This is a genomic window from Chryseobacterium sp. CFS15 (assembly GCF_031118795.1).
Taxonomy (GTDB): domain Bacteria; phylum Bacteroidota; class Bacteroidia; order Flavobacteriales; family Weeksellaceae; genus Chryseobacterium; species Chryseobacterium indoltheticum.
On the sequence record NZ_JAVHYL010000004.1, the window covers coordinates 115,344 to 173,014 of the forward strand.

The window sequence follows — 57,671 nt, forward strand, 5'->3', positions numbered from 1 at the left end:
AAATATTAGTAATAAATAAATGGTAATGAGTAATTATATCGACTAACATAATATAAGATGCTTCGACTTCGCTCAGCATGACATCGTGACAAAATGCAGCTGATTTAAGGCTGTTAGTATTAGAAATGTCATGCTGAGCTTGTCGAAGCATCTCACAAAAATCAATTTAAAAATGAAAAAAATACTTTTAGTTCTGAGCGTTGTAATTTCAACAATCGTTTTAGCTCAGAAAAAACCAACCCTATTTCTGATCGGCGACTCTACAATGGCCAATAAAGATAATCCCGATAAAAACCCAGAACACGGTTGGGGACAGGTTTTAGGACAATTTATGACCAACGGAATTGAAATTCAGAATCATGCAATGAATGGAAGAAGCTCAAAAAGTTTCAGAACCGAAGGAAGATGGGATAAAGTAGAAAAACAGCTTAAAAAAGGTGATTTTGTAGTGATTCAGTTTGGGCATAATGATCAGAAATTAAAGGATTCTACAAAATTTACAAACCCTTACACTCAGTACAGAGCCAACCTTGAAAGATATGTAACCGAAACCCGAGCAAAAGGTGCAACACCAATTTTGATGACTTCAATTACAAGGAGAAACTTCAATGAAAATGGGGTTTTAATCGACACTCACACCAATTATCCTTTGGTGGTAAGAATGGTTGCAGACAACATGAAAGTACCTTTTGTAGATATGCAGTTACTGACCGAACAGATGGAAATTTCCTACGGTCCCGAAAAATCAAAACTGCTGCATCTTCATTTTAAAGCTGGTGAAAATCCTTATTATTCAAAAGATAAAGCAGACGATACGCATTTATCAAAATTAGGGGCAGAAACAGTTGCGAAACTGGCTTTGAAATCTCTGAAAGATCTGAAAATCGGTTTAGAAAAGTATATTAAATAATCAAAACGACATAGGAAAATGGAGCGTTAAGAAAATTTAAATTCAATCCGTTAAAAAATTTCCACTGTTTGAGTGCGACAAGAAATTATGAAAACAAAACAAATGTTCAATTCGCGCGAGTTTGGAAATTTTAGGATTTAATTTAAATTTTTAGCGGAAGTTTCCAAGTCTTGAATTTTTGATTCTTTTGTTTCAAGACAAAAGAATATATTAAAAAATAAAATTATGAATTTCAAAAAAGAACCATTTTTCGACGGCAATTCCGAATGGGAAGATCTGGGAGACGGTGTTTCCAGACAGTTTGTAGGTTACAATTCTCAGGTAATGATGGTCATCGTTAAATTTGAAAAAGATGCAATCGGTACTTTACATCAGCATTTTCATTCACAAATCACGTATGTTGCATCAGGAAAATTTGAAGTGACGGTTGATGGCGAAACAAAAATTTTAAAACAAGGTGACGGATTTTTCGCCCAACCGAATATTTTTCATGGTGTAAAATGTCTGGAAGCCGGACAATTGATTGATTCTTTCACTCCATTCAGAGAGGATTTTCTGAAAGATTAAATTACAAATAATCAAACCTCATAGGTTTAAAAACGTGTGAGGTTTTTTCTAAATACACTTTAAAGTAAAAAATTAAAGTCATGAAAAAAACCTTTTTTCTCTTCATTATTTTTCTTTTTACACAAATTGCCGCACAGGAAAAACTCATGTTCTGGCCAAAAGGTGAAATGCCAAACTCCAAAATCCTGACGTCAAAAACCAAGAAGAAAAAAGATCTTGCGAAATTAAAAGAAGCTGAACTTTTTGCTTTTTTACCTCCCATTAAAGAAAGAGGGAAAAAGTCCGTGATTATCATTCCCGGTGGCGGATATTCTAAACTGACATACGATGAAGGCGCTTTTCAGATCGCAAAATGGATGAATACGCAGGGAATTTCTGCTTTTGTCTTAAATTACAGATTGCCTACTTCGCCTGATTTAATTCAAAAAGAAATTGCGCCTTTACAGGATATCCAAGCTTCCATTAAATATATCAGAAAAAATGCCGCACAATGGGGAATTTCGCCCGATCAGGTGGGAGTTGTAGGAACTTCGGCTGGTGGACATTTGGCGGCAATGGTAAGTAATATTTCTACTGATTATACAGAATTAAAAGATGACTGGGCTACGATTTCCACTATTCCGAATTTTGCAATTCTGTTTTGTCCGGTCATTGATCTGGGCGAATTTGCTCATGTGGGAAGTCGAAACAGTCTGCTCGGAGAAAATGCTTCTCCAGAAAAAGTCCAGGAATATTCTATGCAGAATCGAGTGACAGACAAGACACCACCAACAATTTTGTTTCATAACCAGGATGATACTGCAGTTCCGCCGATGAACAGTATTTTATATTTCAAAGCTATGACAAAGCATAAGGTGAAAGGCTCGATGTTCATTTTTCCTAAAGGTGGCCACCGTTTTTTTGTAACAGACAAAGATGCGATGAGTGAAAACTGGAAAAAGCTATGTTCAGACTGGCTTGCGGGTATTGGTAATGAATAATGAGTAATTTAAAAATGTTCTCATATTTTAACGATCATCCATAATATTTCATAATTGAAAATACTTTGTATTACTTTATTAAGTTTACGCCTTTGTATATCTTAAAAACATTTAAGATTTAAAATTCTTTGTTTGACTTTGCGATAAATTAAAACATTATAATACACAACCCACATTCAAGAGATGAATCAAACTGTAAAAAAAGTGTTCAAACAACGTGTCAGTATAAACTTTGCGCCTTTGCGATTAACCAACACAGAAAAAATTGATAATCAATGAAAAACCTCATCCTTATATTCAGCATATGTATTGGAATTCAAATTTCGGCTCAGCAAAAAATAACCGTCTGGCCGAAAGGAGAAATGCCTAATTCTAAAGGCTTACAATTAAAAATTATTGAAGAAAAAGAAGGTCGAATTACGCAAATTCAGGAAGCTGAACTCTTCGCTTTTCTTCCTGCAAAAGAAGAAAGAAAACAAATGGCAATCATAATAATTCCCGGAGGTGGTTACAGACATTTGACGTATGATCTGGGTGGATATTCTTATGCAAAATGGCTTAATACTTTAGGCATTTCAGCCTTTGTCTTAAATTACCGTTTACCCACTTCTCCAGACTTGAAACAAAGAGAAATCGGTCCGTTACAAGATATTCAGGCTGCCATAAAATTGATCAGAAAAAATGCTGCTCAATACGGAATTTCGCCTGATCAGATTGGTATTTTAGGAACTTCCGCTGGTGGACATTTGGCAGCAATGGTAAGTAATATTTCGACAGATTACACAGAGTTAAACGGCGATTGGCAGAATTTTTCCACCGTTCCGAATTTTGCAATTTTGGTTTCTCCGGTTATTGATTTGGGTGAATTTGCTCATAAAGGAAGCCGTGACAATCTTTTAGGAGAAAATGCTTCATCAGAAAAAATTAAAGAATATTCTATGCAAAATCGAGTGACAGAGAAAACACCGCCTACAATTTTATTTCATGCTCAGAATGACAATGCCGTTCCCGTAATCAACAGTATTTTGTATTACGAAGCGATGATTAAAAATAAAGTGAAAGGTGCAATGTTTATTTTTCCTGAAGGTGAACATAACATCGGAATCTCAAATAAAACTGAACTGACGGATAACTGGAAGAAAATCTGTGCAGACTGGCTTAGGAATATGAGCAATAAGTGATGGGTAATAATTAATACTGATATTTCACGAAGATTTTTTTCAAGGCGTAACATTTTAGAAATCGCTAATGAAGCTTGAAGATATTTATTTAAAAACTTTTTTCATTTTAATTAAAAGAAAGTATACATCGGCTTAAAATCAATTCATTGATTATTCTTTGCTCCTTAAAATGCTACAAATCAAAACAAAATCTTTGCGTTAAAAAAATAAAACCACATTAACAAAATTTATATAATGCTAAAAATCATTCAACATAAAATCTTTTTACTGGCTTGCGGAACATTGATTTCCGTCTCAACTTTTGCACAGCAAAATTTAAAATTAACCTACAATAGACCTGCAGAAAACTGGAACGAAGCTTTACCTATCGGAAACGGTAAACTCGGCGCAATGGTTTTTGGTGGTGCAGTTCAGGAACATCTTCAGTTGAATGAGGAGACAATTTGGGCTGGTGAACCGGGAAATAATGTTCCTAAAAACACGTTTGACAGCATTCAGAAAGTAAGAAGATTGATCAATGAAGGTCAGTTTGAAAAAGCACAGGATTTAACCAATACAACTTATCCGAGAACGGCTCCCAAAGACTTAAATTACGGAATGTCGTATCAGACGATGGGCGATTTGTTTCTTGATTTTAAAGGCCATGAAAATTTTAAAAATTACATTAGGACTTTAGATATTGAAAAAGCAATAAGTACGGTTTCATATCAGGTAAATGGCGTGACTTTCAAGCGAGAAATCTTCTCATCTTTTGCAGATAATGTGATTATAATCAAATTATCTTCCAGTAAAAAAGGAAGTCTGAATTTTGCTTTAAATGCTTCTACTCCACACAAAATCAATTCAATCTTCACCGAGAAAAACCAATTGGTGATCAATGGAACAAGTGGTTCAGTAGACAATAAAACCGGAAAAATTAATTTTAAAACCGTCGCTGTGCCTGTTTTAAAAGGTGGAAAATTAACCTCAACAAAAGATCAACTGAATATTTCAGGAGCAGATGAAGTGGTGATTTATGTTTCCATTGCAACAAATTTTAAAAAATACAATGACCTTTCGGGAAATCCCGATGCAAGAGTTTCAGAATATTTAAAATCGGCTTTAAACAAAAAATATGATGCTGAATTAAAGGCACACATTGAAAAATACCAGAAATATTTTAAGCGTGTCAATTTAGATTTCGGAACAAGCAAACAGGCTCAGAAAACAACCGATGTCAGAATTAAGGAATTTGGAAATTCACAAGACCCCGATTTGGTGGCGTTATATTTTCAATTCGGGCGTTATCTTCTGATTTCATCTTCGCAGCAAGGAACCCAGCCTGCCAACTTGCAGGGAATCTGGAATTATCAGCTAAATCCTTCCTGGGACAGTAAATACACGGTCAATATTAATACAGAAATGAATTATTGGCCAGCAGAAAATACCAACCTCAGCGAAATGCACGAGCCTTTGTTTGATATGATTCAGGATTTATCGATTACCGGACAGGAATCTGCTAAAGAGATGTATCATGCAAGAGGCTGGAACATGCATCACAACACAGATCTATGGCGAATTACAGGAATTGTTGACGGCGGTTTCTACGGAATGTGGCCAATGGGTGGCGCATGGCTAACTCAGCATGTCTGGAATCATTACTTATACACCGGAGATAAAGAATTTTTAAAGAAAAACTACGAAGCTTTGAAAGGTTGTGCTTTGTTTTACTTAGATGTTCTTCAACAAGATCCTTCCAAAAAATATCTGGTGGTTTCGCCTTCTATGTCTCCAGAAAATAAATACTTCAAAAATGTAAGTATCACAGCGGGAACGACGATGGATAACCAGTTGGTTTTTGATGTTTTTAATAATTTTATCAATGCTTCAAAAATTTTAAATCAAGATCAGAATCTTTCCAATGAAGTAAAAAATGCTTTAAGCAAACTTCCGCCGATGCAGATCGGGCAGCATGCTCAGCTACAAGAATGGCTTACCGATATGGATAAAACTGATGATAAGCACCGACATATTTCGCATTTGTATGGATTGTTTCCTTCCGGACAAATTTCACCGTTCAGAAATCCAGATTTGACGGAAGCTGCAAAAAATTCTATGATTTATCGTGGTGATAAATCAACAGGCTGGTCGATGGGCTGGAAAGTAAATTGGTGGGCAAGATTACTCGATGGAAACAGAGCTTTTAAACTTATTTCAGATCAATTAACTCCGGCTCCGATGGAAACCAAAGGACAATCGGGAGGAACATATCCGAATTTATTGGATGCACATCCACCATTTCAAATTGATGGAAATTTTGGCTGTACTTCCGGGATTGCCGAGATGCTGTTGCAAAGTTATGACGGCTATATATATATTTTACCGGCACTTCCGGATGCTCTGCCGAATGGTTCTGTAAAAGGGTTAAAAGCAAGAGGCGGTTTTGAAATAGATATGGATTGGAAAAATTCTAAGCTGACTAAACTAATTATAAAATCTACTTTAGGCGGAAACGCGAGAATCAGAGTGGCGAAGGATATACATTTAAAATCTAAAACAAATTTCGCTTTAGCAAAAGGAGAAAATACTAATGAGTATTATCAGATTAATCCTATTAAAAAGCCATTAGTTTCTGAAAAAGCTCATCTCAAAACGATTGCAGTTCCCGAAACTCAGGTTTTTGATTTTAAAACAGAAAAAAACGGTACTTATGAATTCACTTCATATTAATTAATCACTAAAGTGCAATCGGTTGAAATAAATTAATATTCAATAAATAGTTTTAATTAATAATTTATATTCAATAAATTTGCTTATTTAATAAATATTCATAATTTTACAACACTAAATAAAAACAAAACTATTAACCATGAAAATCAACATCAAAGCAACTATTGCTATAGTTGCTCTCAGTACAGCTTTTGCATTTATCGGATGCGGAAATGACGACATCAAAACCGAATTCTCTGAAAACCCCAACGGAAACAGTATCGAAAACGCATTTGTGGCAAAAACCGTCGTTCCTTTAGCGAGTTGTGTCGCTCCTGGATGGGCTTCTCAAAATGGAGGAACCATTGGAGGCGGAACCGCTGCTGAAACTACCGTAACCACTTATGCTCAGCTAAAATCAGCCATTGAAAACACTGCCGTTAAAGTAATCAAGGTTACCGGAACGATTACCATCACAACTCGTTTATCTCTTCAGGACCAGACCGGAAAAACCATCTACGGAACAAGCGGCGCAAAGCTTGTATCAACCAATCAGACTAAAGACGGATCAGGAATTATCAATATCAAAAGATGTAACAATATTGTTGTAAGAAACCTGATTTTTGAAGGCCCCGGAGCTTATGATACAGACGGTTGGGATAACGCAATTCTGGATGACTGCCGAAACGTATGGATTGACCATTGTGAATTCAGAGACGGTGTAGACGGTAATTTCGACATTAAAAACAAATCGGATTATATTACTGTTTCTTATACAAAATTCCATTATTTAAAAGCTCCGAAACCAGGTGGTTCAGGCGGAACTGATGATCACAGATTTTCTAATCTGATTGGTTCAAGCGACGGCGCAACGGCTGATGCAGGAAAATTAAATGTAACATTTGTACGTTGCTGGTGGGCTCCGGGATGCAGAGAGCGTATGCCAAGAGTAAGATTTGGTAAAATTCATATTCTGAACAGCTATTTCAACAGCTCGGTAAGCAACAAATGTATCGCAGCCGGAGTGCAGGCAAATATTCTTGTGGAAAGAAATGTATTTGAAAATGTAAAAGAACCTATCAATTTGATGAGCGGATTTACTGCCGTTACTCAGACTGGAAGTACTTTTACGAATGTAACCGGTAACACTGCTGGAAGCGGAACAGCATTTACACCTCCATATTCTATTGTAAAACTTGATGTGAATACTGTGAAAGCTGATGTAACGGCCAATGCCGGAGCAACTTTATCAGGAAATATCTGTGAAAGCTTCTAAACGATATTTTTAAATTAAAAAAGCCTGATGTGTCTTCATACATCAGGCTTTTCTTTTTATTCGGAAATTTTATTTTTCTTTAACCATTTTGGAAAATCACTTTCAATTAATTTGGTTCCGGATTCATTATACCAGCTGTAACCCATTCTGCGTTCTTCAGAAACCTCATCATAATTATATTTTACGCTTCCGTCACGGTCACCAAAAATCGGTTTATTGGTCGGAATATCATAAAATCTAGCCCAAACGTTCGAACCTTCTTTTTTGCTTAAAGCACGGATTGCTTTTCCACTTTCTCGTGAAACCTGATATGTATACCCGACAATTTTACTTTCATCAAACCATTTTACAGCAGACTTTATTGATTTTTCAATTTCAGGATTGATTGGCTGCATCATAAGAAATTTTACAATCGTTACCGATTCTCCGGTTGCCAAAGAAACAGGCTCAAAAGCTCTTGCCTTTTCAGGTTTTAATGTAATTTCATCATACTGATCTGCCCAAATCGAAAGTTTACCGTTTTGCATAACCTGAGTTTTCAAAATACATTGAATTCCTTTTTGTAATGCCTCTTTAGATTTCTCTTTCAATTTAGGATCAACCACTTCAAAGCCCTCTTTTCCTTCTGCCACATTATACAAAACCGTCAAAGCATTAATCATTGCGTTGTCGTTATAAGTAACCTGTTTTCTGTAAATTGATGAATTGGGAAAATACTGTGGAAACCCACCATTTTCATACTGCATCGAAAGTAAATATTGAATTCCTTTTTCGGCAGATTTCAGATAAGCCTGGTTTTTTGTAGATTGAAATGCTTTTATTAAACCGTTGATTTCCTTTGATGTAGCATTGTTATCTATGGTTGCGAGATCATTGTCATTCGCTTTGATAATTTTCAATAATTTCGAATCTATTTTTGCAGTATAATCTACATTTTTTTTATCGCTATTATGTTTTCCCCAACCTCCGTTTGGAAGCTGATAAACCATCATTTTTTCCGCCAAAGTATCTTTTACCTGTGCTGAAATTCCTGAAAATGCCAGACAAAATACGGCAACTGAAAGTTTTAATTTAATCATTATTCAACTTTATTTAACGGTAATAATTAATGGATTGGCTACAATTTTAGATTGCTTCAGCAAAATATTCTCCCAATCTTTCTGAGTTTGAATTTGTCCGCTTTTCTGCCATGCAAACCCGGCATAATAAGTCAGCTTTTTCTGAGGCTTTGTAATAACCAGCAAATTACTCTGATCTGGAGTTTCAGATTTAAAAGCAACCGACTTTTCTACAATTTTGGGATTCACAACAATTCCTTCACCAACAAATGCGTCATCTATTTTTTCCCAGTGAAGATAATATCCGTCTTTATCATTCAATTTTGAATCACCTTCGTTTTTATGAAGACTAATTCCGATTGTATAATTGGGAACAGGTTTTTCGGTGTCAAAACTTGACTCAAATTTAGAAAAATTGGAACCCAGATCAAGAGAAATTCTTTTCGTCTCTTTCACTCCAAATTCACTCCACGGAGCATAAGTTAATTCAAAAACAGTTCTCAACGGACCTTCGGCAATCGTTTTAGAGCTTATAAAATTTTGAGAAACCTGAAGTTTTTCATCTTTCCAAATTCCAATTCCTCCCGTACCACGGCTGTCTCCAACATGATAAGGATCGTAGCCTTCTCCTCTCGTATCTTTGTGATAATACATCGGATCAGTCAGATAACCTTTGTACCATTCGTTAATAACAGATTTTTCGGTTCTTTTAAACCAAATATCAACCCCGCTTGAAAGTGTACTTCCTTTTACACCTGCTAAAGCTTCAGCCTGACCTTTTGGACCGTAAACTCTAAAGGCAATTTTATCATTTTCCCAGGTATAATCGTCAACTCTTTCTGGAACTAATCTTGAATAGGTTGTCAGTTTACTTTCAGGAATCGGAGTTTTTGAATCAGCAACGATTTTGTAAGAATTGGTCTTTTTTGCATCTACATTTGCATGAAAAAGAACCTCATCATTTTTTCCGTCCCCATCGTTATCAATCCACTGAATGGTAACATAATTATTTTGAGCATCTTTAATTCTCAAATCTTCTGCTTTATTTCTCCCTAAAAACCCCTTCAACTGGTTAATTGGAAGAGAAACTATTTCATTTCGAGCGAAATTCTGAGTATTTTTAACCTGAATTGATGTCTGTGCATTCACAAAATTCGCAGCTATGCAAACGATTGCACCACTTAATCCGGTTATTGAAATTTTATTCATAGACATGAAATGTTATTTTCTCAAAAGTAAAAATAAATCGCTGAACACAAATCATGATTCTCCTTAAAAGTTTCTTAAAATGATTTTTAATATCTTCAAATTTTGTAAATTAGATTTTCTTCAAAAAAAATGGAATTGTGGCTTTGGTTGCTGGAATAAAAGAAATCCAGGTTTTTAAATAATTTTCAATAATGACAAAAAAGTTTTAATTGGGACGCAGAAATGTGAAGAAAGATGTGAATTTTTAACGGAGATTAAATGGTTAGAAAATAAAATTAAGTTGTATACAATCTAAATTTACTAAGAAAGAAGATTTTATATATTTGGGAATTAAAAGCACAAAAAAATATTATGCAAAGATTTTTAACCGTATTTTTCCTTTTTACATCAATCATTACTTTCAGTCAGGAATATTTAAATAAAAATGAAAATTTTGATTTAATTTTCTATAGATACTTAGATAGCTTAACCGCTGCAAATGAAATCTCTGTAGAAGAATATTTAAAATTTTCAAAACCATTTTCGAAATGGGATATCAGGCCTGTAACACACGAAAAAGTTTGGAGTTTAGATTCGATAAGAACATCAAGCGAAATACCTAATTTTTTTTGGGGTGGGTTTTCTCAACATTATAAATTTAGCAATAAGGAAGCTGGAGATAAACCAAATCATTTTTTAAAATCGGCTCAAATAGAAGGAAATTCTAATGTTGAATTTTTGAATAAAAATCTTAACAAGTTTAAAGCTCTTGCATTAGCTGTTCAAAAAAATGACAACTCCATTTTCTTAAATCAAATTTCATTAAAGCGTGTTGATGATCTGTATAAAGAAAATAATAAGTATTGGAATTACAAAATTTCTGAAAAATCACCATTTCCTATTTCTACTCAAATAAATATTGAAGAAAAAATTAAATTTAATAAAGAGCAGGAAAAGATTCTGAAACTGATGGAAGAAATAAATATTTATTCATTAGTAAAAACTAAAAAAGGTATTTTCTTTTTAAAAGATGGTTTCACTGACAATTCTTGTGGCTACTATTTTTCATCCAATAAAATAATGGAACGTGATAATCATCTGTTTGAAATAATGGATTTTGTTAATATTAATGATGACTTCTACTATTATATCGCAAATTAGAATTGACACCAAAATATTGTTCTCTTTAATTCCCAACTCTTTCCAGAATCATTCTCTACATTTGCTACATGAAAATCCTTGTTATAGAAGACGAAAAAGAACTTTTAAAATCTATTCATGATTCTTTGATTCAGGAGCAGTTTCTTATTGAGACTGCAGAAAATTATCAATCTGCAAGTGAAAAGATTGCTTTGTACACGTACGACTGTATTTTGCTGGATATTATGCTTCCTGGTGGAAATGGTTTGCAACTTCTTCAACAGCTTAAAGACATGGGAAAATCTGAAAATGTCATCATTATTTCTGCAAAAGATTCTCTTGAAGATAAGCTTACAGGATTGGAACTGGGAGCCGATGATTATTTGACCAAACCTTTTCACAATGCCGAACTCAACGCCAGAATAAAAGCCGTTCTGCGCAGAAAAAATCAGGATGGCAAAAACAGTATTGAGATTGCCAATATCGAACTGGATCTTACGGAACGAAGCTTTTCTGTAGATGGAGAACGTATTACACTTAACCGAAAAGAGTTTGATATTCTTCATTTTTTCCTGCTTAATAAAAAACGGTTGGTAACCAAAACAGCTTTAGCAGAGCATGTTTGGGGAGATCACATTGATCAGGCAGATAACTTTGATTTTATTTATTATCAGATAAAAAATTTAAGAAAAAAACTACAGCAATCGAACGCCGAAATTGAAATCGAGGCTGTCTACGGAATCGGCTACAAATTGATAGAAAAATGAAACTCCTCAACAAATCTATTCTTCATCTGATGACCTATCTTTTGCTGATCGTAAGTGTATGGTCAGTGATTTTTTATTTTAATATGCTCGATGAAATCAAAGGAAGTGTAGATGAAGAGCTCGAAAACTATAAAAGACAAATCGTTTTTAAAGCAGAAAAAGATCCTACTATTTTACAGCAGAAAACTTTTGATGAAGGTTTTTTTTCCGTTAATAAAATAAGCGAAGAAAAAGCTCTCAGTTTTAAAGACACTTATGAAGACACAGAAATCTATGCACAGGATGCCGATGACGAAGCTCCAGAACTAGAACCTGTAAGAGTTTTGACCACTGTTTTTGAACAAAATGGAAGTTTTTATGAGCTGAAAATTTTCAATAATATGGTTGAAGAAGATGATCTCGTAAAAGAATTGCTTTGGGATGCCGCAGGTTTGTATGTTCTTTTAATTTTCAGCATTTTAGTAATTAATAATTTGGTATTACAAAGACTTTGGAAGCCATTTTATGAACTTCTGAATGAACTAAAAAATTACCGTTTAGGAATCAGCAAAAGCTTTCCGAAAGTTGAAACGAAAACAAAAGAATTCAGTGATTTGCAGGATGCCGTTACTACCCTTTTGCAATACAGCGAAAAAAGCTATGAGCAGCAAAAAGAATTTATTGGGAACGCTTCCCACGAACTTCAAACTCCCTTGGCGATTGCCATTAGTAAGCTTGAACTGCTAATTGAAAAAGAAAATTTCACAGAAAATCAGGCTGAAAAGATTGCTGAGATCATGGAAATTATTGAAAGATTAGTTCGTCTCAACAAATCTCTTCTTTTGCTTACAAAAATTGAAAACAAACAGTTTTTTGATAATCAGGAAATTAAAGTCAATGATATTGTTGAAAAAAACATAGAAGATCTGCAGGATATTGCTGAATTTAAAGAAGTTGAGATCAGTTTTTCTGAAAACAGCGAACTTTTGGTAAAAGCCGATACCGCATTGATTAATATTATCGTTTCCAATCTACTGCGAAATGCAATTTTCCATAATATAAAATCCGGAAAGGTGGAAGTGCAGATTAATGCTAAAAAATTAATCGTTAAAAACACAGGAATTGAAAATTCTTTACACCCCGAAAAAATATTTACAAGATTCCAAAAATCTGAACATCATCAGTCAGGAAGCGGTTTGGGATTAGCGATTGTACAAGCGATTGCTGAATTGTATGATTTTTCGGTTTCTTATGATTTCAAAAACGGAATGCACGATTTTACAGTGAATTTTTAATGCTTTAATTTTTTTTAACGCAAAGATTTTTTTCTTTCTTAAAATTTAAAGAGTAAAGAATAATCAACAAAATTGATTTTGAGCATGCGTTATTTTCAAGGTTCATAAGCGACTTGTCGCAACCTTTGCCCCTTACATTTTACTTATTTTATAAATCTTTGCATTTAAATAATCTGCATTATTTTTTACTTTTAAAAAATTCCCATTTTTTTCCAGATTTCTTCCCAAATTTTTCCCGATTCGTACTGTTGATTTGTAGTATGAAAACAACCAAACAAATTTTACTAGCAGGAATTTTAAGCATTTTAGGAAGCTTCTCAGTATTTGCGCAAACCAATTCTAAACCTGTAAAAATCTCTCACGCAGAACCTATTTTCCAGGATTTGGTAAGAGATCTCGGAGCAAGAAAAGGCGAAAAGGAATTTAATTTGGGTGCCGATTTTTCAAGTGGAAAAAATTATAGAGAAAGCGGATATTTAGCCGAGTATGAATTTGCACCGATTAACCGATTAGGTCTCGAAGTGGAAACCGATTTTTCTTTTTTCAGTCCAAAAAATAATTCTACCAAAGAACAAATTCCCGGAAACCGATTAGATGGAATCAGACTTTCTGCGCAGTACACTTTTTTTGTTTCGGAAAAATCTCAGACTTCAATGGCTTTAGGCTATACTCAAGTTATAGAATTTACAGATTTTAAAAACTATGGCAAAGGAAAATTTATTACAGGTTTGGTGTACAGTCCGTTTTTTGTGGCTGCGAAAAAATGGGGTTCGAATATTCATACTTTAGTTTACACGTATCCGATGATTCAGCATGAATTGGGAGAAAACACGACTCCGGTTGATTGGCAAATCAATACTTCTGTGATGTATTCTTTACCTAATTCCGGTCATTTTATAGGCGTGGAAGTCAACAAAGAAATCAGTCATGGAAAAATGACGGTCACGCTTCGTCCGCAAGTAAAAATAAAACTCGATTCACATTTTTGCTGTGGGAATAGTAACGGGAATTCCTGTTTCGCACGACAAAGAAAATGTGTCTTCGTTTTTTAGATTAGTATATGAACCTTGATTTTGATTGGATTTTTTGTTTGCTATTCGCAAAGACGCAATTTGTTTTAAGCCTCTCAAACTATACGGCGCAAGGATTTTATCTCAGATAAAATTTTCAGGTCTCGCAAATTGTGCACATTAAACAGATTTTTTATTTGTTAATCTCCGAGAGAAAATGTAGATATTAAATTAGATGTAACTATAAAGAATTATTAAAGTTTTTAAGCAAATTTTAGATCTACCTTAAGAAATTCATTTCTCTTAACTCAACTTAACAACTTAATAATCTTAATGGTTTAAAAAATGACTTTAGAAAAAACCTACCGCAAATCCTTTTTAATCACAAGATATTTCAAATCTTTATCTCCTGCGTTGCTAATTCCATGCTCTGAATTTGGAGGACAGTACAAACTGGTATTTGCTCCGACTTCTACAGTATTACCATCAAGATAAAAAGAAGCTTTTCCTTCCAAAATATAAAAAAATTCTTCTTCAGGATGATGATGTGGCGCATGCGTAGATTTTCCAGGCTCTACAATGCTCATCTTCAAAGTGTTTTCTTCAGTGAATTTCTTATCGGCAAACCAATACTGATAACCGGATTTTGTTTTCGTCGCTTTAGTTAAATCAAATTCGTTCACGCAGTTTTCAATCGTATATTGAGAAGATTCATTTGCTGCAGCTGTTTTCTGAGCATATATCTTTTGTTGAAATAACATGATCATTATGATAACCGTGAGTTGAGATAATCTTTTCATTTTTTTCATTATTTAAAACAATCTGTTCAAAGATATTCATTTCTTCTCTGAATTTAATTGTGGTAAATTATTTAGATATCAGCTTAAATAATTATATCCTTTAAATTTTTTAAACCCTCACAGATTTTACTGTTGAAGCTTAAGAAATTTACTTCACTTAAACTATCTTAAAACCTAAATTGATTTTAATGGTTAAAAAAACATTTCGAAAGATCATTCCCAATTGTTTCCAGAATCATGTCGGAAATTAGCATTATAAAATTTACGTTATGAAAAATTTAATAGTAGCAATCAGCATTTTAGGTTTAAGTTTAACCAACATTTCAGCACAGGATATTCATCAAAATGAAGTTCCTTCGGTTATTCTAAACAATTTCCAAAAAAGTTTTCCAAAAGCAGCCGATATCGACTGGGAAATTAAAGGAAATCTTTATGAAGTAGAATTTGAAACAGGATTATTAGGTGATGATCATAAAGTTCTGTATTCCAGAGACGGAAAATTGGTAAGACATGAAGAAGAAATTTCAAAAAATAATCTTCCAAAATCGGTTGTAACTTCCATCAACAAATCTTTTTCTGGTTACAGAATCGATGATGCAAAGAAAATTATCGAAGGTAGAAAAGTGATTTACAATGTCGAATTGAAAAATCTTTCTCAAGAATGGAAAGTAGTTTTTGATGCACAGGGAAGAATTTTACAAAAAAGAGAAGATTAATTTTTAATCTTCTCCTTAATTTCATCCTAAAAATCTATCTCCATAAGCCCAACTGTTTTGTACATCTCTGTTTTATTTCTAAATTGCATTGTCTCTCGAAAAAGAGAATGACAATCACAAAAAACATTTATGGAGCAGATTATTCCGTTTGATTTACAGATACAGCACAGCCCTTATTTCAATTATACTTTTTGCCTAAACCATTATCCTTTTCTGCAGAGCATTGCTTTCAGAGAAGTTGCTGAAGATTTAGAAAATCTGAATCTTCAGATTACCTCATCTTTGGGTTTATTTGAAAAATATGACGTTTATATTGATAAAATCAGGCAGAACGCACTGTATAAAATATCTCTTTTCAACTTTATCTTTAATAATGATTTATTGAAAAGACTGACTGAAAAAGATTTAGATCAAATCAAAATTCAGCTTTTTAAAGACGGAGAATCGACTTATGAAAAAAGTTTCAGTATAGAAGTTCTGCCGATGGATTATTTTGGTGGATTGCAATCGTATCCGCAACTTTTGGCTTCATATGTTCTTTCAAATAATAATCTTTTATATAAACTGAAAGCTGATGCGATTGATATTTTAGCGAGAAATAAACTTACTCCATCTTTTGAAGGTTATCAACAGAAAAGCAAAGAAAGGGTTTTACAGATGGTTTCGGCAATTTATAAATCTATTCAGAATCTGGAATTGATTTACAGCGCAATGCCTCCAAGTTTTGAGAAGAACGGACAAAGAATCAGGCTTGTGGACACGGTTTTGGAAACAAAATTCGGGAACTGCATTGATATTTCTTTGCTTTTCGCAGCGTGTCTGGAAGCAATTGATTTGAATCCGATTATCGTTGTAACGGAAGGTCACGCTTTTGTTGGAGTTTGGTTGGATGATCAGCGTTTCGACGGAATGGTTAATTTTGATCAGGCTGCAATTTCCAAAAGAATTGCTTCAGGAATTAAAGAAATTGCTTTAATCGAATCGACCAGTCTGTGCAGAGGAACCCAAATTTCATTCAAAGATGCGATGAATTCTGCGGAAACTCAGTTGATGGATTCATCAAGATTTTTGCTTTCATTAGACATCAAAAATGCAAGGTCAGCGGGAATTTCTCCACTCCCACTTTTAAAAAATGAAACGATTAAAAGTCTCGATTTCGATTCCAATAAAAATTCAACAGAACTCGATCAGGATTTTGATTTGGGAACTCAATATGATGATCTCGAGCTGACCGATTTTTCAAATCTTACCAAGCAAAAAGTCTGGGAAAGAAAACTGCTCGATCTTTCGCTCAGAAATAATCTTCTGAATCTGCGGTTTACCAAAAGTATGCTTCAGTTGGTTGATTCTAAAATTAATGTACTTGAAGACAGTTTAGCTGATGGGAAATCATTTACTATTCATCCAGACAACAATCAGGCGGTTCTCAGAAAATATAATCTTTATGGCGAACCTTTACATCAGTCGCAACCGCTTTTTAAATTTGCGGATGATGAGTTTAAATACAACCGACTTTTAACATATTATCATCAGGATGATCTCGATAATATCCTCACTAACCTTTACAGAAGCGCAAAACTCGCAGAAGAAGAAAACGGGAAAAGTACATTGTATTTAGGAATCGGATTATTAAAATGGTTTGAACCAAAAAATAAAGACGTTCCAAGACTGGCTCCGATCTTATTAGTTCCTGTTGAACTTTCGAGAAAATCTGTGAATTCTAAATTCACACTTCGAAGCCGTGAAGAAGAAACGATGATCAACATTACGTTGCTTGAATATCTAAAACAGGAATTCAAGCTCAACATCAACAGCCTCGAAAATCTTCCGATGGACGAATCGGGAGTTGATGTTCCAAAAGTTTTGGCAATCATCAGAAATACAGTTCTCAATCTTGAAGGTTGGGATGTTTTGGAACAATTGGTTTTGGGAATTTTCTCTTTCAACAAGCTTATTCTCTGGCAGGATATTTCAAAATATTCGGAAGAAATTCAGAAAAGTTCTATTGTAAAAAGTCTGATTGACGGACGATTGACAGAAACTTTGCAAAGCGTGGAAAATGATGCTCAAAGTTTAGAAAATATTTCAGCTTCTGAATTGGTTTTGCCTATTTCTACCGACAATTCTCAGTTGAATGCAGTAAAAAATGCCAATCTCAATAAAAGTTTTATTCTTCACGGGCCTCCCGGAACTGGAAAGTCACAGACGATCACCAACATCATCGCCGATGCTTTGTCGAATGATAAAAAAGTACTTTTTGTAGCTGCGAAAAAAGCCGCTTTGGATGTGGTTCATCACCGATTGGAAAATATTGGCTTGGGTACATTCTGCCTCGAATTGCATTCCAATAAATCTAAAAAATCAGATGTACTGAAACAGTTTGAAAGAACTTTGGAAGTTCCGAAATATAAAATCAATGCCGATTATCACGAAGAAGCAAAACGCCTCGACGAACGCAGAAAAGAGCTTGGAAAATATGTAAATGAACTGCACAAAAAATTCCCGATTGGCTGGAGTTTATTTGACACGATTGCCTTTCTGGAAACCAATCAAGTAAAAGCAGATGAACGTTTCCACATCAATTTCCCGTTGGAAAGTGCCGATGTTTTCAACTGGAATCAGTGGAAAGACTGGTTGATTCCGTTTGCTTCGATTGTGCAGAAAATTGGCCAACCTTCGCTTCATGCTTTACGTCGGATAAAAACTTCAAGTCATCAGTTTGAAAATAAAAATCTTATTCTTTCCGCAATTTCTCAATATAATGAAAAGAAAAATTCGGCTGAAGAGGTAAAAAGCCAGTTTCAATTGGATGAAGTTTCCAATGCTGACAGCGTGGAAATTCTTGAATATTTAAAAAACAATCCGGTGAAATCTGGTTTAACCGATTTGGTTTTTAACGAAGGTCAGCTGAATTTATTCAAAAACTGGATGACTCAGCAAACGCAGTTTCAACAAACTGAAAATCAAATCACTTCCAATTTTAATTCTTCCATCTTAAATATCGATTTTGCTTCATTAAAATTGTTGTGGAATCAGGCAAAACATACGTGGTTTATTCCGAAATGGTTTAAACAAAGGAAAGTAAAACAGCAACTAAACGGTTACGCAAAATCAGGAATAGAATCTGATGTGCAAATCGATGGACTTTTTGACAAGCTTGAAAATTATCAGCAGCTTAAAAATCAATTAAACAATCTTCATTACAATGCACTTTCATCGGTGACGAATCTTTATTTTAACGAAAGTTCGTTTGATATTTCTACGATTGAAAAAGATTTAAAAACCATTGAAAGTACGAAGGATTTAGCTCAAAAAATTTCCATTCCGAATTTTCCGGAATGGCTAAAAGATTTTTCATTAAAACAAAATAACAATCAGAATATTTCTGAAGTCGTTGAAACGTTGAAAGACTTTGACAATGCAGAAACTCAGCTTTTAGAATTTGTGCATAAAATCCCTAATGATGCGGATTTACAGACAATTGTTCAGAATATTCATCAGTTGGAAGACTGGATTAATTTCAACAGTTTAAAAGAAAAAGCACAAGATTTAAATCTAAACTGGTTCATCGATTTCCTTGAAAAAGGCTGGCTCGATACAGAATCTATTGAACTCGAATTTGAAAAAATCATTCATCTGAATTTATTCATTAAAACCATTTACAGTTCGGGAACTTTGAACGGTTTTGATGCCAATATTTACGAATCTCAGATTCAGCAGTATAAAAATCTTCACAAAGAATTTACGGAACTGACCAAAAACCAGTTAACGATGAAACTGAGCGATAGAATTCCTAATTTTTCTCATGAAGCCGTTCAAAGCTCAGAAATCGGGATTTTACAAAAGGCAATTCGCAATAAAGGTCGAGGTTTATCGATTAGAAAACTATTCGATCAAATTCCAACTTTAATTCCGAGGCTGAAACCTTGTATGTTGATGAGTCCGATTTCGGTGGCGCAATACTTTGATGTAAATGAAGAGCATTTTGACTTGGTTATTTTCGATGAAGCTTCGCAGTTGCCGACTTCTGAAGCGGTAAGTGCTTTGGCGAGGGCAAAACAGGCAATCATTGTGGGTGATCCGAAACAGATGCCACCGACCAGTTTTTTTGCGTCTCAAAAAGTGGATGAAGAAAATTTTGAGCTCGAAGATCTGGAAAGTATTTTGGATGATTGTCTGGCGCTTTCGATTCCTTCAAATTATTTATTGAGACATTACCGAAGCAAGCATGAAAGTTTGATTTCTTTCTCCAACGCTCATTTTTACGATAATAAACTGCTCACGTTCCCATCTCCGGATGATCTGAACCGAAAAGTAACGTTTGAATTTGTTGACGGATTTTACGATAAAGGAAAAACGAGAACCAATAAAAATGAAGCGGAAGCGATAATTCAATACATTAAAGATCATCTTGATAAGCAAAATAAAAAATCGATTGGTGTAGTGACTTTCAGCCAGACTCAGCAAAGTCTGATTGAAGATTTACTACAGAAATTATTTCAGGAAAATCCACATTTGGAAGAGTTTACCATCAATTCTGAAGAACCTATTTTCATTAAAAACCTTGAAAATGTACAAGGCGACGAAAGAGATATTATCCTATTTTCGATTGGTTATGGACCCGATGAAGACGGAAAAGTTTCGATGAATTTCGGTCCGCTCAACCGAGATGGAGGTTGGAGACGACTGAATGTTGCCGTAACAAGAGCGCGCTACGAAATGAAAGTTTTTTCTTCATTAAAAGGCGACCAGATTGACATGAACAGAACGAGTTCAGAAGGTGTTTTAGGTTTGAAAAATTTCCTGAACTTTTCTGAGAAAGGTTTGGTTTATCACAATTCAAATCAAATGGTAAATCAGCAGAAACTGATGGTGAATTCGATTGCGAAACATTTGGAGGAAAGCGGCCTGAAAATCAAAACCAACATCGGAACTTCGGAATATAAAGTTGACATCGGGGTTATTAATCCTGAAAATGAAAGCGAATATCTAATGGCGATTTTAGTCGACAGTGAAAATTATTTCAACATCAATACGACCAATGACCGCGAATTGCTTGTTCCCAATGTTTTGAAAGGTTTAGGTTGGAATGTTTTCAGAATCTGGACTTTGGACTGGATTAAAAACAAAGAAAAAATCATTGAGAAAATTCAGGTTGAAATTGAAAAAATAAAGACTGAGGTAAAAGAGAAAAAAGAAGAAATCATTGAACTGAAAACTTCTGAAAAAGTCTATCTGAGTGAAGTTCCGGAAACTGAAAAACCTTCGAAGATGATTCCTTATGTTGCAGCAGAATTGAGTCCGGAAATTAATGCAAACTCAGAATCTATTTATCTTTTTGAAAATAAACCCGTTCTTTTAAATCAGATTAAAACGATTATTGATACCGAATCCCCTATTAGCCAAAATGCTTTGTTTAGGAAGATTCTGAAACTTTGGAACACTTCAAGAGCAGGTGGAAAACTCAATTCGTATCTTTTGGAAACTTTGAATTCCATTCCAAATTTACAGGCGACCGAAAGTTATCAGAAATTTTACTGGAGCGAAAATCTTCAACCTCAAAATTTAGATTTTTACAGAGATAACTCAGTTGAAAAAAGACTGATTGATGAGATTGCTCCTGAAGAAATATCTGTTGCTATTATGGAATTGATGCATTCAAGTTTGAGTTTAAATAAAGACGAATTGATTCGTGCGGTTTGTAAAACTTTTGGTTTTGCAAAAGTGGGTTCTCAGATTGATTCTGTAGTGAATTTTTCTGTAGAGGAATTGATTGGAAAAGGGGTGTTGAAGGAAGTTGATGGGAGGATTATTTTGGGGTAAATGACAAAAGAAACTTTGGTTATTCAAAAAAATTACTTATTCAAAATCTATTTTAATTATGAAGAAAGCTTAAAACTGGGAAGATAAATAATATTATATAAGTTAATTTATAGCCAAATGAAAAATATAATTACAATATTCGTTCTCATATTATTTTCAAATTTTTATTCACAAAATAAAATAACTGATATAACTGAAGATGCTTTGAAGCTTTATGTTAAAGATACTTTAAAGCATAGATTTAATGATGGTGATTATATCGCTGTTTCTGTATACTCGGAAACATTATATATTGAAACTTTGGATCGAGATTTTGAACTGTATAAAAAAACAAAGAATTATAAATGGTTCATGCTTGAAGGTAAACAAATAATAATTTTCTGTGATTTAAAATCTGAAGAGGATTGTAATGATTATTTCCATAAACTGAAATTGAAAAGTATTTCTAATTCTAATAAAATATTGTTAGATGAAGAATCATCTAATATCTACAAAAAACGTCTATGGCGTTTATCTCTTGATAAAAATAACATTTTAAGTATTAACGGGAAATTGATTGAGGCAGAAATTGCTAATCCAAAAGGCTTCAAGAAATTCTTAAGAAAATATTCTAAGCTTTTATTGTATCAAATGGATGAAAACGGTGTTATTGTTTACCCCAAACCATATTTACAAAAATAACGATAAAATTAAAGCATGAAAAAAATATTTTGCATACTCAGTATTCTTTCTATTACTATGGTTTTTTCTCAAAAACACGAAACAAAAATCGCAGACCGATACCAATCAAAACAACCGCAGGATTTATCTATTCCACACTTTTCCTGCACATTTCCCAGATGGAAATAAGGCATTTCTGAAAAAATAGATCAAAATATCAATAAGGAAAATTTGAAAAATCAAGGAGCAAATTTAAATACTGAAATTATTTTAAAAATAGACCAACAGGGAAATGTGCTCAATATCTCAACCTTCGGAAAAAATGAAAATTTTAATAAAGAAGTGAAAGTTGCCGCTGCAAAAATCTACCCAAAATATAAAATGGACCGTTGGAAAAAATAACTATGGAGAAAAAGTAATTGATATTGTGAAATACCGTATCTTTTTAAGAATCTTTAGTTTCAAAAATTATGAAAAATACGCTTATCTTACTTATTGTTTTTCTTTCAAACTCTTTATTTTCTCAGAATAAAAGCCTGCAAGAAAACTTTATAGATATTGAAGAATCAAAATGTTTTGGCAAGCAAGATATTTCAAATGCTGAAATGCGAGAATGCACTATAATAGCGAGAGAATCTTGGGATAAAGAGCTGAATAAATATTATAATCTTCTTTCAACTAAACTTCCAAAAGACGCTTTTGAAATACTTAAAGCTTCGCAAAAAGAATGGATTATCTATCGTGATAAAGAATCTAAATTCATTACTAAATTTTATTTTGAAGTAAAAGAAGGAACAATATGGTACAATATCGCCGAGGATAGGAAAAAAGAAATTGTAAAAAACAGAGCTTTGGAATTACAGATGTTTTTGGAAGATTTAGAGTATTAAATTTAAACTCTTATAGAAATGCATCAATAAATTTAGATAAATACAAAATGTCATCTGTAATAAAAATGAAAAAGATTACAACCATCATTTTATTGCTATTAAGCATCGCTCAACTTTGCGCTCAAGTTCCCGATTTAGAAAAAGCAAAACGCAAATATTTCCAGGCCAATGTAATCAGCTATAAAACTACCGCATATTATCCTAATCCCGAAACGGATGCAGTCTCTGTTTTCAATGTTTTATACACCGTTTACAAACCTCAAAATAAAGACTTTGAATTCTACAGTAAGAACGAAACTTCAGAAGAATTCTATAAAAACAATTCGTATTACGAAGTAAATCATGCTGAAAAAACTGTTTACCAATACGAAAATAAAGAAAATCAAAACGCTGCAATTTCATCTTCCCGTCTCAGGCAATTCGGACCAACCACTTTGCTAAAAAAGAAATGGAGCTTTATTGATGAAACCCAAATCGATGGGAAAATTCACAGTCATTATTCAAATATTGAGAGCATTGATCATTACGAAGGAAAAGAAATAAAAGTTGAGTTTCATATTTATATTTCGAGAAATTTTACAATCAGCAAGTTTGAAAGAAAAAGTTTTGTTGATGGAAAACTTGGGCAAACCATTACGTATCTTTTTAGCAACTACATTTTTTTTGATAAAACGACCAATTTTAAAGTGATCCTTCCGACACAGTATGCTTTAAAATACTTCGAACGACAAGAATCTCTGCAACCCTTAGCAAAAAATACAGAAGCTCCGTCTTTTGAAGCCATCGACATTAACGGTCAAGAATTTTCTTTCATTCCACAAAAAGAAAAGCAAACCCTTCTACTCTTTTCTTCGACCAATTGTGGTTATTCTAAAATCATTTCTGATTATATTTTAAGCTCTGGTTTTAATTTAAATCCTAAAATTGAGCTCATCAATATTTTCGGTTCGGATTCTAAAGTAAATGTCAAGAAATATTTCGCCACTACAGAAGTAAAATTCCCGATAATTACTGATCGAAAAGACCTTGAAAAACAATTTGGAATTAATGGTTATCCCATCCTTTACTTGGTGAATGAAAACGGAATTATTACAGAAACTTTAGATGGTTCTTCACAAGTATTACCGTTTCTGAAAAGTTTAAGTATCAAATAAAATTTAAAAATCACAAACAGGAGATAAGTAGAAGTAATTTTCTTATATTAGTTTTCACAAACAATCATCGATGAAATTATTTCTACAATTTATTTTGCTCTTTAGCTTTCATTTTATTTTTGCTCAAAACACTGAGCATAAACCTGAAAGTAGCCTCAAACAAGATTCTGTGAATGTTCAGAATAAAGTTGCCGAAATTATGATGGTGAATGTTGACAAAGATAAATCTCAATCGCAAACTTCAGATTCGGAAGTAAAGACAAAAAACCTTACTACTCCAAAAGCCTCATCAGACACAAAATCAACCAAGGAAAAATCTGCCATAGTGCAAAATATAAATATCGTTCAGGAAATTAATACGGTATTAAATTATAAAATTAACCGGATTTGGAGAGAAGATCTATACTGTCTGGTTTGTCAAAAAAATTATAGTTCCAGACACATTGCATAAATGATGAAATCATGAAATTATATCTTAATTTTTTATTTATCTTCTGTTTTGGTCTTTCTTTAGCCCAGAATAAAGAATTTACTTGCGAATATCAATTTATTTCCGACTCTACAAATCGGAAAGACGTAAGTACCGAAATAATGATCCTTAATATTGACAAGGAAAAATCTCACTACTACAGTTTCGACAAATATATTTCAGATTCCACAATCATTGCAGAAACCAAGAAAAATGTGATGGTAATGCCTCTTCCGTATAAGATTGTTGAAATGGACATTAAAGATTTGAAAAATAAAAAAATTTCTTTTGAGACAAAAGTTGGTGATGCCAAATACACTGTTGATCAAGATGTCAAACTAAAATGGAATTTATTGAATGAATTTGATGAAATATTAAATTACAAAGTTCAAAAAGCTACCACAGAGTTTGGAGGCAGAACATGGTTTGCATGGTTTGCTAAAGATATTCCTATTCAGGATGGTCCGTATAAATTTTATGGTCTGCCAGGATTAATTCTTAAAATTGAAGACAAAACTTCAAGTCACAAATTTGTTTTAAAAGGCATTAAAAATACTAAAGAACCTTTTGAATATCCTGAGCGTAAAGATGATTATTTCGGGAAAGCAAAAGTAGATTATTCTGCATATGTAAAAGTATATTTACAACATAGAATTGACCCGGCTGCTCATCTTACCGGTAGAATTCCGGATCAAAGAGATTCTGAAGGAAATTTCAGAACGGGCGACCAGATTATCCGTGAGCAAAGAAAAATGATGCTTGAAAAAATCAGCAAAGACAATAATATTATTGAGATCGATATTTTGAAGAGAGAGAGTGAGAGTAAGTCTAAAAAATAATAATCATTTTTACTCCTACATTTGATTTCTTTAAAACAATCTTAAAAAAGAGAACCGTAAGATTATCATTAAAAAGCACCTTCAAAAAACGAAAGTGCTTTACTATTTTTAATCAAATTTATTTCAAATACGTTTCATATAAATCTGTTCTTCTGTCTTTCAGAATCTGAACGGAGCCGTTATAATGCAGATCTTTCAGTAAATTAACATCCACATCAACAATCAGCGTCATTTCAGTATTGGGAGTCGCCTCACCTTTCACAGCATTAGACGGGAATGCAAAATCTGAAGGTGTGAAAACCGCTGCCTGACCAAACTGAATATCCATATTATTTACACCCGGTAAATTTCCTACACAGCCCGCAATCGCTACATAACATTCGTTTTCTATGGCTCTTGCCGCAGCGCAGTGACGAACTCTCATGTAAGCATTTTGAGTATCGGTAAGATAAGGCACAAACAAGATTTTCATTCCCTGATCGGCTAAGATTCTTGGTAATTCAGGAAATTCTACATCATAGCAAATGACCAAACCTATTTTCCCGCAGTCGGTATCAAAAACTTTAATTTCATTTCCGCCTTTCATTCCGTAATACTTCCTTTCGTTGGGCGTAATATGAATTTTCCTGTATTCATCAATTCTACCGTCACGGTGAAGAAGATAACTTACGTTGTACAAGTCGTTATTTTCAAAAATCGGCATACTTCCGGAAATAATATTCACATTGTAACTGATTGCCAGATCTGAAATTTTCATTTTAATTTCCTCGGTGATTTTAGCCAACTCAATCATACTGTCCCGCTCTGAAAGGTTGTTGAACGGAGCGAGCAAAGGGGTATTGAATAATTCCGGGAACAGCACAAAATCTGATTTATAATCTCCCATTACATTTACAAAGAACTCTACCTGCTCATAAAAAGCATGAATATCTTTAAATTGCCTCATCTGCCATTGCACCAATCCCAGACGAATAACGCTATCCTGCATTGTATTTGGCTTTTTGCTGTAATAGATATTATTCCACTGCATTAATACAGCATTTTCGCGCGAAGCTTCATCTTCGGGAAGATATTTTTTCAGCACCTTTATCGGCAGAAAATTATTGGAAAGCTGAAAAGAAAGTACCGGATCATATATTTCCTTGTCTCTTACTCTTCTGATGTACTCTCTCGCTGACAATTCATGACTGTGCTTATGATAATGCGGAATTCTTCCACCCAAAATAATAGATTTCAGATTTAATAATTCACAAAGTTCTTTTCGGGCATCATATAATCTTCTTCCCAATCTCAGTTCACGATATTCGGGATCAACAAAAATTTCGATTCCGTATAAAACATTTCCGGTTGAAATATGGGTATTGAAAGAGTAATTGCCTGTGATATCACTATACGTATGATCGTCACCAAACTCATCATAATTAACGATAATAGACAGCGCAACAGCTGCAATTTTTCCGTCTACCGTGATGCAGATCTGTCCGGCTTCAAAAATTTTATTAAGCTTTGCAATGCTTTTTTTTGACCAGACGTATTCTGACATTTGAGGATAGGCTCTGCGCATGGTTTCTACCAGCTCGTCATAATCATCTACTTTCAGGGTACGTGTTTCTATCTGCATAAATATATTTTTACTAAAGTTACGCAAAAACTCTGCAAACCTTTTGACATCGTCCTTTAAAAATATTTGAAAGATGTTATTTAATACAAACTATATTTTCGTTTTGTAAAAAATCACAGACCTGTTTTGTATATTTTTCTGTTTTAAAGCATTATTAATTCATCGTTTTATAAAACCAAATTATTTAGACGCGTAAAGCAATAAACTCAAACGTCTAATTTGTTTAAGTTGAACGTATAAACTTCTAAATTAAGACGTCTAACTTTAATTGATGTTGCCTAGAACCAACTGAGTTAAATGAAAATTAAAAAAAAGAAACACCAACATTTCTGGAGGTGTTTCAAGAGTACGAAAAAAAAATCTATTGTTTTTGAATCTTATATAATCTTCCCGCATCGGTTACCGCATACAATGCATTATCTGTTCCCTGCGTGATATCTCTGAAACGCTGCCCTTCGTTTACCAACAAACGTTCTTCTCCCATCACTTTATTATCTTTTATAACGAGTCTTACGATGTGAGTTCCGCTTAATGAGCCTATAAACAGGTTATTTTGCCATTCCGGAACGTTATTTCCTTTGTAAAACGTCATTCCGCTTGGTGAAATCACAGGATCCCAGTAATATACAGGCTGCTCCATTCCGCTTTGCTGCTGAATTCCGCTTCCAATAACTCCACCACTATATTCTATTCCGTAAGTGATTGTTGGCCAACCGTAATTTTTTGCAGGCAATACACGATTAATTTCGTCTCCGCCACGAGGTCCGTGTTCACTTTGCCACAAATCTCCTGTTGTAGGATGAATGGCAATTCCCTGCGGATTTCTATGACCGATACTGTACAATTCAGGTAAAGCTCCAGACTGAGTAAAAGTAGGGTTTCCCGGAGCCGGAGCGCCATCTTTTGTTATCCTTAAAATTTTACCGATTGCTGCAGTAACCGATTGCGCCAAAGGTCTTGTAGAAAGATCAGAACGTTCTCCTACACTTACCATAAGATTTCCGGTAGAGTCAAATAAAATTCTCCCTCCATAATGTAAATTTCCTGCAGAAGAAGACGGATTTGCTCTGTAAATAACGACTGCATTTTCTATAGATGTTTCAGAGGTTGAAAGTTTTCCCTTTGCTACTGAAGTCTGAGTTCCTCCTGCAACATTTTCAGAGAAAACCCAGTAGATCATTCTGTTTGTAGAAAATTGCGGGTCTATACAAAGTCCTAATAAACCTCCTTGTCCGTTAGAATTAACTGCAGGAATTCCCGTTATTGGATTGCTTAAAGTACCTGTACTGGTTGCAATTCTCATTGTTCCGGTTTTTTGAGTGATCAGCAATCTTCCGTCCGGTAAAGCGGTGATTCCCCAAGGCGACGTTAATGATGAACTTAAAACGGTACTGCTGTAAGGTGTCTGTGTTTTCACACCATTTACCCTTGTCTGCCCGGCAAAAGCAGGAGAATATGTTGTATTTGCAGGATTGGTTTCGACAGGCGGATAAATTGCCTCATTTCCAGGCTCTTCAACAGGTTGTTGCTCGATGTCATCAGAACAGTTTGCCAAAAACATCGCAGATGCAATCAGCATGTAATGTACTTTAAATTTCATATTGACTAAGATTTGGTGATTTGATTTAAAAAATGACAATTTAAAGTTTGGAAATCATCAAAGTTTGCGCCAATAATTCAGTATTATTTAAAATAATTCACTTTTAACATATCATATTAAATAGTAATCATAAGAATATTTAGCCTGAATTATTTACAAAAAAAACCTTCCATTTAAAATGAAAGGTTTTAATATTATCGGAAATGATTTTATTAATTTAAAATCTCATTCATCTGAGTCAATATAATAGGTTTTCCATCAGTAATCATAATAGTATGCTCATGTTGCGCCATATAGCCACCTTTATTTCCTATCATCGTCCAACCATCATTCAATTCCACCGCAATCGTTGAATCTGTCGAAATAAATGTTTCGATCGCCACAACAGAATTTTTCTTAAACCTTCGGTTATCGTAACGATTTTTGTAATTCATCAATTCATCAGGTTCCTCATGTAGACTTCTTCCAACACCGTGACCGCCAAGATTTTTAATGACTTTAAATCCTCTTTTTTGGGCTTCAGTTTCCATTAAAAATCCAATATCAGCGATTTTCACGCCGCCTTTTATATTATTAATGGTTTTTTCCAGAATTTCCTTTGATGCATCGACTAATCTCTTATGTTGGTTGATGTCATTTCCAATGATAAATGAGCCGCCGTTATCTGCCCAATATCCATTAAGCTCTGCCGAAACATCAATATTAATTAAATCACCTTCTTTCAGAACTCTCTCTGAGCTAGGAATTCCATGACAGAATTCGTTGTCTACACTTATGCAAGTCCAACCCGGAAATCCATACGTAAGATAAGGCGCTGACTTTGCACCAAAGTCTGAAAGAATTTTTGCTCCGTATTCGTCAAGATCTTTTGTCGTCATTCCAACTTTTGCATAATTCATCATTTCTTTCAGAGTAAAAGCGACTGCTTCGCTTACTTTCTGCATTCCGATTAATTCCTGTTCGTTTGTTATAGACATAATGATTTTTTGAAAGAGTAAAGTTAGGGAATAAAAAATATTGATTAGAAATAAAAAAACACTTACTGTAACAGTAAGTGTTCTGTGGTCCCACCTGGGCTCGAACCAGGGACCACCTGATTATGAGTCAGGTGCTCTAACCAACTGAGCTATAGGACCTCAAAATTTGGTTAAATTTTGTGTTTGCAAAAATAGTAAAATTTCTTTCACTACAAAATTTTTTATGCCTTTTCTTGACAAAGTTCTACCAAGACTCCATTGGTTGATTTCGGGTGCAGGAACACAACTAATTTATTATCAGCACCTTCTTTAGGCTCTTCAGAGATAAACTGAAATCCTTCTTTTTTTAATCTTTCTACTTCATTCTGTATATTTTCTACGCCAAATGCCAAATGATGAATACCTTCTCCTTTTTTATCAATAAATTTTGATATCGGACTTTCAGGATTACTGGCTTCCAAAAGCTCAATTTTACTTTCACCTGTTTCGTAAAATGAAGTCACTACGCCTTCTCTTTCTACGGTCTCTTTTTTGTAAGATTCTTTCCCTAAAAGTTTTTTAAAAAGATCATCAGAGATCCCCAAAGATTTCACTGCAATACCGATATGCTCTAATTTCATAAATCTAAACTATATTTTTTTGACTGCTATTCAATTTTCAAATAGCAATTCAAACAAAAGTACTAAATTTGCATAAATTATGGAAAGCAACAGACAAAGAAAAGTAGCACAGATTATACAGGAAGATTTCGCAGAACTTTTCCGTAAACAGGCATCAGAAAGCAAACAGAATTTTCTGGTTTCCGTTTCCGACGTTAAAGTAACACCCGACTTGGGAATTGCAAAAATCTATTTAAGTATTTTCCCGCAGGAATTTCGTTCTACAATTATGAAAGAAATAGAAGAAAACAAGGCACAATACAGAAACTTTATCGGTCAGAAAATGGCAAAACAGGTTCGTATTATTCCACAGTTGAGCTTCTATCTTGATACGACACTTGATGATGTAGAGAAAATCGAAAGAGAGCTTCGAGGCGAAGGCGATAACCCTGTTTTATAAGACATTGAAAAACATTGCATTTTACATTGCATCACGCTACCTTTTATCTAAAAAAGGAAGCACTGCCGTAACGTTTATTACCTGGCTTGCCGCTGTGGCGATGAGTGTTGCTGTAGCTGCAATGTTTGTCATTATTTCTGTTTTTTCGGGACTTGAAGATTTCAACAAAACTTTAATTTCTAATCTTCATGCTGACTTAACGATAAAAAGTACATCCGGAAAAACCATTAAAAATCTACAGAAAATAAATTCCGTTTTAAAGAATAACAAAGATATTTCGAGCTTTTCGAGGGTAATAGAAGAAAAAACATACATCAATTACAACGGAAAAGGCGATGTTGCCTATCTTCGCGGGGTAGATTCAGCTTATACAAAGGTAAACCCGATTGATAAAAATATTTTTTACGGAAGCTATCCTTCATTTGAATACAGCAATGAAGTAATCATGGAGCGTTCACTTCAGAACAGATTAGGAATTCCTGTAGACTCAAACACTGATTTCTCAACGCTTTTCATGCCTAAACCCGGCACAGGAATTATCAATAAGGAAGAAGACATTTATAATAAAAAAGAAATCATCATTAGTGGTGTTTTCCCTGGGAACGAGCAGCTCAACAATTATATTATTGCGCCGGTAGAACTGGCTGAAGAATTATTAAATCTTCCAAAAAATTCAGCATATCAAATTGTTATTAAGCTTAAAAATCCGGAAAATATTGATTCTGTAAAACAAAATCTGCTTAAAGCTTTAGGAAAAGACGTCGAAATCAAAACCAAACAGGAAGAAAATGCAGCTTTCTGGAAAATGATCAATACCGAAAAACTGTTTATTTACCTAATTTTCGCTTTGGTTATCTTCATTACAACATTTAATTTGGCAGGCGCAATTATTATTTTACAACTTGATAAAAAGCAACAGGCAAAATCTCTTATTTCCTTAGGTTTTCCTTTAGCTCATCTTAGAATGACCTATTTCTACACCGGGATTTTAATTGTTATTTTAGGCGTAATATCAGGTCTTATTTTGGGCACAGCTTTATGCTATTTCCAGATCTACACCGAATTATTTAAAGCAGTAGAAGATTTGCCTTTTCCTGTAAAAATTGTAGGTGAAAATTATTTAATCGTTGCAGCTATTGCCTCAATCTTTGGCATCACTATTTCTTGGTTCTTTTCTAAAATCAGCAAAGACTATATTACTAAAAATTAATATTTTAAATTTCTAGTTATTCGTAAATTTGCCTCCCAATTTAGAAAAAATGAGACGAATTTTATACTCTTACTTGCTGAGTCTGATTGCGATCAGTGCTTTAGCTCAGGCCCCTGCTAATTATTACAGTACAGCCACCGGAACGGGTGCCACACTTAAAACACAGTTAAAAGACATTATCACAAACGGACATCAAGATCACGGTTATGGTGGACTTTGGACTGGTTATCAAACTACTGACAGAGATTATTATTATGAAAATGATGGTACTATTTTAGATATTTATTCTGAAAGACCAACAGCTGCAGATCCTTATAATTTTACCTATAGTACCAATCAATGTGGAAGCTATGGTAATGAAGGAGACTGCTACAACAGAGAGCATATTGTTCCACAAAGTCTTTTTAATGAGGCTTCTCCAATGAAAAATGACATTCATTTTATCAGAGCAACAGATGGATATGTTAACAATATAAGAGGTAGCTTTCCTTTTGGAAATGTAGGCGTTACGAATTACATTTCGAATAATGGTTCTAAAAGAGGCAGTTCTGTTTCTGCTGGATATACAGGAACCGTCTTTGAACCAATTGATGAATTCAAAGGTGATGTAGCAAGAATGATATTTTATTTTGTAACAAGATATGAAAACCAGCTTTCTACATTCAGCTCAGGAAATATGCTTGGTAATTCTGCTTATCCAGGATTACAAACCTGGGAACTTAATCAGCTTTTGGCGTGGCACAATTTAGATCCTGTTTCACCGGCAGAAATAGGAAGAAACAATGCTTCATACACTTATCAGGGAAACAGAAACCCTTACATTGACAATCCTAATTATGTAAATTTGGTTTGGGGAACACCGACTACAGATACACAAGCTCCGACAACTCCGACAAACTTAATAGCAAACAACCCTACTTCAAGCACTGTCGCATTGAGCTGGACTGCATCTACAGACAATGTAGGAGTTATAGGATACGACGTTTATGCTAATAATGTTTTAAAAGCAACAGTTTCAGGAACATCTACAACTGTTCAAGGCTTAACCTCTTCAACAACGTACAACTTCCATGTTATAGCTAAAGATGCGGCAGGAAATGCATCTACACAAAGCAATACAGCTACTGAAACCACACTTGCGGGATCAGGTGGCGGAACAGGAACTTGTGGAACTGAAGATTTCGAAAATATCACGGGAACAGGAAACGGATATGCTACAAGAACCTGGACAAATAACAATATTACCTGGACAGCAACTGATGCAAGAGTAGACGAAACAATTAATGGAAAAGCGATCACACTAAGAATCGGTAACTTAACCAGTTCTACTATATCGGGAGGGATGCAAGACTTAACAATTAAAACTTCTCTGAAATACGGAACAGGACCTGGTAATTTAAATCTAGAAATCAATGGAGTTCAGGTAGGTACAATCCCTTACACTGCAACAGCTAATACAGTTACAACAACTACAATTAGCAATATCAATGTGAGCGGGAATATTATTATTAAAATTACAAACCCGATCACGGCTACTAATGGGCCAAGAGTAGCAATTGATGATCTTACTTGGACTTGCGCTGCTTCTTTATCAACTGTTGAAAATTCAAAAGAAAAAGCCTTCGGTATTTATCCAAACCCGGTTAAAAACCATGAACTATTTGTAAAAGGTGAAAACCTGAACAAAGTTTTGAAAGCTGAAATCTATGATCTTTCAGGAAAAGTGATTAAAAACATTGCAAATCCTTTCAAAAACTCAAATAAAATCGATCTTCACGGGTTAACTAAAGGAGTTTACATCCTGAAAACAGACCACAACACTACAAAATTCATTGTAGAGTAAGACAACAAATATTTTCACTACGAAAGACCGATTTTTATCGGTCTTTTTTTTATTTTTGAAGTATGGATTCCAGCAACAAATTAGGACTGATCGGAAAAAACATCTCCTACTCTTTTTCAAAAAAATATTTTGAAGATAAATTTAAAAAGAAAAAACTCACCGATTTTTCATACGAAATTTTCGACTTACAGGAAATCAATGAAATTGAAGAACTCCTTTTAAAACCTAATCTTTTAGGCTTTAATGTAACGATTCCTTACAAAGAAAAAGTTATAGATTATCTGGATGCATTGAGCGATGAAGCTCAAAAAATAGGCGCTGTAAACTGTGTTTTAATTGAAAATGGAAAGAAAACCGGTTACAATACAGACGCTTTCGGTTTCGAAAAAACGCTCGTTGCACACAAAAAGGCACATCATGAATCGGCATTGGTTTTAGGAAATGGTGGTGCTGCAAAAGCAGTGCAATATGTTTTAGACAAACATCAGATTCCGTATCAGACGATTTCGAGAAAATCAGAAATTAATTTTGACAACTTAGACTTAGAAATAGTTTCAAAAAATAAATTGATCATCCAATGCACTCCGGTGGGAACTTTCCCCAATACTGAAGATTGCCTTGATTTTCCTTTTGAAGCCCTTACAAATCAACATCTGGTGATTGATCTTATCTACAATCCCGAGTATAGCAAATTTATTTTAAACGCATCACAAAACGGAGCCAAAACCGTCAACGGATATTATATGCTGGAACAACAGGCAGAAAAAGCCTGGGAAATTTGGTCGTTTAAAAAAAAATAACATAAATTAGTAACTTAATTGGCTTATATTAGCTCGCTTTAAGAAATTAACGCCATTATTCATAAAAGATTTGCTATGACAACAGAAAATAATCTTTCTGAAAACGAAGAACAAAAACCTTCTACAGAACTTCAGGAAACAGTTGAAAACACACAGAATGCTGAAGAAAACCATCACGATGAAGATCCTGATGCTTCTCAACACGATTCTCTTGCTGACCTGTCTCTTGCGGATACCCTGAAGGAAATGGAAAAAATCATCAATTCTAATAATGCAGGTGAACGATACAGAGAATTTAATGCATTAAAAGAAAAAGCAAATCATTCGATTCACGACGAGATTGAAGATAAAAAGCATGAATACACCGATGCCGGAAATGCAATCGAAAACTTCAGCTACGAACATCCTTCTCAATCTAAACTTTCCGGGTTGATTCATATTTTCAGAGAAAAACATGACAATTTCCAGAAAAATCAGGAAGAAGAACAGAAAAAAAATCTAGACCACCGCCAAAGTATTATAGAAAGACTTAAAAATCTTTATACTAATTCTGAGCCCGGAGTAAATCTTTTCAAATCAATCAGAGAGATCAAGGAAGAATGGTCAAATTCTGGCCAGGTAGCAAAATCTGAATTTAAAATTTTAAACAACAACTATTTCCATCATTTGAATCAGTTTTATCAGATGTTGGATTTAAATAAAGAATTTCTTGAGCAGGAATACAGCCACAACTTAGAAAAAAGACAGCACATTATTGCGAGAGCAAAAGAGCTGGAAAATGAGCCGGTTGTACAAAAAGCTTTAAACGAACTTCAATATCTTCACAAGCTTTGGAAAGAAGAAGCAGAACCGGTTTCTGAAGAATTCCGTGAAAAAACTTGGGAAGAATTCAAAGAAATTTCAAATAAAATTCACGATAGAAAAACTGAACTGTCTGCAGCTATTGAAACAGAGCAGAATGCCAATCTTGAGAAGAAAAATGAGATCATTGCTGAAATCAAGAAACTTTCTGAGCCAAAAGACAATCCTAATCATACATATTGGCAAAACTCCATCAAAAGAGTTGAAGAATTGCGTTCAGAGTTTTTGAAAACAGGCAGTGTTCCTAGAAAACTATCCAATAATAATTGGAATGATTTCAAATCTACTTTAAGAGGATTCAACACGACAAAAAATAATTATTATAAATCTTTGAAAGGTTCTCAACAGCAGAATCTTGATGAGAAAATGAAGCTGATTCAGACTGCAAAAGACAACATGCATTCTGAAGATTGGGATATTGCTGTGGCTTTATTCAAAAAACTTCAGGAAGACTGGAAGAAAATAGGTCACGTACCAAAAAGTATGACCAATAAAATCTGGGACGAATTTCGTGATGCATGCAATACATTCTTTAATAATTACAGAGAAAAAAGCAGTGCTTCTACCGATAACTGGAAAGAAAACTACAAGCTTAAAAAAGATATTCTTGAAGAGTTAAAAACCATTTCAAACGATGAAGGAAGCATCGAAAAAATAGAAGCAATTAAAACTTCTTGGAATAATATTGGAAAAGTTCCGAGAGATAAAATGGCGATTAACTCGGAGTTTAATAAAACTTTAAGAGAAAAACTGAAGCTTAACAAAATCAACGAGCTTGAATTAAAAGAAGAAGGTTTATCTGAAAACCAATTAACAGATAAAGCAAGAAAAATCAAGAACCAGATTTCAGATCTTGAAGCAGAAATCGTAAAACTTGAGAACAATCTTTCTTTCTTCAAGAATCCTTCGAAAGACAATCCGCTTTTACGAGATACTTACAATACGATTGATGACAAAAAAGCTCATCTTGAGACTTTAAAGCAGAATCTTCACAGTATTATCGCTGGAGAATAATTAAAATTAAAGTAAAATATAGAGCGAAACAAAGAAATTTGTATTCGCTTTTTTTATCTAAATGCAAGAAGAATTTTACATCAGAAGATGCATTGAGCTCGCTCAAAAAGCCATCGGAAATACTTACCCAAATCCATTGGTGGGAAGTGTGATTGTTCACAACGATAAAATAATCGGTGAAGGTTATCATCATAAAGCAGGTGAAAGACATGCGGAGATCAACGCTATAAATTCGGTTGAAGAAAAAAGCCTGATTCCTGAATCTACTATTTATGTTTCTTTGGAACCTTGTGCACATTTCGGAAAAACGCCGCCTTGTGCTTTAAAAATTGTTGAACTGGGCTTTAAAAAAGTTGTTATCGGCGCGATGGACTCTCACGATAAAGTAAACGGAAAAGGCAAGAAAATAATCCAGGACGCAGGAATTGAGGTTGTTTCCGGAGTTTTGGAAAAAGAATGCATTGAATTAAACAAAAGATTTTTCACTTACCACGAAAAAAGAAGACCTTTTATCATCTTAAAATGGGCAGAATCTGGCGACCGTTTTATGGACAAAGATTTTAAACCTACCCAAATCAGCAATGAACTGACCAAACAGTTTGTACATCAATTAAGAAGCAACGAGCATTCTATTTTGATTGGAACGATGACTGCTTTAAGAGACAACCCGAGTCTCACCACAAGAGAAATTGTAGGCAGAAACCCTATCAGAATTTTGATTGATATTGATCTAAAAGTTCCGAAAGATTTTAATGTTTACAGCAATGAGGCTGAAACTTTAGTTTTCAATTCTGTAAAAGAAGGTGACGAGGGAAATATAAAATTCATCAAAACTTCAAGAGAAAATTTCATTGCAAATATGTTGAAAACATTACACGAACTTCAGATACAATCAATCATCGTGGAAGGCGGAAGTCTGGTGTTACAACAATTCATTGATGCTGGTTTATGGGATGAAACGATTATTATCAAAAATAAAAATTTACTCTTAGAAAACGGAACGAAAGCTCCAAGATTTAACAAAACGCCCATCGACACCCAGGATTTCAGAGACAACGTTATTGAATTTTATAAGAATTCTCATTAAGAAGCCGACAAATGCTGCACGAATACAAAACCATAGAAAAACCTGTAGAAAATACCTTACTTAAAGAAAAAGGAAGCAAATTCTTAGGTTTTGCTTTTCCGGTTAATAATGAAACTGAACTTAAAAGCGCTTTAGATAAAATAAGAACTGAACATCCGAAGGCAACTCATCATTGCTATGCGTTCAGAATGGGATTAAATGGTGAAAATTACCGTGCAAATGATGACGGAGAGCCGTCCGGAAGTGCAGGTTTACCAATTTACAATCAACTTTTAGCTCACGAAATCACCAATGTTTTAGTAATAAGCGTTCGGTATTATGGCGGGACAAAACTAGGCGTTTCAGGTTTGGTAAAAGCCTATAAAGAATCAGCGAAAATCACCTTAGAAGAAGCCAATATTATTACGAAAGAATTGGAAATTGAAATTGAAATTCAGTTTCAATTCAATCAGCAGAATATTATTTTCACCCTACTTTCAAAATTTGATGCCAAGATTTTGAATTTTGATTCGCAGCAAACTGCAATTATTTCAGCAAGAATAAAGACTAAACATAAAGATGACATTATTGATGCATTAAGTAACATTCAACATGTCGTTTGTAAAATAATTGAACAATAATCTACAGCTTTATTATTTTTTGATTTTCAGAATCATACATTATTATTTTAACATTATTCTTTCCATATCTTTTCTTTATTTCATCACTTATTTTTAAATAAATTTCCATTTCAGGAATTGGCATTAATTCCATCTCTTTCATTGCCCAATTTTGAAGATTGATCGATGGCGAACCATTATAATTGATGATGTTTCCAAACTGAGGTTGCATTTTCTCTTTTGACGAAACGCAAATGTACATTTGCTTTCCCTTTCCGGAATATAAATTGAAAGAAAAGTATTGATACCATCTTCCAAAAAAACTTAAAACCGGCATCAAAAACCATAAAATCAACCAATAGAAATGATTGAGTAAAAAAGGTTTGATATTATTGATCTCAAAAGGTTTATGATAAGTAATAAGCAAAATGAAGATTATCGCCAGATTCCAAAACCAAACTATAGAATTGTATCCCAAACCTAAAGGTCCTAAAATCATTAAAATACTGAGATGAATCAGGATTAAAAAATAGCTCACTCTTTTTTTATTTTTAGAAAAAACAAGCAATCCTGCAAGTAGTATTTCGAAAAAAGGAATGACAAGCCCGACGAAAAAAAGTTTATATTTTAAAACTGTTTCACGAGAAAATCCCATAAAATCTTCAAGAATTGTATTCATCCAGACAGAAGAAAGAAAACCTCGATTGAGTTTATGTAGTCCGCTAAAAAAATACATTGACACCAAAAGTAAGTGCATTAATACGATTATATTTTTTGGCCTGTGAAAATTGATAATAAAAGCCATAAAAAAAGATAAATACATATATTCCCAAGGTTGCCATCTTACCGTATCCAGCATACAGCTGAATAATTCTATCACGAAAAAAGAAATCAGCAATCCTCGATTTTTTTTAGCAAATAAAATAATTAATAATAAAAGTAAAGAGATGACAAACAGGAGAGTATCAAAATAACTTGGAATATATTCGAAGAAATCGAAAGCAGGAATCACCGGATAGAAACGATCTGTAATCCAGGCTTTATAACTCCAAACCTTCTTAACAAACCAAAATAAAGCAATAATTCTCATTAAAACATTTGCTTGCTGAACCGTTGATTCAATCTTCCAGTTTGTATTTTTCATAACAACCAAAAATATCAAAATTGAATGACTTTGTATTAAAAAAGAAAACATCCCAGAAATTATCTGAGATGCTATGTATATTTTTTGAATTTAAAACTTAAATCTAATCTCGTCGACCTCCCATTAAGAGAGAAGCAAAGTATATAAGTTGTGCCAAAGACCCAAGTGCTGCCACCAAATAAGTTCGCGCAGCCCATGTGAGACTATCTTTCACGCCAACAAATTCTTCAGAAGTTACCGTTCCTGTATCTTTTAACCACTTCATTGCTCTGTTACTTGCGTCATATTCTACCGGAAGCGTCACAAAAGCAAACAATGTAGTAAGTGCAAACATAATTACTCCGATCACTAGTACTAATTTGCTGCCACTCATTGCCATAACAATAATACCTCCCATCAATACAAACTGCATTAAGTTTGAGCTTATGCTCACCACAGGAACCAGTTTTGATCTCAGTTGTAACATAGAATATCCTACAGCATGTTGTACTGCGTGGCCACATTCGTGAGCTGCAACAGCTGCAGCAGCTGCGTTTCTCTGCATATAAACTGCCTCAGAAAGATTCACTGTTTTATCTGCAGGATTATAGTGGTCGGTTAACTGTCCGGGAACCGAAATCACCTGAACATCATGTATATTGTTATCTCTCAGCATTTTCTCAGCAACCTCTTTACCAGACATTCCGTTTCTGAGATGTACATTTGAATAATATTCGAACTTAGATTTTAATCTTGAGGAAACCAGCCAGCTTACCAGCATCGAAATTCCTATGATAAGATAATAACCTGTCATTTTATTTTTAATTTAATATAGAATAATTCTAGTAAATGATGTAAAAATTGTGCCAAAGTTTTAGGTTTTATTAATTATATTTGTGGTTGAATTTACCTGAAAACTATGTCGAAAGTTTCCATTATTGAAGTAAAAACTCCCGAAGATTTAAAGCAATTTGTAAAATTCCCCATGAATTTGTACAAAAACAACCCATATTATGTGCCTTCATTTATAAAAGATGAAATTAATGTATGGAATCCTCAGGAAAATCCTGCGTTGCAATATTCTGAAGCAAAGCAGTTTTTGGCATGGAAAGACAGTAAAATAGTCGGCAGAATTGCAGTAATCATCAATCGTAAAGAAGAAAAAGAACTTGGTATAAAAAAGGTCCGTTTCGGCTGGATTGATTTTATTGATGACACAGAAGTTTCTAAAGCATTAATCGATACAGCTATTAATTATGCTAAAGAACATCAGATCGACAATATCGAGGGACCAATGGGTTTTACCAATCTCGACAAAGCAGGAATGCTTACGTTCGGATTTGAGAAAATCGCTACAATGATTGGAATTTACAATCACGAATATTACTCAAAACACATTGAAAACCTTGGGCTTTTAAAAGAAAAAGAATGGGTAGAGTTTGAAATGAACTTTCCTAAAATACTTCCTCCAAAAGTAGAAAAATTCAGTTCACTGATTGCTGAAAAATATAATTTAAGAGTTTTAGATTTTAAAAGCAAAGAGGAGATTTTACCTTACGTAAAACCAATGTTTAAGCTGCTTGACGAGACTTACAAACATCTTTCTACCTATACTCCTATTTCTGAAGAACAAATCAAGACATACAAAGAAAAATTCTTCCCGATGATTGCTAAAAACTACGTAATCTGCGTAGTTGATGAGCATGATGAGTTGGTTTCTTTTGCAGTTACGATGCCTTCTTATTCCAAAGCTTTACAAAAATCAAAAGGAAAACTTTTTCCTTTCGGATGGTGGCATTTTTTGCAGGCTCAGAAAAAAAACGACCGCGCCAATTTTTATCTGATCGGAATTCATCCCGAATATCAAAGACGTGGTGTAACGGCTATTATTTTCAAAGAAATCTTCGTACGATTCAACAATATGGGGATCGATTTTGCGGAAACCAATCCTGAATTGGAAGAAAACAAAAGTGTGCAGGTTCTTTGGCAGGATTACAATCCTGTAAATCATAAAAGAAGAAGAACGTATTCTTTAAAATTCTAATATGATAATATGAAGCCACACCTTATCATTTTCGCTATTCTTATTGCAGGTTTCGCTGTGTATAATATCTTCTTTGCTTTAGCTGACGACAGAATGAATACGCTTGTAAATATTGTTTATGCAAGTATACTTTTTGGCTATATTTCATTTATGGCGCTTACTGTCCTTAAAAAAATGAAGAAATAACACTATTTTTATTGATTCTAAATTATCGGTTTTCTCTATTTTCATCAGACTTTTAAGTTGATTAATTTCATGCTTTATTGTTTATTGCCTAAATTTGCAACTTGAGATAATAATGTAAAAATGAATTTACCTGAAAGTTATATTCCGATCCTTATACAAGCTGGTGTTGCAATAGGTTTTGTAGCCATTTCTTTGCTTGGAGCTCATTTCCTGGGACCAAAGCAGAAAAAAGGAAATTCTGTGAAAAATCAAAGTTGGGAATGCGGTGTACCTGTTGAAGGAAACGCAAGAACACCATTTTCGATCAAGTATTTCTTAACCGCAATATTGTTTGTATTATTCGATATCGAAATCGTATTTTTTTATCCGTACGCTGTAAACTTCAGAGAATTTGGTCTTGAAGGATTCTTTGCGGTTCTTACATTCGTTGCCATCTTCTTCCTTGCATTTTTCTATGTTTGGAAACGTGGTGCGCTAGACTGGGATAAATAAATTCAATTATAATTTTAAATAAAAAGTTTAGATCACGTCAATTAAATCAAAGTTAACATTAGCAACGATTTAGAATCTAAATTAAAATCTTAAAATCAACAAAATGTCAGATCAAAAACCAATTATAAGAACAGATGCACCGGCTCCGGAAGGATTTGAAGGAGAAGGATTTTTCGCAACGAAACTGAGCAGTGTCATCGGTATGGCTAGAAAGTTTTCACTTTGGCCTTTACCTTTTGCTACTTCTTGTTGCGGTATCGAGTTCATGGCTACCCTTAACCCAACGTATGATGCATCCAGATTTGGTATGGAAAGAAACTCTTTCTCACCAAGACAGGCAGATATGTTGATGGTTTGCGGAACTATTTCAAAAAAATTAGGTCCTGTTTTAAAAGAAGTATATACCCAAATGGCAGAACCAAAATGGGTGGTTGCTGTAGGAGCTTGTGCTTCTAGTGGAGGTATTTTTGATACGTACTCAGTTTTGCAGGGAATCGATAAAATCATTCCGGTAGACGTTTACGTTCCTGGTTGTCCACCTAGACCAGAGCAGATTATTGAAGGTGTAATGCAGGTTCAGGCTTTAGCAGAAAGCGAAAGCATCAGAAGAAGAGATATGCCGGAATACCAAGCATTGCTTGATTCTTATAATATTAGCAATTAATTGATACGGAAATGACGAACGAATTTGTATTAGTAGCGATAACAAGAGAGTTTCCGGAATCTGTAATTTCAAGCTCAGAGCCTTATGGAATGCTGACTATTGAGATTAAAAAAGAGGACATCAAAAAAGTAATTCATTATCTTAAAGATTCATCATTGGAAATTAATTTCCTTACTGATGTTTGTGGAATCCATTACCCAGAATTCCCGGATAAAGAAATCGGCGTTATCTATCATTTACAAAATATGATGACGAATTTCAGAATCCGTATAAAAGCTTTCATGTCTAGGGAAAATATTGAAGTAGATTCTTTGACAGAGCTTTATGCTGGAGCCAACTGGATGGAAAGAGAAACTTTTGACTTCTACGGTATTAAATTTAAAGGACATCCTGATTTAAGGCCAATCCTGAACATGGAAGATCTTGGTTATCACCCAATGCTGAAAGAATATCGTTTGGAAGATGGTACCAGAACAGATAAGAACGACAGCATGTTTGGTAGATAAGAAAATATAAATGATTAATGATGATTGATTAACGATCAATTATCGCCTATCAATTATCAATTATATATTATGAAAGACAACTCATTATCAAATATACTTAACCAGCACAACAGTAACGAACAAATCGACGGGCAATTATACACCCTGAATTTGGGACCTACTCACCCTGCAACGCACGGAATTTTCCAAAACGTTCTTACAATGGACGGTGAAAGAATTCTGCATGCAGAGCAAACCGTTGGTTATATCCACAGAGCTTTTGAAAAGATTTCTGAAAGAAGAAATTATGCTCAAATTACTACACTGACTGATCGTATGAACTATTGTTCTGCTCCTATCAACAATATAGGATGGCATATGACAGTAGAAAAACTGATTGGCGTAAAAGTTCCTAAACGTGTAGATTATATGCGTGTAATCTTAATGGAATTGGCGAGAATTGGTGATCACTTGATTTGTAACGGGGTAACCGGTATGGATGCAGGTGCAATTACAGGTCTTACCTATATGTTCATCGAAAGAGAGCGTATTTATGATATGTACGAGCAGATTTGTGGAGCTAGAATGACAACCAATATGGGTAGAATCGGAGGTTTTGAAAGAGATTTCACTCCGAAATTCCATGAGTTGCTGAAAGATTTCTTAAAAACTTTCCCTGCAAGATTTCAGGAATTCTGTAATCTATTGGAGAGAAACAGAATATTTATGGACAGAACGATTGGTGCAGGAGCAATTTCGGCAGAAAGAGCTTTGAGCTATGGTTTTACAGGTCCGAATTTACGTGCAACAGGTGTAGATTATGATGTAAGAGTTGCAGAGCCTTATTCTTCTTATGAAGATTTCGATTTCATCATTCCAGTAGGAACTTCAGGTGATACGTATGACCGTTTCATGGTTCGTCAGCAGGAGGTTTGGGAATCTCTTAAAATTATCAACCAAGCTTATGACAATTTGCCGGAAGGACCTTTCCATGCAGATGTTCCGGAATTTTATCTTCCTGAAAAAGCTGATGTTTACAAGAAAATGGAAGCATTGATTTACCATTTCAAAATTGTAATGGGAGAAACAGATGTTCCTAAAGGAGAAGTTTATCACGCTGTAGAAGGCGGAAACGGAGAGTTAGGTTTCTATTTGGTAAGTGATGGCGGAAGAAGCCCTTACAGACTTCACTTCAGAAGACCATGTTTTATCTACTACCAAGCATATCCTGAGATGATTACAGGTTCTGTAATTTCAGATGCCATCGTTACGATGTGTAGTATGAATGTAATTGCGGGAGAATTAGACGCATAATATATTAGACAAAAAGATAAAAGAAGAAAGACGAAAGACTTTCTTCAAATTAAATAAAATTGAATTTAGAATACGAATCAAAAAGTCTTTTCTCTTGGTTCTTTGTTCTTTAATCTACATAATAAAATGAGCGAAACAATAGCTTTTAAACCGGAAAGTTTAGAACAGGTACACAAAATTATCGCAAGATATCCTGAAGGAAGACAAAAGTCTGCCCTTCTTCCTGTTTTACATTTAGCGCAGAAAGAATTTGGAGGATGGTTAGACGTTCCTGTGATGGATTATGTTGCTGAATTATTGAGTATTAAACCAATTGAAGTATACGAAGTAGCTACTTTTTATACGATGTTTAATATGAAACCGGTGGGTAAATATGTTTTGGAAGTTTGCAGAACCGGACCTTGTATGGTTCGTGGAAGCGAAAAAATTCTGGATCATATCAGAACAAAATTAAATATAAAAGATGGGCAGACTACCGAAGACGGTATGTTTACCCTAAAACCTGCTGAATGTCTTGGAGCTTGCGGATACGCACCAATGTTGCAGTTAGGGAAATTTTATCACGAAAATTTAACGATAGAAAAAGTAGACGAAATCCTTGAGCTTTGCAGAGAAGGACAAGTTGCTTTAGACTAATATAATTTTAAATTCTACATTTTAGATTTTAAATTATTCACTTAACGTTTAATAATAATTAATGCAAAAAGCCAAAAGCTAATTGCAATAAGCAAATAAAAATGAGTAAAAAACTTTTACTTAAAGACGCACACGTAGAAGGAATACGTTACTTCGAAACTTACCGCAAACAAGGCGGTTACGAAGCTGCAGAAAAAGCCTTTAAAATGACTCCCGAAGAAATTCTTGAAGAAGTAAAAGTTTCAGGTCTTCGTGGTCGTGGTGGTGCAGGTTTCCCGACGGGAATGAAGTGGAGCTTTCTGGCAAAACCGGAAGGTGTACCAAGACACTTGGTAGTGAATGCAGATGAATCTGAACCGGGAACTTTCAAAGACAGATATCTGATGGAATTTCTTCCTCATCTTTTGATCGAGGGAATGTTGATTTCATCTTTCGTTTTAGGTTCAAACGTTTCTTATATCTACATCCGTGGAGAATATTCTTGGATTCCGGATATTTTGGAAGAAGCAATTGAAGAAGCTAAAGCTGCAGGATTTTTAGGTAAAAACATCTTAGGATCAGGTTTCGATTGTGAAATTTATGTTCAAAGAGGTGGCGGAGCTTATATCTGTGGTGAAGAAACTGCTTTACTTGAATCTCTTGAAGGAAAAAGAGGAAACCCAAGACTAAAACCGCCTTTCCCGGCTGTAAAAGGACTTTGGGAAAGACCAACGGTTGTAAATAACGTTGAATCTATCGCAGCAATCGTTCCGATCATCGATATTACAGGTGCAGAATATGCTAAAATCGGTGTTGGTCGTTCAACTGGTACAAAATTAATTTCTGCTTGTGGAAACATCAACAAACCAGGAGTTTACGAAATCGATATGACCATCACGGTTGAAGAATTTATTTATTCTGATGAATATTGTGGTGGGATCCCAAATGGTAAAAAGCTGAAAGCTTGTATTCCTGGTGGAAGTTCGGTTCCGATTGTTCCTGCAAACTTATTATTGAAAACGGTAAACGGTGAACCAAGATATATGAACTATGAATCTCTTGCTGACGGTGGTTTTGCTACCGGAACAATGATGGGTTCAGGAGGATTTATTGTTTTGGATGAAGATCAGTGCGTCGTAGAACATACCATGACTTTGGCGAGATTTTATAATCACGAAAGTTGCGGACAATGTACTCCTTGTCGTGAAGGAACGGGATGGATGTACAAAATTTTGAAAAAAATTGAGAAAGGAGAAGGAAAAATGGAAGATATCGATTTGCTTTGGGATATCCAGAGAAAGATCGAAGGAAATACCATTTGTCCGCTTGGAGATGCGGCAGCTTGGCCTGTTGCTGCGGCTATTCGTCATTTCAGAGATGAGTTCGAGTGGCATATCAAAAACCCTGAATTGTGTTTAACACAAAATTATGGTTTGGCTCATTATGCAGATCCTATTCCGGCTGCAGCCACTAATTAATAGCAAGTGAAACGTTGAAAAAGATAATTGCTGTAGGCCTTTTGTTGTCGAATTTTGTTTTTGGACAGGTTACTACAGAAAAAAAGGAAGTTAATCCCTTCAAAAAAGGATCTGTACTGGTATTCTGGGGTTGGAATAATGCAAAATATTCAAAATCAGATATTCATTTTAAAGGAGATGGTTATGATTTTCAATTAGATAATGTAGTTGCTCATGACCGACAGACCAAATTTGAATGGGGAACCTATTTTAACCCGGGAAACATAACAATTCCGCAGGTTAATTATAGAATTACGTACTTCCCGAAAGATAATTTTGGTATCACATTAGGAATGGATCACATGAAATATGTGATGGATCAAAATCAGACTGTAGATTTTAAAGGATATATCAATGATCCCGAATACGCAGGAATGGTAAATAATGGTAAAGTAGATCTTAGTGGAAACGATTTTTTAACGTTTGAACACACTGATGGTCTTAATTATATCAATATTGGAGCTCAGAAATATCATAATGTTTTAGACAAAAAAAATATTGATATTTTCTTGAGTTACGGAGCTGGGATTGGAGCATTACTGCCGAAATCTAATGTTCAGCTGATGGGAAATGAAAGAAGTGACAGATTCCATCTTGCAGGTTTTGGTTTGGATGCAAGAGCTGCGGTAAGCGTGGTTGCGATAAGACATATTGTTCTTCAGGCAGAAGGAAAATTCGGATATATCAATATGCCGGATATTAAAACAACACTGAACAATAAACCAGACAAAGCTTCACAGGATTTTGTATATGCACAGTTCAATTTCGGAATTGGATATACATTTAATACAAAAAAGTATAATTAAAATATAGCTTAACGCCTAAAAGCATAAGCGAAAGCATAGAATATGAGCGAAGAGGTTAAAAAATTCAAAATAACGATAGACGGACAGACTGCTGAAGTGTTGCCTGGTACTTCCATTTTGGAAGCAGCAAGACAGATCGGCGGAAAATCTGTTCCTCCTGCAATGTGCTATTACAGCAAGCTTGAAACCAGTGGAGGAAGATGCAGAACTTGCTTAGTTGAAGTTTCTAAAGGATCAGAAGCAGATCCTCGTCCTATGCCAAAGTTAGTAGCGAGCTGCAGAACCAATGTGATGGACGGAATGGAGGTGAAAAACCTTTCTTCTGAAAAAGCTCAGGAAGGTAGAAAAGCAGTTACCGAATTCTTATTGGTGAATCACCCTTTAGATTGTCCGGTTTGTGATCAGGCTGGAGAATGTCATCTTCAGGATCTAGGTTACGAGCACGGAAATCTTGAAACCAGAACTGAATTTGAAAGAAATACGTACGAAGCAGACGACTTAGGTCCACATATTAAGTTGAATATGAACCGTTGTATCTTGTGTGCAAGATGCGTTTTGGCGGCCAATCAATTGACAGGTGAACGTGAGCACGGAATCCTTTTCAGAGGAGATCATGCGGAAATTTCAACTTATTTAAATAAAGCTTTAGATAATGATTTCATCGGAAACGTAATCGACGTTTGTCCGGTTGGAGCATTAACAGACAGAACAGCTCGTTTTACAAGCAGAGTTTGGTTTACAAAGCCAATGAACGCTACTTGTAAGTGTGATAAATGTTCAGGGAAAGCTACGGTTTACATGAAAGGTGACGAGATTGTAAGAGTTACTGCAAGAAAAGATCAATGGGGAGAAGTTGAAGAATTTATCTGTGACACTTGTCGTTTCGAAAGAAAAAATCTTAGCGATTGGAACATTGAAGGACCAAGACATATCGACAGACATTCGGTTATTTCATTAAACCATTACGAGAAGCCTAAAGACGAATTGAGAGTTTTAGACAATCCGATGGCTAAAGAAATCAGCGAAAAAGACGAAAAATAATAAATCGCTGGATGTCGGAAGTTTGATGATGGATGTTTTTCAGCTTTGAAATATATCATTAAATAAACTTCTGCTATTTAGAACAAAAATTGATTAAACGATGATAGTTGTGCGGCGAATTGCTAAACATCCAGCTTCCAGCTCCCATCTTCAAACATTTAAATAATAAAATGGATTTAATTACATTTAAATTAATACTTGTACTTGCACTTTTCCTGCTTTCGTTAACGATCGCAGCCTACTCTACCTGGGCAGAAAGAAAAGTTGCAGCCATTATGCAGGATAGAATTGGGCCCAACAGATCAGGGCCTTTCGGTTTACTGCAGCCTCTTGCCGATGGTGGTAAATTTTTCTTTAAAGAAGACTTTACTCCGGCCAATGCAGAAAAGTTTCTTTTCGTATTGGGACCTGCATTGGTGATGTTTATTTCATTAATTACCGGAGCGGTTATTCCTTGGGGAAAAACGTTGAACTTAGGTGGGGTTTCTTATGATCTTCAAGTTGCTAACATTGATGTTGGTGTACTTTTCATCATCGGAATGGCTTCAATCGGGGTTTACGGAATTATGATCGGAGGTTGGGCTTCCAACAACAAGTATTCATTATTAGGTGCAATTCGTGCTTCTTCGCAGATGATCTCTTACGAATTGGCGATGGGTCTTGCATTACTTTCTATCATCATGATGACAGGAAGTTTAGATTTAAAAGTAATTACTGAAAACCAAACTGAAGGAAAACTTTGGGGTGTTATCCCTATCGGTTCAGGGATGAACTGGAATATTTTCTATCAACCATTGGCATTCTTAATTTTCTTTGTTGCCGCTTTGGCAGAAACCAACCGTCATCCTTTCGATTTACCAGAGTGTGAATCTGAATTGGTAACAGGGTATACTACCGAATATTCATCAATGAAGTTAGGTTTATACATGTTTGGAGAATATGTGAATATGTTTATTTCTAATGCTTTTATGGTAGTGCTTTTCTTCGGAGGGTACAATTATCCTGGAATTGAATGGGTAACTCAGAATTGGGGCGAAAATACAGCAGGTATTTTAAGTATCGTAGCATTTTTGTCTAAAACCATAATCGGAATTTTGATCTTTATGTGGATCAGATGGACGCTTCCAAGATTCAGATACGATCAATTGATGCACTTAGGATGGAAAACTTTAATTCCATTGGCATTGGTCAACTTAATGATTACAGGAGCTGTGATTTTAGCTTTTGGAAATTAATTAATTTGAAAATGAGTTAATTTGAGAATTTGAAAATGGGTAATCCCGCTTCAACTTCCTAAACAATATAAATTTGAAAATGAGCTGATGAGAAAGCAGCGATGAGATAAACTTCCATCACCCAGCTTCCATCTTCCAACATTTAAATAATAGAAAATGAAACTTACAAACAGATCAAAAGTTGTTTCAAATAAAGAGATGACCTTTTCTGAGAAAATCTACTTACCGGCGATTTTCAAAGGAATGGGGATTACTTTTAAGCATGCTGTGAGAACCGTTGTAAAACGTGCTCCTAATGTTTATTCTTATCCGGAAGTACAAAAGCCAAGAGCTGATATCTGGAGAGGTCAACATGTTTTGAAAAGAGATGAAGAAGGCAGAGAAAGATGTACAGCTTGTGGATTGTGTGCTGTGGCATGCCCTGCAGAAGCAATCACAATGACTGCTGCAGAAAGAACCAGAGAAGAAAAAGATCTTTACAGAGAAGAAAAATATGCATCGGTATATGAAATCAATATGCTAAGATGTATTTTCTGCGGTATGTGTGAAGAAGCTTGTCCGAAATCTGCAATTTATCTTACAGACAGATTGGTTGATGTAGAAACCAACAGAGGATCTTTCATTTACGGTAAAGATAAATTAGTTGAAAAAATAAATGAAAGGATTGATATCACAGAAAGACAATCCGAGAAACAAAAAAATGCGGTAAAATAATGGATCAGTTTTTATTTTTCTTGGTGGCTTTTTTAGCAGTGGCAAGTGCAGTGTACTTTGTATTTGCAAAAAATCCTTTATATGCTATTTTGTCATTAATTGTTACAATGTTTTCGATCGCGGGTATGTATATTCTTCTGAATGCACAATTCCTTGCAATCATCCAGATCATCGTTTACGCAGGTGCTATCATGGTACTTTTCCTTTATATCTTAATGATGCTTAATCTTAATAAGCAAGACGAAAGTAAGAAGAACAATACTTTAAAGTTTGTTGGAGTTTTTACGGCTGGTCTTCTTTTGATTGGTGTTTTGGGAGTTTTCAGAGGAGTACAGGAAAGTCATGTAGTAGTTGAGAACGTAGATAAAGGCGTAGGTCTTACGAAGAATTTGGGAAGACTTTTATTCAATGAATATGTTTTACCGTTTGAGCTTGCTTCGATCCTGATTTTGGCAGGTATTGTAGGTGCGGTACTAATCGGTAAAAAAGATTTATAAAATTATGGGAGAAGTAAATACATTTATGCAAAGCATCCCTCTGGAATATTTCATTACTCTTTGTTCAGTTTTGTTCTGTCTTGGGGTTTTGGGAGTATTGCTCAGAAAAAATGCGATTGTAATTTTAGGTTGTGTAGAGCTTATGCTTAATTCTGTAAACCTTTTATTGGCTGCATTTGCGGCATACAACGGGAACAGTGACGGACAGCTTTTGGTATTCTTTATCATGGTAGTTGCAGCAGCCGAAGTAGCGGTTGGTTTGGCAATTATTGCGATGTTATATAGAAACACCCGTTCTGTAGATGTAGGTATATTTAATAAATTAAAAGGATAAGAATGGAGAATTTAATATATGCAATAATACTTTTACCACTTATAGGCTTTCTTATCAACGGACTTTTCGGCAAAAATCTTCCAAAGATTGTAGTCGGAAGTTTGGCAACAGCTGCAGTTTTTGCATCTTTTTGTATTGCGGTAAGCTTATTTTTAAATTTTGACTCTGAAAGTCCGGCGGTTGTTGTAAAAGCATTCGAATGGTTCAGAGTAAACGGAGTTCAGATCAATTTCGGTTTCCAGATTGATCAGCTTTCATTAATGATGGTGATGATCATCACAGGGATCGGATCTTTAATTCACTTGTACTCTATCGGATACATGAGTCACGATAAAGGTTTCTATAAGTTTTTCACTTATTTAAATCTTTTCATCTTCTCGATGTTACTTTTAGTAATGGGAAGCAACTATATGATCTTATTCATCGGTTGGGAAGGTGTAGGTCTTTGTTCTTATCTATTGATCGGATTCTGGTACACCAACGAAGAATATGGTAAAGCAGCAAGAAAGGCTTTCATTATGAACAGAATCGGTGACCTTGGTTTATTGATCGGTATTTTCATGATTGCGTCTCAGACCAACTCTGTAGATTATATTTCAGTGGCACAAAATGCTTCTAAATTTGAATTAGACGGAACAATTATCATCTTTATCACAGCCAGTTTATTTATCGGTGCTGTTGGTAAATCTGCTCAGGTTCCTTTATATACTTGGTTACCCGATGCGATGGCTGGTCCAACTCCTGTTTCAGCATTAATTCATGCAGCAACCATGGTTACTGCAGGTATTTATTTGGTGGTAAGATCAAACTTCTTATTCACTTTAGCTCCAACCGTTCAGGGCGGAATTTTATTAATCGGATTCTTGACCGCTGCTTTGGCTGGTTTCTACGCACTGCGTCAGAACGACATCAAAAAAGTATTGGCATATTCTACAGTTTCACAACTTGGTTTTATGTTCATCGCTTTAGGGTTGGGAGCATATTCCACAGCAATGTTCCACGTAATGACACACGCTTTCTTCAAAGCATTGTTATTCTTGGGAGCAGGTTCTGTAATTCACGCAATGAGCAACGAGCAGGATATGCGTTTTATGGGAGGTTTAAAAAAATACATTCCAATTACGCACATTACATTCCTTATCGGAACATTGGCGATTTCAGGTTTCCCTTTACTTTCAGGGATGATTTCTAAAGACGAAATTTTGGTTGCAGCATTTGCTAAAAACCCTATTTACTGGGTAATGTTATTCATTTTAGCAGCAACAACCGCAGCATATATGTTCAGACTGTATTATTTGACTTTCCACGGAGAGTTCAGAGGTACTGAAGAACAAAAACACCATTTACATGAAAGCCCGATGAACATGACGTTACCGTTAATCGTTCTGGCAATTCTTTCAGTAATCGGAGGTTTTATTAATTTACCACACTTTATCGGTCACGGTCATTATGCTAAATTAATGGAATGGCTGAAGCCCGTACTGACACCGGAAAGCTTTAAGCAAATGGAAATGACTCTTTCAGGAGTTGATTTCAATACAGAAATGATTCTTTTGGGAGCAACAATCTTAATGTTCTTTACTGTTTGGTTCATTGTGAAAAACATGTATGTGAATAAGAAGAAAATGGCTCTTGCCGAAGAAGAATATACAGGCTGGGAAAAACTTTCTGCTAAAAAGTTATATGTTGATGAGCTTTACAATGCATTAATTGTAAAAACTTTTGAAGGACTTGGACGTGGCGGAAAAATGTTTGACAAAGGCGTTTTAGACCGTGTTGTAGACTACATAGGTGAAGGTGCTGAAGACAGCGGAAAATCTATGAAGCGTATACAAAACGGAAATGTTGAGAACTATGTTCTTATCATGACTTTGGCTGTGGGAATTATACTGATTGTTAACTTTATATTACAATAATGTCTTATTTACTATTAACATTATTACTTTTACCTCTTGTAGGTTCGGGATTAGCTTTTGCATGGAAGAACGCTTCCAGCAAATATTTGGCGCTGGGAATTGCTTTGATTCAGATGTTGCTTACATTTTACATCCTTTCGGATTTCAATTTTGAACCGACGGTTGACAGTGTTTTGCAACACGAGATCAAATATCCTTGGTCGCAGTTTATAAAAAGTAACCTTCACTTCGGAATCGATGGGATGAGTTTGCTTCTTTTATTGCTGACCAATATTCTTTCGCCTCTAATTATTTTATCATCATTTAACGAAAACGTAAGCTACAAAAACTCGTTTTACGGACTTATTTTGCTGATGCAGTTTGGTCTTGTAGGAGTATTTACAGCATTAGACGGTTTGTTATTCTATATTTTCTGGGAAGTAACGCTGATTCCGATCTGGTTTATTGCGGCTCTTTGGGGACAGGAAAACAAAAGAATGGAATTCACGACAAAATTCTTCGTGTATACATTCGTAGGATCTTTGTTTATGTTGGCGGGTTTAATCTATGTTGGAATTCACTCGGCATCGTTTGATGTTACAGATTTGTATAATGCAGATTTAGGTGAAACGCAGCAGATTGTGGTATTCTGGTTTATTTTCTTTGCTTTTGCAGTGAAACTTCCGGTTTTCCCTTTCCATACTTGGCAACCGGATACGTATACTTATTCTCCAACTCAGGGATCAATGCTTTTATCAGGTATTATGCTGAAAATGGCAATCTATGGAGTAATCAGATATTTATTACCCATTACACCGACTGCAATTTTCGGAATTTCAGGCCAGATTGTGATCATTCTGGCAATTATCGGAATTGTTCACGGTGCTTTAATTGCGATTATCCAGACGGATATGAAGAGAATCATTGCATACTCTTCTTTCTCACACGTTGGATTGATGGTTGCAGGTATTTTCTCTTCAGCAGTGCTTACTTTAAGAGGAACTTTAACTATTGAAGGAGCTGAGGGAGCTTTAGTTCAGACTTTCGCTCACGGTATCAACGTTGTAGGATTGTTCTATTGTGCGGATGTTTTATATAAAAGATTCAAAACAAGAGACATTAGACAAATGGGAGGTTTGGCAAAAGTAGCGCCTAAGTTTGCGGTATTATTCTTACTGATCATTTTAGGATCAATGGGAGTTCCGTTGACGAATGGTTTTATTGGTGAATTTATCCTTATTAAATCTATCTTTGATTTTAATGTATTGGCTTCAATCATTGCTGGTTTAACGATCATTCTTTGTGCGGTTTATCTATTGAGATTTTACGGTAAAGCAATGTTTGGTGAAGGTAATGCAGCAGTTTTGAGCACGGCAAAAGATTTATCGGCAGTAGAATTTTCAGTATTGGCAAGTATTGCAGTATTTGTAATTCTGTTAGGAATTTTCCCTCAGCCGATTATCGATATGGTGGGAAGTTCATTAGAGTTTGTGTATACATCGATGATCAATTAGGATTAAAGATTTAAATAAAAAATTAAAAGAATTAAGAGATAGGAAATAGAAAGGTAAAAGTAAAAAGAGCCAAGAGTTATAAAACCTTGAATCTTACACTTAAACCTGAAATTTCAAATCTCAAATCTCAAAAATAAATTATGAGTGTTTTAATTATTGTTTTCCTGACAGCAGTTGCTGCATTATTCTCGGGAGTTTTTGAAAAGGGAAAATTCGCAAGATACATTGGGATTTTTGGGTTGATCGTTGCATTATATGTAAGCTTTTTACCTGAAGCTTCTTTCTTCGAAAAATACAGATTAATGTATGAGTACGGACAAAATACAGCTTTGTTTACAAAAATTTCTATTGTAACGACTTTGCTTTTATTCTTCCTGGGAGGTTTTGCATTCAGCAATCACAGAAACCATCAGTCAGAATTGTACGCATTGATGCTTTTTGCATTGTGTGGAGGTTTTGTATTGTTCGGATACCAGAATTTGGTGACTTTGTTCTTAGGAGTTGAGATTTTGTCTATTCCGTTGTACGTAATGGCGGGAGCAAACAAAACCGATCTTAGATCAAACGAAGCTTCTTTGAAATATTTCCTGATGGGAGCATTTGCAACAGGTTTCTTATTGTTAGGAATTGCCTTTATCTACGGAAGCACAGGAACATTTGATTTATACAGAATTCACGATTTCAGCACGGTAAATCCAACTAACGGAATGTTTATTCTTGGCGTTGTATTGATGCTTTGTGCAATGGCATTTAAAGTAGCTTTAGCACCTTTCCACATGTGGAGCCCGGATATTTACCAAGGTTCACCTTCATTGATCACCGCTTTCATGGCGAGTGTCGTAAAAATCTCAGGATTTTATGCATTATTCAGATTAATGACAATTGGATTCTCTGGTGTTACTCACGAATGGATCAATATTTTAGGTGTATTCTTAATTATTACTTTACTATTGGCAAACGTGATGGGCCTTGCTCAGACCAATGCTAAAAGAATGTTGGCGTACTCATCAGTTTCGCATGCAGGATATATCGGTTTGGTATTCTTCGGAATGAATGCTCTTTCAACGTATACATTGGCGTTTTACTTATTCGCTTATTCATTGTCTACGGTGGGAGTATTTATGTGCTTAATCTGGGTTGAAAAATTAAAAAGAGAGACTTCTTACGGAGCATTTAAAGGTTTGGCTAAATCTGAACCATTATTGGCAACTGTTGCAACGATCTCTTTGCTTTCAATGGCAGGAATTCCTCTAACGGCAGGTTTCATGGGTAAATTCTCATTATTTGCACAAGCTTTAAGCAAAGACAACAATACCTTTCTGGTAATTGTAGCAGTTTTAGGTTCGGCAATTTCAATTGCTTATTATTTAAGATTAATTATCGCAATGTTCTTCTTTAAAGAAACAACTTTCAAAACGTCAGAAAGAGTAACGGTAACTTACAATATTGTCGCAGTATTTATTATTGCATCAATCATTGCATTGGGTGTTTTCCCTGATTTATTTGCAAAACAATTCGGATTGTAATCTGAATCAAACATATTTTAAAATTTAAACCTTTCAATTTTTGGAAGGTTTTTTCATAGGAAAAGCTACTCTATCTGAGCAGCTTTTTGTCATTTTGACACATTACTTTTTTAGTCTACCGCTGTACAGTCGCTGTACCCTTTCTGTACTCTAACTACTTTTTTCGTTTACGCTATTTTAGATTCTTCGGTAAGATTACACATACGAATTCGTCGCATTAAGAAAGCAACATATATTCATGGCGAAAACATACAAGCAATACAATAATTACAAAAACCCCCTTCAAATTGTATAATTTGAAGGGGTTATTTTATTTAGCTAATCTTAAATTAAATGCGTCTTATCAAAAATTATATTTTACATTAAATCCTGTAAAAAAATAAGCCTTCCTTGGGCCGGGATTAACGTCGGTGTAGACAGAAGAATCATTATATTGATTATCCTTATCCGTATCATTAATACTATTTCCGTAAAAAAGGAAAGTATAATTAATCTGATTGGTTAAATTGTTTCCTATAACAAAAACATCTATATCAAATTTATTGAAAGTATGCTTGTAGCCGATTTTAGAGTTTAAAAGACCAAAACTATTCACTTTATTTGAGTTTGCAAAATCTGTGTAAACACTTCCCATATAGTTATAGCTATTCTGCCAGTACAAACCTATTTTTGTTTCAAAATCCAAACCTAAAGAAAACCTTGCCTTGGGAACTCCAACTACATTTTTATTATCATAAACATTCACTTTCGGCTCCGAGTTGCCTTCCTGCAAATATGTACTGAATTTAGAATATTTAAAATCATTGTAAGTGTAGCTTGCAAAAGGCTGAAGTTTTGTAATAAAAGAGTTTTTCGGTTTGTAAGAGTAACCTACACTCAATTCTAAACCTTTATTTTGCTGATCTCCTGTGTTTGCCCAATATGAATATGGTGTCTGTTCTTCATTTTGAATAGTCCCTCTCAACTGGGTCAGTTTATCTTTAATATTGATACTAAATAAAGAAACCTGATAATCTATAGAGGTATTCCCAAGCAATCCCTGAACACTGAAATCCCACATTTTTGCCTTTTCCGCAATAAGATTATCATTTGTTTTATTAAGGCCACTAATAAATGATGTAGCAGAGGTCGGCGCGTTGTAGCCTTCACTATAACTAAGGTTAATTATCTGATCTCTCCAAATTTTCTGTAATGCAAAGTGTGGTGTTGCAACAGCTTTGAATTTTTTGTCAAAAGACAAGTTTTTGTCATATAAATCAACTTTATTTACTAAAAATAAACCGGGCACAGCAAGCAGATCTTCTCTATTGTAACTAATCTGATTAATACTCAAACCTGCTAAAAACATTAAATCCCATGGTTTGTAAGTAAATTTTTCAACCGCAAAATAACTGGATTGATTATTTAGGTACTTAAAATAAGAGCCTTGATATAAAGGTCTCAAAATGGGATCTTCGGTAATTGTTACACTTTTAAATCTGTAATTTGAAATCAAAGATCGCGACTGCTGAAGTTCAGTTCCAAATTCTGTCCGGCTATTAAAATCACCCCAATCTTTATCAAAAACAAATACCGATCTCACGCCATAGTTGGATGCAGATGAAGTTT

53 protein-coding genes and 1 tRNA gene (2 of these 54 cut by a window edge) are annotated in these 57,671 nt (G+C 34.6%); 43 read left to right on the forward strand and 11 right to left on the reverse strand.

Annotated elements, in window-relative coordinates; all coding sequences use genetic code 11:
* The 7 genes from OH814_RS07560 to OH814_RS07590 all read left to right on the forward strand — a co-directional run.
* Positions 1–19, forward strand: the 3' end of a protein-coding gene (locus tag OH814_RS07560; RefSeq protein ID WP_308827761.1) for a pectinesterase family protein. The gene continues 959 nt to the left of window position 1, outside the view; the window shows 19 of its 978 coding nt (coding positions 960–978); its start codon lies beyond the left edge, outside the window; its stop codon occupies positions 17–19.
* 153 nt (positions 20–172) lie between these two features.
* A complete protein-coding gene (locus tag OH814_RS07565) occupies positions 173–910 on the forward strand; it encodes a rhamnogalacturonan acetylesterase (RefSeq protein WP_201135362.1) in 738 nt (245 codons plus the stop codon).
* A gap of 225 nt (positions 911–1,135) precedes the next feature.
* Positions 1,136–1,477, forward strand: coding sequence for a cupin domain-containing protein (locus OH814_RS07570; RefSeq protein ID WP_308827762.1), 342 nt, complete (start codon positions 1,136–1,138; stop codon positions 1,475–1,477).
* A gap of 80 nt (positions 1,478–1,557) precedes the next feature.
* Complete coding sequence (locus OH814_RS07575) at positions 1,558–2,457, forward strand: alpha/beta hydrolase (RefSeq protein WP_308827763.1); 900 nt, start codon at positions 1,558–1,560, stop codon at positions 2,455–2,457.
* A gap of 275 nt (positions 2,458–2,732) precedes the next feature.
* The gene (locus OH814_RS07580; RefSeq protein ID WP_308827764.1) at positions 2,733–3,638 is read left to right on the forward strand and encodes an alpha/beta hydrolase; all 906 of its coding nucleotides are present in this window, start codon (positions 2,733–2,735) and stop codon (positions 3,636–3,638) included.
* A 234-nt stretch (positions 3,639–3,872) separates the two neighbouring features.
* Positions 3,873–6,347, forward strand: coding sequence for a glycoside hydrolase family 95 protein (locus OH814_RS07585; protein ID WP_308827765.1), 2,475 nt, complete (start codon positions 3,873–3,875; stop codon positions 6,345–6,347).
* Between the two features lie 139 nt (positions 6,348–6,486).
* Positions 6,487–7,602, forward strand: coding sequence for a pectate lyase-like adhesive domain-containing protein (locus OH814_RS07590; protein ID WP_308827766.1), 1,116 nt, complete (start codon positions 6,487–6,489; stop codon positions 7,600–7,602).
* 56 nt (positions 7,603–7,658) lie between these two features.
* On the opposite strand, the gene pelA is transcribed toward OH814_RS07590, so the two are convergent.
* Both pelA and OH814_RS07600 read right to left on the reverse strand, forming a co-directional pair.
* On the reverse strand, positions 7,659–8,681 hold the full coding sequence (pelA, locus tag OH814_RS07595) for a pectate lyase (protein ID WP_308827767.1): 1,023 nt from the start codon (positions 8,679–8,681) through the stop codon (positions 7,659–7,661).
* 9 nt (positions 8,682–8,690) lie between these two features.
* Positions 8,691–9,869: a DUF4861 family protein gene (locus tag OH814_RS07600; RefSeq protein ID WP_308827768.1), complete on the reverse strand. Its 1,179-nt coding sequence runs from the start codon at positions 9,867–9,869 to the stop codon at positions 8,691–8,693.
* Positions 9,870–10,220: 351 nt separating this feature from the next.
* Here OH814_RS07600 and OH814_RS07605 point away from each other — a divergent pair, with 351 nt between their 5' ends.
* The 4 genes from OH814_RS07605 to OH814_RS07620 all read left to right on the forward strand — a co-directional run bounded on the left by OH814_RS07605 (position 10,221) and on the right by OH814_RS07620 (position 14,081).
* Positions 10,221–11,009, forward strand: a complete 789-nt coding sequence (locus OH814_RS07605) for a hypothetical protein (RefSeq protein WP_308827769.1) — start codon at positions 10,221–10,223, stop codon at positions 11,007–11,009.
* A 68-nt stretch (positions 11,010–11,077) separates the two neighbouring features.
* Complete coding sequence (locus tag OH814_RS07610) at positions 11,078–11,755, forward strand: response regulator transcription factor (RefSeq protein WP_308827770.1); 678 nt, start codon at positions 11,078–11,080, stop codon at positions 11,753–11,755.
* Positions 11,752–13,029: a HAMP domain-containing sensor histidine kinase gene (locus OH814_RS07615; RefSeq protein ID WP_308827771.1), complete on the forward strand. Its 1,278-nt coding sequence runs from the start codon at positions 11,752–11,754 to the stop codon at positions 13,027–13,029. The genes OH814_RS07610 and OH814_RS07615 overlap by 4 nt, the downstream gene beginning before the upstream one ends.
* A gap of 260 nt (positions 13,030–13,289) precedes the next feature.
* Positions 13,290–14,081, forward strand: coding sequence for an HAEPLYID family protein (locus tag OH814_RS07620; protein WP_308827772.1), 792 nt, complete (start codon positions 13,290–13,292; stop codon positions 14,079–14,081).
* Between the two features lie 320 nt (positions 14,082–14,401).
* On the opposite strand, the gene OH814_RS07625 is transcribed toward OH814_RS07620, so the two are convergent.
* Complete coding sequence (locus OH814_RS07625) at positions 14,402–14,839, reverse strand: cupin domain-containing protein (RefSeq protein ID WP_308827773.1); 438 nt, start codon at positions 14,837–14,839, stop codon at positions 14,402–14,404.
* Between the two features lie 269 nt (positions 14,840–15,108).
* Here OH814_RS07625 and OH814_RS07630 point away from each other — a divergent pair, with 269 nt between their 5' ends.
* From OH814_RS07630 to OH814_RS07665, 8 genes are all read left to right on the forward strand, one after another.
* On the forward strand, positions 15,109–15,555 hold the full coding sequence (locus tag OH814_RS07630; RefSeq protein ID WP_308827774.1) for a PepSY-like domain-containing protein: 447 nt from the start codon (positions 15,109–15,111) through the stop codon (positions 15,553–15,555).
* A 129-nt stretch (positions 15,556–15,684) separates the two neighbouring features.
* Positions 15,685–21,378 (forward strand): DUF3320 domain-containing protein, encoded by a 5,694-nt coding sequence (locus tag OH814_RS07635; RefSeq protein ID WP_308827775.1) that lies wholly within the window; start codon positions 15,685–15,687, stop codon positions 21,376–21,378.
* Positions 21,379–21,495: 117 nt separating this feature from the next.
* The gene (locus tag OH814_RS07640) at positions 21,496–22,059 is read left to right on the forward strand and encodes a hypothetical protein (protein ID WP_308827776.1); all 564 of its coding nucleotides are present in this window, start codon (positions 21,496–21,498) and stop codon (positions 22,057–22,059) included.
* Positions 22,060–22,269: 210 nt separating this feature from the next.
* Complete coding sequence (locus OH814_RS07645; RefSeq protein ID WP_159436352.1) at positions 22,270–22,440, forward strand: hypothetical protein; 171 nt, start codon at positions 22,270–22,272, stop codon at positions 22,438–22,440.
* Positions 22,441–22,508: 68 nt separating this feature from the next.
* Positions 22,509–22,928 (forward strand): lysozyme inhibitor LprI family protein, encoded by a 420-nt coding sequence (locus OH814_RS07650; RefSeq protein ID WP_308827777.1) that lies wholly within the window; start codon positions 22,509–22,511, stop codon positions 22,926–22,928.
* A 65-nt stretch (positions 22,929–22,993) separates the two neighbouring features.
* Positions 22,994–24,082 (forward strand): redoxin domain-containing protein, encoded by a 1,089-nt coding sequence (locus OH814_RS07655; protein WP_308827778.1) that lies wholly within the window; start codon positions 22,994–22,996, stop codon positions 24,080–24,082.
* A gap of 70 nt (positions 24,083–24,152) precedes the next feature.
* Entirely contained in the window at positions 24,153–24,533 is a 381-nt protein-coding gene (locus OH814_RS07660; RefSeq protein WP_308827779.1) for a hypothetical protein, read from the forward strand.
* An 11-nt stretch (positions 24,534–24,544) separates the two neighbouring features.
* Positions 24,545–25,390 carry a GLPGLI family protein gene (locus OH814_RS07665; RefSeq protein WP_308827780.1) on the forward strand — a complete coding sequence of 282 codons (846 nt, stop codon included), beginning with the start codon at positions 24,545–24,547 and terminating at the stop codon, positions 25,388–25,390.
* Positions 25,391–25,508: 118 nt separating this feature from the next.
* On the opposite strand, the gene OH814_RS07670 is transcribed toward OH814_RS07665, so the two are convergent.
* From OH814_RS07670 to mce, 5 genes are all read right to left on the reverse strand, one after another.
* On the reverse strand, positions 25,509–27,011 hold the full coding sequence (locus OH814_RS07670) for a carbon-nitrogen hydrolase family protein (RefSeq protein WP_076557832.1): 1,503 nt from the start codon (positions 27,009–27,011) through the stop codon (positions 25,509–25,511).
* A 361-nt stretch (positions 27,012–27,372) separates the two neighbouring features.
* Positions 27,373–28,611: a PQQ-dependent sugar dehydrogenase gene (locus OH814_RS07675; protein WP_201135384.1), complete on the reverse strand. Its 1,239-nt coding sequence runs from the start codon at positions 28,609–28,611 to the stop codon at positions 27,373–27,375.
* A 212-nt stretch (positions 28,612–28,823) separates the two neighbouring features.
* Positions 28,824–29,588 carry a type I methionyl aminopeptidase gene (gene map / locus OH814_RS07680; protein WP_308827781.1) on the reverse strand — a complete coding sequence of 255 codons (765 nt, stop codon included), beginning with the start codon at positions 29,586–29,588 and terminating at the stop codon, positions 28,824–28,826.
* Positions 29,589–29,673: 85 nt separating this feature from the next.
* Positions 29,674–29,747, reverse strand: a tRNA-Ile gene (locus OH814_RS07685).
* A gap of 62 nt (positions 29,748–29,809) precedes the next feature.
* A complete protein-coding gene (gene mce / locus OH814_RS07690; protein WP_308827782.1) occupies positions 29,810–30,208 on the reverse strand; it encodes a methylmalonyl-CoA epimerase in 399 nt (132 codons plus the stop codon).
* A gap of 79 nt (positions 30,209–30,287) precedes the next feature.
* Here mce and rbfA point away from each other — a divergent pair, with 79 nt between their 5' ends.
* From rbfA to OH814_RS07725, 7 genes are all read left to right on the forward strand, one after another.
* On the forward strand, positions 30,288–30,647 hold the full coding sequence (gene rbfA / locus OH814_RS07695; protein WP_076557822.1) for a 30S ribosome-binding factor RbfA: 360 nt from the start codon (positions 30,288–30,290) through the stop codon (positions 30,645–30,647).
* Positions 30,648–30,651: 4 nt separating this feature from the next.
* Positions 30,652–31,857, forward strand: a complete 1,206-nt coding sequence (locus tag OH814_RS07700; protein WP_308827783.1) for an ABC transporter permease — start codon at positions 30,652–30,654, stop codon at positions 31,855–31,857.
* A gap of 49 nt (positions 31,858–31,906) precedes the next feature.
* A complete protein-coding gene (locus OH814_RS07705; RefSeq protein WP_308827784.1) occupies positions 31,907–33,700 on the forward strand; it encodes an endonuclease in 1,794 nt (597 codons plus the stop codon).
* A 62-nt stretch (positions 33,701–33,762) separates the two neighbouring features.
* A complete protein-coding gene (locus tag OH814_RS07710) occupies positions 33,763–34,500 on the forward strand; it encodes a shikimate dehydrogenase (protein ID WP_308827785.1) in 738 nt (245 codons plus the stop codon).
* A 75-nt stretch (positions 34,501–34,575) separates the two neighbouring features.
* Complete coding sequence (locus OH814_RS07715; protein WP_308827786.1) at positions 34,576–36,375, forward strand: DUF349 domain-containing protein; 1,800 nt, start codon at positions 34,576–34,578, stop codon at positions 36,373–36,375.
* 61 nt (positions 36,376–36,436) lie between these two features.
* A complete protein-coding gene (ribD, locus tag OH814_RS07720) occupies positions 36,437–37,462 on the forward strand; it encodes a bifunctional diaminohydroxyphosphoribosylaminopyrimidine deaminase/5-amino-6-(5-phosphoribosylamino)uracil reductase RibD (RefSeq protein ID WP_308827787.1) in 1,026 nt (341 codons plus the stop codon).
* An 11-nt stretch (positions 37,463–37,473) separates the two neighbouring features.
* A complete protein-coding gene (locus tag OH814_RS07725) occupies positions 37,474–38,082 on the forward strand; it encodes a YigZ family protein (protein WP_308827788.1) in 609 nt (202 codons plus the stop codon).
* A 1-nt stretch (position 38,083) separates the two neighbouring features.
* On the opposite strand, the gene OH814_RS07730 is transcribed toward OH814_RS07725, so the two are convergent.
* Both OH814_RS07730 and OH814_RS07735 read right to left on the reverse strand, forming a co-directional pair.
* Positions 38,084–39,205, reverse strand: coding sequence for a hypothetical protein (locus OH814_RS07730; protein WP_308827789.1), 1,122 nt, complete (start codon positions 39,203–39,205; stop codon positions 38,084–38,086).
* 103 nt (positions 39,206–39,308) lie between these two features.
* Entirely contained in the window at positions 39,309–39,998 is a 690-nt protein-coding gene (locus tag OH814_RS07735; RefSeq protein WP_308827790.1) for a zinc metallopeptidase, read from the reverse strand.
* A 105-nt stretch (positions 39,999–40,103) separates the two neighbouring features.
* Between OH814_RS07735 and OH814_RS07740 the strand changes: the two genes are divergently transcribed.
* The 17 genes from OH814_RS07740 (at position 40,104) to OH814_RS07820 (ending at position 56,063) form a co-directional block, all read left to right on the forward strand.
* Positions 40,104–41,228 carry a GTP cyclohydrolase gene (locus tag OH814_RS07740; protein ID WP_308827791.1) on the forward strand — a complete coding sequence of 375 codons (1,125 nt, stop codon included), beginning with the start codon at positions 40,104–40,106 and terminating at the stop codon, positions 41,226–41,228.
* Positions 41,229–41,237: 9 nt separating this feature from the next.
* The gene (locus OH814_RS07745) at positions 41,238–41,414 is read left to right on the forward strand and encodes a hypothetical protein (RefSeq protein ID WP_164463138.1); all 177 of its coding nucleotides are present in this window, start codon (positions 41,238–41,240) and stop codon (positions 41,412–41,414) included.
* Between the two features lie 120 nt (positions 41,415–41,534).
* A complete protein-coding gene (locus OH814_RS07750) occupies positions 41,535–41,906 on the forward strand; it encodes an NADH-quinone oxidoreductase subunit A (protein ID WP_076557798.1) in 372 nt (123 codons plus the stop codon).
* 103 nt (positions 41,907–42,009) lie between these two features.
* A complete protein-coding gene (locus OH814_RS07755) occupies positions 42,010–42,570 on the forward strand; it encodes an NADH-quinone oxidoreductase subunit B (protein WP_074231131.1) in 561 nt (186 codons plus the stop codon).
* An 11-nt stretch (positions 42,571–42,581) separates the two neighbouring features.
* On the forward strand, positions 42,582–43,076 hold the full coding sequence (locus tag OH814_RS07760) for an NADH-quinone oxidoreductase subunit C (RefSeq protein WP_308827792.1): 495 nt from the start codon (positions 42,582–42,584) through the stop codon (positions 43,074–43,076).
* A 69-nt stretch (positions 43,077–43,145) separates the two neighbouring features.
* Complete coding sequence (locus OH814_RS07765) at positions 43,146–44,369, forward strand: NADH-quinone oxidoreductase subunit D (protein ID WP_123886101.1); 1,224 nt, start codon at positions 43,146–43,148, stop codon at positions 44,367–44,369.
* Positions 44,370–44,495: 126 nt separating this feature from the next.
* Positions 44,496–45,005 carry an NAD(P)H-dependent oxidoreductase subunit E gene (gene nuoE / locus OH814_RS07770; RefSeq protein WP_076557793.1) on the forward strand — a complete coding sequence of 170 codons (510 nt, stop codon included), beginning with the start codon at positions 44,496–44,498 and terminating at the stop codon, positions 45,003–45,005.
* A gap of 101 nt (positions 45,006–45,106) precedes the next feature.
* Entirely contained in the window at positions 45,107–46,462 is a 1,356-nt protein-coding gene (gene nuoF, locus OH814_RS07775) for an NADH-quinone oxidoreductase subunit NuoF (protein ID WP_308827793.1), read from the forward strand.
* Positions 46,463–46,476: 14 nt separating this feature from the next.
* Positions 46,477–47,307, forward strand: a complete 831-nt coding sequence (locus OH814_RS07780; protein ID WP_308827794.1) for a hypothetical protein — start codon at positions 46,477–46,479, stop codon at positions 47,305–47,307.
* A 42-nt stretch (positions 47,308–47,349) separates the two neighbouring features.
* Positions 47,350–48,348 (forward strand): 2Fe-2S iron-sulfur cluster-binding protein, encoded by a 999-nt coding sequence (locus OH814_RS07785; protein WP_079466401.1) that lies wholly within the window; start codon positions 47,350–47,352, stop codon positions 48,346–48,348.
* A 170-nt stretch (positions 48,349–48,518) separates the two neighbouring features.
* Positions 48,519–49,583 (forward strand): NADH-quinone oxidoreductase subunit NuoH, encoded by a 1,065-nt coding sequence (gene nuoH, locus OH814_RS07790; protein WP_308827795.1) that lies wholly within the window; start codon positions 48,519–48,521, stop codon positions 49,581–49,583.
* 156 nt (positions 49,584–49,739) lie between these two features.
* The gene (locus OH814_RS07795; RefSeq protein ID WP_066680251.1) at positions 49,740–50,297 is read left to right on the forward strand and encodes an NADH-quinone oxidoreductase subunit I; all 558 of its coding nucleotides are present in this window, start codon (positions 49,740–49,742) and stop codon (positions 50,295–50,297) included.
* Complete coding sequence (locus OH814_RS07800) at positions 50,297–50,794, forward strand: NADH-quinone oxidoreductase subunit J (protein ID WP_076557784.1); 498 nt, start codon at positions 50,297–50,299, stop codon at positions 50,792–50,794. The genes OH814_RS07795 and OH814_RS07800 overlap by 1 nt, the downstream gene beginning before the upstream one ends.
* A 4-nt stretch (positions 50,795–50,798) precedes the next feature.
* Entirely contained in the window at positions 50,799–51,128 is a 330-nt protein-coding gene (gene nuoK, locus OH814_RS07805) for an NADH-quinone oxidoreductase subunit NuoK (protein ID WP_047482656.1), read from the forward strand.
* Positions 51,129–51,130: 2 nt separating this feature from the next.
* The gene (gene nuoL / locus OH814_RS07810; protein WP_308827796.1) at positions 51,131–53,044 is read left to right on the forward strand and encodes an NADH-quinone oxidoreductase subunit L; all 1,914 of its coding nucleotides are present in this window, start codon (positions 51,131–51,133) and stop codon (positions 53,042–53,044) included.
* Complete coding sequence (locus OH814_RS07815) at positions 53,044–54,537, forward strand: NADH-quinone oxidoreductase subunit M (RefSeq protein WP_308827797.1); 1,494 nt, start codon at positions 53,044–53,046, stop codon at positions 54,535–54,537. The genes nuoL and OH814_RS07815 overlap by 1 nt, the downstream gene beginning before the upstream one ends.
* A 140-nt stretch (positions 54,538–54,677) precedes the next feature.
* Positions 54,678–56,063, forward strand: a complete 1,386-nt coding sequence (locus OH814_RS07820; protein WP_308827798.1) for an NADH-quinone oxidoreductase subunit N — start codon at positions 54,678–54,680, stop codon at positions 56,061–56,063.
* A 343-nt stretch (positions 56,064–56,406) separates the two neighbouring features.
* On the opposite strand, the gene OH814_RS07825 is transcribed toward OH814_RS07820, so the two are convergent.
* Positions 56,407–57,671: the 3' portion of a TonB-dependent receptor plug domain-containing protein gene (locus tag OH814_RS07825; protein ID WP_308827799.1), read on the reverse strand. It continues 937 nt past the right edge of the window; the window shows 1,265 of its 2,202 coding nt (coding positions 938–2,202); its start codon lies beyond the right edge, outside the window; it ends in the stop codon at positions 56,407–56,409.

Excerpts from the sequence above, each read along its gene's own strand:
- OH814_RS07820 (WP_308827798.1), top strand. The coding sequence starts at position 54,678 with ATGAGTGTTTTAATTATTGTTTTCCTGACAGCAGTTGCTGCATTATTC.
- OH814_RS07750 (WP_076557798.1), top strand. The coding sequence starts at position 41,535 with ATGAATTTACCTGAAAGTTATATTCCGATCCTTATACAAGCTGGTGTT.
- OH814_RS07650 (WP_308827777.1), top strand. The coding sequence starts at position 22,509 with ATGAAAAATACGCTTATCTTACTTATTGTTTTTCTTTCAAACTCTTTA.
- OH814_RS07715 (WP_308827786.1), top strand. The coding sequence starts at position 34,576 with ATGACAACAGAAAATAATCTTTCTGAAAACGAAGAACAAAAACCTTCT.
- OH814_RS07635 (WP_308827775.1), top strand. The coding sequence starts at position 15,685 with ATGGAGCAGATTATTCCGTTTGATTTACAGATACAGCACAGCCCTTAT.
- OH814_RS07760 (WP_308827792.1), top strand. The coding sequence starts at position 42,582 with ATGACGAACGAATTTGTATTAGTAGCGATAACAAGAGAGTTTCCGGAA.
- OH814_RS07795 (WP_066680251.1), top strand. The coding sequence starts at position 49,740 with ATGAAACTTACAAACAGATCAAAAGTTGTTTCAAATAAAGAGATGACC.
- pelA (WP_308827767.1), bottom strand. The coding sequence starts at position 8,681 with ATGATTAAATTAAAACTTTCAGTTGCCGTATTTTGTCTGGCATTTTCA.
- OH814_RS07610 (WP_308827770.1), top strand. The coding sequence starts at position 11,078 with ATGAAAATCCTTGTTATAGAAGACGAAAAAGAACTTTTAAAATCTATT.
- OH814_RS07570 (WP_308827762.1), top strand. The coding sequence starts at position 1,136 with ATGAATTTCAAAAAAGAACCATTTTTCGACGGCAATTCCGAATGGGAA.
- OH814_RS07755 (WP_074231131.1), top strand. The coding sequence starts at position 42,010 with ATGTCAGATCAAAAACCAATTATAAGAACAGATGCACCGGCTCCGGAA.
- OH814_RS07590 (WP_308827766.1), top strand. The coding sequence starts at position 6,487 with ATGAAAATCAACATCAAAGCAACTATTGCTATAGTTGCTCTCAGTACA.
- OH814_RS07625 (WP_308827773.1), bottom strand. The coding sequence starts at position 14,839 with ATGAAAAGATTATCTCAACTCACGGTTATCATAATGATCATGTTATTT.
- OH814_RS07605 (WP_308827769.1), top strand. The coding sequence starts at position 10,221 with ATGCAAAGATTTTTAACCGTATTTTTCCTTTTTACATCAATCATTACT.
- mce (WP_308827782.1), bottom strand. The coding sequence starts at position 30,208 with ATGAAATTAGAGCATATCGGTATTGCAGTGAAATCTTTGGGGATCTCT.
- OH814_RS07710 (WP_308827785.1), top strand. The coding sequence starts at position 33,763 with ATGGATTCCAGCAACAAATTAGGACTGATCGGAAAAAACATCTCCTAC.
- nuoH (WP_308827795.1), top strand. The coding sequence starts at position 48,519 with ATGGATTTAATTACATTTAAATTAATACTTGTACTTGCACTTTTCCTG.
- OH814_RS07705 (WP_308827784.1), top strand. The coding sequence starts at position 31,907 with ATGAGACGAATTTTATACTCTTACTTGCTGAGTCTGATTGCGATCAGT.
- OH814_RS07675 (WP_201135384.1), bottom strand. The coding sequence starts at position 28,611 with ATGAAATTTAAAGTACATTACATGCTGATTGCATCTGCGATGTTTTTG.
- map (WP_308827781.1), bottom strand. The coding sequence starts at position 29,588 with ATGTCTATAACAAACGAACAGGAATTAATCGGAATGCAGAAAGTAAGC.
- OH814_RS07725 (WP_308827788.1), top strand. The coding sequence starts at position 37,474 with ATGCTGCACGAATACAAAACCATAGAAAAACCTGTAGAAAATACCTTA.
- OH814_RS07745 (WP_164463138.1), top strand. The coding sequence starts at position 41,238 with ATGAAGCCACACCTTATCATTTTCGCTATTCTTATTGCAGGTTTCGCT.
- nuoF (WP_308827793.1), top strand. The coding sequence starts at position 45,107 with ATGAGTAAAAAACTTTTACTTAAAGACGCACACGTAGAAGGAATACGT.
- OH814_RS07640 (WP_308827776.1), top strand. The coding sequence starts at position 21,496 with ATGAAAAATATAATTACAATATTCGTTCTCATATTATTTTCAAATTTT.
- OH814_RS07585 (WP_308827765.1), top strand. The coding sequence starts at position 3,873 with ATGCTAAAAATCATTCAACATAAAATCTTTTTACTGGCTTGCGGAACA.
- nuoK (WP_047482656.1), top strand. The coding sequence starts at position 50,799 with ATGGGAGAAGTAAATACATTTATGCAAAGCATCCCTCTGGAATATTTC.
- OH814_RS07575 (WP_308827763.1), top strand. The coding sequence starts at position 1,558 with ATGAAAAAAACCTTTTTTCTCTTCATTATTTTTCTTTTTACACAAATT.
- OH814_RS07800 (WP_076557784.1), top strand. The coding sequence starts at position 50,297 with ATGGATCAGTTTTTATTTTTCTTGGTGGCTTTTTTAGCAGTGGCAAGT.
- OH814_RS07785 (WP_079466401.1), top strand. The coding sequence starts at position 47,350 with ATGAGCGAAGAGGTTAAAAAATTCAAAATAACGATAGACGGACAGACT.
- rbfA (WP_076557822.1), top strand. The coding sequence starts at position 30,288 with ATGGAAAGCAACAGACAAAGAAAAGTAGCACAGATTATACAGGAAGAT.
- OH814_RS07630 (WP_308827774.1), top strand. The coding sequence starts at position 15,109 with ATGAAAAATTTAATAGTAGCAATCAGCATTTTAGGTTTAAGTTTAACC.
- OH814_RS07615 (WP_308827771.1), top strand. The coding sequence starts at position 11,752 with ATGAAACTCCTCAACAAATCTATTCTTCATCTGATGACCTATCTTTTG.
- OH814_RS07765 (WP_123886101.1), top strand. The coding sequence starts at position 43,146 with ATGAAAGACAACTCATTATCAAATATACTTAACCAGCACAACAGTAAC.
- OH814_RS07735 (WP_308827790.1), bottom strand. The coding sequence starts at position 39,998 with ATGACAGGTTATTATCTTATCATAGGAATTTCGATGCTGGTAAGCTGG.
- OH814_RS07740 (WP_308827791.1), top strand. The coding sequence starts at position 40,104 with ATGTCGAAAGTTTCCATTATTGAAGTAAAAACTCCCGAAGATTTAAAG.
- nuoE (WP_076557793.1), top strand. The coding sequence starts at position 44,496 with ATGAGCGAAACAATAGCTTTTAAACCGGAAAGTTTAGAACAGGTACAC.
- OH814_RS07620 (WP_308827772.1), top strand. The coding sequence starts at position 13,290 with ATGAAAACAACCAAACAAATTTTACTAGCAGGAATTTTAAGCATTTTA.
- OH814_RS07660 (WP_308827779.1), top strand. The coding sequence starts at position 24,153 with ATGAAATTATTTCTACAATTTATTTTGCTCTTTAGCTTTCATTTTATT.
- OH814_RS07815 (WP_308827797.1), top strand. The coding sequence starts at position 53,044 with ATGTCTTATTTACTATTAACATTATTACTTTTACCTCTTGTAGGTTCG.
- OH814_RS07670 (WP_076557832.1), bottom strand. The coding sequence starts at position 27,011 with ATGCAGATAGAAACACGTACCCTGAAAGTAGATGATTATGACGAGCTG.
- OH814_RS07655 (WP_308827778.1), top strand. The coding sequence starts at position 22,994 with ATGAAAAAGATTACAACCATCATTTTATTGCTATTAAGCATCGCTCAA.
- ribD (WP_308827787.1), top strand. The coding sequence starts at position 36,437 with ATGCAAGAAGAATTTTACATCAGAAGATGCATTGAGCTCGCTCAAAAA.
- nuoL (WP_308827796.1), top strand. The coding sequence starts at position 51,131 with ATGGAGAATTTAATATATGCAATAATACTTTTACCACTTATAGGCTTT.
- OH814_RS07665 (WP_308827780.1), top strand. The coding sequence starts at position 24,545 with ATGAAATTATATCTTAATTTTTTATTTATCTTCTGTTTTGGTCTTTCT.
- OH814_RS07730 (WP_308827789.1), bottom strand. The coding sequence starts at position 39,205 with ATGAAAAATACAAACTGGAAGATTGAATCAACGGTTCAGCAAGCAAAT.
- OH814_RS07565 (WP_201135362.1), top strand. The coding sequence starts at position 173 with ATGAAAAAAATACTTTTAGTTCTGAGCGTTGTAATTTCAACAATCGTT.
- OH814_RS07600 (WP_308827768.1), bottom strand. The coding sequence starts at position 9,869 with ATGAATAAAATTTCAATAACCGGATTAAGTGGTGCAATCGTTTGCATA.
- OH814_RS07580 (WP_308827764.1), top strand. The coding sequence starts at position 2,733 with ATGAAAAACCTCATCCTTATATTCAGCATATGTATTGGAATTCAAATT.